A 56,823-nucleotide genomic window follows, 5' to 3' on the forward strand; every position below is an offset into this window, starting at 1 on the left:
ATCTGGGGGCCAGCCGGCCCCACCCCGCGAGTCTCAGGAGTTTTCGTGCTGCGCAGCCACAGTGCCGGTGCCCTTCGGCCCACCGACGCCGGAGCGACCGTCACCCTGGCGGGCTGGGTGGCCCGCCGGCGCGACCACGGCGGCGTCATCTTCATCGACCTGCGCGACGGCACCGGGGTGGCCCAGGTGGTGTTCCGCGACGCCCAGGTCCTGGAGCAGGCGCACCGGCTGCGCGCCGAGTTCTGCATCAGCGTCACCGGCGTGGTGGAGATCCGTCCCGACGGCAACGCCAACCCCGACATCGCCACCGGCGAGATCGAGGTCAACGCCACCGCGCTGACGGTGCTCGGCGAGTGCGCGCCGCTGCCGTTCCAGCTCGACGAGACCGCCGGCGAGGAGGCCCGGCTGCGGCACCGCTACCTGGACCTGCGCCGGGCCGGCCCGGGCAACGCGCTGCGGCTGCGCTCCAAGGTCAACGCCGCCGCCCGCGCGGTGCTCGCCGAGCACGACTTCGTCGAGATCGAGACCCCCACCCTGACCCGGTCCACCCCGGAGGGGGCCCGGGACTTCCTGGTGCCCGCGCGGCTGCAGCCCGGCTCGTTCTACGCGCTGCCGCAGAGCCCGCAGCTGTTCAAGCAGCTGCTGATGGTGGCCGGGATGGAGCGCTACTACCAGATCGCCCGCTGCTATCGCGACGAGGACTTCCGCGCCGACCGCCAGCCGGAGTTCACCCAGCTGGACATGGAGATGAGCTTCGTCGACGCCGACGACGTCATCGCCGTCTCCGAGCGGGTGCTGGCCGCGCTGTGGGCGCTGATCGGGGTGGAACTGGAGCTGCCGCTGCCGCGGATCGGCTACGCCGAGGCGATGCGCCGATTCGGCAGCGACAAGCCGGATCTGCGCTTCGGCGTCGAGCTCGTCGAATGCACCGACTACTTCGCCGACACCCCGTTCCGGGTGTTCCAGGCGCCCTACGTCGGCGCCGTCGTGATGCCGGGCGGGGCCTCGCAGCCGCGGCGCACCCTCGACGGCTGGCAGGAGTTCGCCAAGCAGCGCGGCCACAAGGGCCTGGCCTACGTGCTGATCGGCGAGGACGGCACCCTCGGCGGCCCGGTCGCCAAGAACCTCACCGACGCCGAACGCGACGGCCTGGCCGGCCACGTCGGCGCGGCGCCGGGGGACTGCGTGTTCTTCGCCGCGGGCGCGGCCAAGGGCGCCCGGGCGCTGCTGGGCGCCACCCGCATCGAGATCGCCAAGCGGCTGGATCTGATCGACCCGGACGCCTGGGCGCTGACCTGGGTGGTGGACTGGCCGCTGTTCGAGGCCGCCGACGAGGCGACCTCCTCCGGCGACGTGGCGGTCGGCTCCGGGGCCTGGACCGCGGTGCACCACGCGTTCACCTCGCCCAAGCCGCAGAGCATCGACACCTTCGACACCGATCCCGGTGCGGCGCTGGCCGACGCCTACGACATCGTCTGCAACGGCAACGAGATCGGCGGCGGCTCGATCCGCATCCACCGCGCCGACCTGCAGGAGCGGGTGTTCGCCATGATGGGCATCGAGCAGGCCGAGGCCCGGGACAAGTTCGGATTCCTGTTGGACGCCTTCACCTTCGGCGCGCCGCCGCACGGCGGCATCGCGTTCGGCTGGGACCGGATCACCGCGCTGCTGGCCGGGGAGGACTCCATCCGCGAGGTGATCGCGTTCCCGAAGACCGGCGGCGGGGTGGACCCGCTGACCGACGCGCCGGCCCCGATCACCGCCGCCCAGCGCAAGGAGGCCGGCATCGACGCCAAACCGGAGGCCGCCAAACCGGAGGCCAAGACCGCGCCCTGACCAGCGCCGAAAATCGTTCGTTTGGATGATTTTCCGGCGCCCCGCCGGTGATTGACTGAGGTCAGTCAAATCCTACTGACGGGGGTCATCATGTTCCACATTCATCGGCCGGAGGGGTCGGGCGCCGCCCAGCACCATCGGCATCTGCACATCCCGCATCCGCATCTGCCCGAGAGCGCACCGCATCCGGTGTGCGCGCACCGCGAACCCAGCTACCTGGAATCGTCGCGGATGGCCCGGGAGATGGGGCACCTGTAAGCCGTTCTCGCGCGCGAGGCCGGCCCGGCTGACCGGTGCTGGTCGACGAGCGCCACATCGTGGTCTGCGGGTGCCGGGACTACGCGGACGTGCCCGTCATCGAGGTGTCGGTGGACGTCGCACCGCTGGAGGGTGACTCACTTCAGCACCAATAGTCACATCTGTAACAGGGCCCGACTAGCATGGCCCGGGTGACTGACCGCTACGGCATGGACGTACTGGCCCGAAACCCGCACGCGGGCCGCAAGGTTCGCTCCACTGAGCAACCGGTCGAGATCGGCCTGGTGGTCGAGGACGCCACCAGCGGCTTCGTCGGCGCGGTGGTCCGCATCGAGTACGGCCGAATGGACCTGGAGGACCGCCGCGGCACGGTGCGCGGCTTCCCGGTCGGCCCCGGCTACCTGATCGACGGCAAGCCGGTCATCCTGACCCCGCCGCGCGGCAAGGCCCCGGCCGCGCCGGCCCGCACCAAGTCCGGCTCGGTGGCCGTCGCGGGGGCCCGCGCCCGGGTCGCGCTGCCCAGCCGGATCTACGTCGAGGGCCGCCACGACGCCGAACTCGTCGAGCAGGTCTGGGGTGCGGACCTGCGCATCGAGGGCGTCGTCGTGGAATACCTCGGCGGCATCGACGACCTGCCCGCCATCGTCGCCGAATTCGGCCCCACCCCCAAGCGCCGGCTCGGGGTGCTGGTCGACCACCTGGTGGCCGGATCCAAGGAGTCCCGGATCGCCGCGGCGGTGGCCGCCGGGCCCGGCGGGCCGGACACCCTGGTGGTCGGGCACCCGTTCATCGACATCTGGGCCGCGGTCAAGCCGGCCCGGCTCGGCCTGGAGTCCTGGCCGACGATCCCGCGCGGCACCGACTGGAAAAAGGGCATCTGCGCGGCGCTGGGCTGGCCGCACCGCGACCAGGCCGACACCGCGGCGGCCTGGGCGCGGATCCGCTCGGCGGTCCGGGACTGGAACGACCTGGAGCCCGCGCTGATCGGCCGGGTCGAGGAGCTGATCGACTTCGTCACCGCCACCGGATGACCGGCCCGGCTACGAGCAGATGCTGGGCCGTCCGGCCAGGTAGTTGCACTGCATCGGGAACCGGTTGATCACCGGCGGATCCAGCGGGGCCAGGAACGCCAGGGTGAACGGCGTCTTCTCGATGCTCGCGGGCAGCCCGCACTGCTCGGGGGTGACTCGCCGGTGCGTCCCGGTCAGCCCGTTCTCGGTGAACGAGTAGGTCTCGGTGGTCGGCGCATACCCGCCGCCCGGGCACTCCGCCCCCTCCGGGCTGGTGAAGTTCGCGGTCCACAACCCGCCGGTGAGCTTGAACCGCTGATCGAAACTGACCAGCCGGTTGGCCCGGCCCATCGGCTCGGCCGGCTTGGCGGCCACCAGCAGGTCGCAGCCCATCGACTGGATGTCGATGTCGGTGTAGTCGCTTTGGATCCGGGTCCCGCTGGGCTGGCTGCACAGCGTCTGCATGGTCCAGATGGTTCCCGGTGAACCGGCCATGCTGAACGCATAGGTGCCATCGGCGGGCGGCAGGATGGCCTGGGCGGGGGCGGCGGTGAGGGCCGCGGTGGCGGCCAGCGCCCCGGCAAGCGCGGCGGCGCGGCGACGGGTGTTCATGGCGGGCAGTGTATCGCCGTGGTAAGTCTGAGCGGTGCCGGATTCCCCAGACGATACGGCCGGCCTGTTCGACGTCGAGCCTGCCGCACCGGCCGCCGCCGCAGGCCCGGACCCGGGCGCCCCGCTGGCGGTCCGGATGCGCCCGGCCACCCTCGATGAGGTCCTCGGGCAGGACCACCTGCTGGGGCCCGGCTCGCCGCTGCGCCGCCTGGTCGACGGCTCCGGGGCCGCCTCGGTCATCCTCTACGGTCCGCCCGGCACCGGCAAGACCACGCTGGCCTCGCTGATCTCGCAGGCCACCGGGCGCCGGTTCGAGGCGCTCTCGGCGCTCTCGGCCGGGGTCAAGGAGGTCCGCGCGGTCATCGACGCGGCCCGCCGGGCCGCGGTGCACGGCCAGGCCACCGTGCTGTTCATCGACGAGGTGCACCGGTTCTCCAAGACCCAGCAGGACGCCCTGCTGGCCGCGGTGGAGAACCGGGTGGTGCTGCTGGTCGCCGCGACGACGGAGAACCCGTCGTTCTCGGTGGTCGCCCCGCTGCTGTCGCGGTCGCTGATCCTGGCCCTGCAGCCGCTGGGCGCCGCCGACATCGCCACCGTGCTGCGCCGGGCCGTCGAGGACCCGCGCGGGCTCGGCGGCACCGTCGCCGTCACCGACGACGGGCTGGACCTGCTGGTGCGGCTGGCCGCCGGGGACGCCCGCCGGGCGCTGACCGCGCTGGAGGTCTCCGCGCAGACCGCCGGCGACGGGCCGATCACCGTCGAGGTCGTCGAGCAGTCCCTGGACCGCGCGGCGGTGCGCTACGACCGCGACGGCGACCAGCACTACGACGTGATCAGCGCCTTCATCAAAAGCGTCCGCGGCTCCGACGTCGACGCCGCGCTGCACTACCTGGCCCGGATGCTGGTCGCCGGCGAGGACCCCCGCTTCGTGGCCCGCCGGCTGATGATCCTGGCCAGCGAGGACATCGGGATGGCCGACGCCACCGCGCTGCTGGTCGCCACCGCGGCCGCCCAGACGGTGGCGCTGATCGGGATGCCGGAGGCCCAGCTGACCCTGGCGCACGCCACCACCTACCTGGCCACCGCGCCGAAGTCGAACGCGGTGACCACCGCGCTGAGCGCGGCGATGTCCGACGTGCGGGCCGGCAAGGCCGGGCCGGTCCCGGCCCAGCTGCGCGACGGGCACTACGCCGGGGCCGCCGCGCTCGGGCACGCCCAGGGCTACCGGTACGCCCACGACGCCCCCGAGGGCGTGCTGGCCCAGCAGTACCCGCCCGACGATCTGGTCGGGGTGGACTACTACCGGCCGACCGGTCGGGGCGCCGAGCGCGAGCTGCTCAGCCGGGTGCAGCGGCTGCGCGACATCATCCGCAGGCGATGAACACCCGGCCGGTACCCTGAGACGGTTGATTGCGACGGCAGGAAAGTGACGACGTGCAGACTCACGAGATCCGGAAACGGTTCCTCGACCATTTCGTGACCGCGGGGCACACCGAGGTGCCCAGCGCCTCGGTCATCCTCGACGACCCCAACCTGCTGTTCGTGAACGCCGGCATGGTCCAGTTCGTGCCGTTCTTCCTGGGCCAGCGCACCCCGCCGTACGACACCGCGACCAGCGTGCAGAAGTGCATCCGGACCCCGGACATCGACGAGGTCGGCATCACCACCCGGCACAACACCTTCTTCCAGATGGCCGGCAACTTCTCCTTCGGCGCCTACTTCAAGCGCGGCGCGATCGAGCTGGCCTGGTCGCTGCTGACCAACTCGGTCGACGACGGCGGCTACGGGTTCGACCCGGAGCGGCTGTGGGCCACCGTCTACTACGACGACGACGAGGCCGAGGGGCTGTGGCAGGAGATCGCCGGGCTGCCGCCCGAGCGGATCCAGCGCCGCGGGATGGCCGACAACTACTGGTCGATGGGCATCCCCGGCCCGTGCGGGCCGTGCTCGGAGATCTACTACGACCGCGGGCCGGACTACGGCATCGAGGGCGGCCCGATCGCCAACGAGGACCGCTACATCGAGATCTGGAACCTCGTGTTCATGCAGAACGAGCGCGGCGAGGGCACCAGCAAGGACGACTTCGAGATCCTCGGGCCGCTGCCGCGCAAGAACATCGACACCGGCATGGGCATCGAGCGGATCGCCTGCCTGCTGCAGAACGTCGACAACGTCTACGAGATCGACCTGCTGCGCCCGGTCATCGACATCGTCGCCGCCCGCGCGCCGCGCGGCTACGGCCAGGGCAACCACGCCGACGACGTGCGCTACCGGGTGATCGCCGACCACAGCCGGACCGCCGCGATCATCATCGGCGACGGCGTCACCCCCGGCAACGAGGGCCGCGGCTACGTGCTGCGCCGGCTGCTGCGCCGGATCATCCGGGCGGCCAAGCTGCTCGGTGTCGACGACCCGATCATGGCCGCGCTGATGGCCACCGTGCGCGACGCGATGGGCCCGTCGTACCCGGAGCTGGTCACCGACTTCGACCGGATCAACCGGATCGCGGTGGCCGAGGAGACCGCGTTCAACCGCACCCTGGACGCCGGCTCCAAGCTGTTCACCGACGCCGCCGAGGCCACCCGCGCGGCCGGCAAGTCGGTGCTGACCGGCTCCGACGCGTTCGCCCTGCACGACACCTACGGGTTCCCGATCGACCTGACCCTGGAGATGGCCGCCGAGGCCGGGCTGGCCGTCGACGAACTGGGCTTCCGGGAGCTGATGTCCGAGCAGCGCCGCCGCGCCAAGGCCGACGCCGCCGCCCGCAAGCACGCCCACGCCGACCTGTCGGCCTACCGCGAACTCGTCGACGCCGGACCCACCGAGTTCACCGGCTTCGACGAAATGACCACCCAGGCCCGGATTCTCGGCATCTTCGTGGACGGCAAACGGGTCCCGGTGGTGTCGCACACCGGCCGCCCGGAGCCCGGCGAGGAGTCGGCCAGCCGGGTCGAGATCGTGCTGGACCGCACCCCGCTCTACGCCGAATCCGGCGGCCAGATCGCCGACGTCGGAACGCTGACCGGCACCGGCGCCAGCAGCACCGCGCGCGCCGCGGTCGACGACGTGCAGAAGATCGCCAAGACGCTGTTCGTGCACCGGGTCACCGTGGAGTCCGGCGAGTTCGTCGAGGGCGACGTGATCACCGCCGAGGTCGACCACAACTGGCGGCGCGGCGCCACCCAGGGCCACTCCGGCACCCACATGGTGCACGCCGCGCTGCGTCAGGTGCTCGGCCCCGGCGCGGTGCAGGCCGGCTCGCTGAACCGGCCCGGCTACCTGCGCTTCGACTTCAACTGGCAGGGCGCGCTGACCGAGACCCAGCGCGCCGACATCGAGCAGATCGCCAACGAGGCCGTGCAGGCCGACTTCGAGGTCAACACCTTCCTCACCGAACTGGACCAGGCCAAGGCGATGGGCGCGATGGCGCTGTTCGGCGAGGCCTACCCGGACCGGGTCCGGGTGGTGGAGATCGGCGGCCCGTTCTCGCTGGAACTGTGCGGCGGCACCCACGTGCGCAACTCCGCCCAGATCGGCCCGGTCACCCTGCTCGGCGAATCCTCGGTCGGCTCCGGGGTGCGCCGGGTGGAGGCCTACGTCGGGCTGGAGTCCTTCAAGCATCTGGCCCGCGAACGCGCCCTGATGGCGGGGCTGGCGTCGTCGCTGAAGGTGCCCTCCGAGGAGGTGCCCGGCCGGGTCGCGACCCTGGTCGAGAAGCTCAAGACCGCCGAGAAGGAACTGGACAAGGCCCGGCTGGCCAACGCCCGCGCCGCCGCGGCCAACGCCGCCGCCGGCGCCGAATCGGTCGGCGGGGTGGCGCTGGTGGCCCAGCGGATGGCCGCGGGCATGTCCGCCGCCGACCTGCGCTCGCTGGTCGGCGACATCCGCGGCAAGCTCGGCGACGGTCCCGGGGTGGTCGCCCTGATCGCCGAGGGCGAGGGCGGTTCGGTGCCGTTCGTGGTGGCCGTCAACCAGGCCGCCGCGGCGCGCGGCCTGTCGGCCAACGACCTGGTCCGGGTGCTGGGCGCGGCGGTCGACGGGCGCGGCGGCGGCAAGCCGGACCTGGCCCAGGGCTCCGGGCGCAACGCCGCCGGGATCGACGCCGGGCTGGCCGCGCTGCGCGCCGAGATCGCCCGGGACTGACGACCCGTGCAGGGTGAGCAGCGGCGGCCCGACCGCCCCGGACCCGACGACCCCGGACGCGGTCGTCGGCTCGGCATCGACGTCGGCACCGTCCGCATCGGCGTCGCCGTCTGCGACCCGGACGGGATCCTGGCCACCCCGGTGATGACCGTGCGCCGGGACGGCAAACACCTGGCCCGGCTGGTGAAGCTGGTCGGTCAGCACGACGCCGTCGAGGTGATCGTCGGGCTGCCCCGGACCCTGGCCGACCGGTCCGGCTCCTCGGCCGCCGACGCGACCGACATCGCCGACGCGCTGGCCGCCAAGATCGCCCCGATCCCGGTGCGGATGGCCGACGAGCGGCTGACCACGGTGACCGCGCAGCGCGCGCTGCGCGAGTCCGGGGTGCGGGCCAAAAACCAGCGCGCGGTGGTGGACCAGGCGGCCGCGGTGGCGATCCTGCAGGGCTGGCTGGAGCAGCGGCGCCCCCGGGCGACATCGAGCGGAGCAGATGATGGCTGACGGTTTGAGCCGGCCCCGGGCCATGCCGGAGCAGGTCGGGCCGCCGCGACACCGGATGAGCCGCACCATGCGGGCCCGCGCGGTGCGCAACCGGCGGCGCCGCCGCACCATCGGGCTGCTGACCCTGGCCCTGCTCGGCGCGGTGGTCGTCGCGATCGCGCTGCTCGGCGGCCGGCTGTGGGGTTCGCTGTCCGGTCCGCCGCAGGACTACACCGGCGACGGCGACGCCGACGTGCTGATCGAGGTGCACCAGGGCGACACCACCGAGGTGATCGCCCAGGCGCTGGTGGACCGGGAGGTGATCGCCGGGGTGCCGCCGTTCATGGCCGCCGCCAAGGGCAATGCGGACATCCGGATGATCCAGCCCGGCTTCTACCTGGTCCGCACCAAGATCCCGGCCGAATCGGCGGTGGCCCGGCTGGTCGACCCGGCCAACCGGGTCGGCAAGCTGACCATCTCCGAGGGCCGTCAGCTAGACGACGTGCTCGACCTGCGCAACAACAAGACCACCGAGGGCATCTTCAGCCTGATCGCGCAGGCCAGCTGCTACACCCTCGACGGCGACCAGCGCTGCGTGTCCGCCGAGGACCTGCGTGCGGCGGCCGCCGACGGCACCCCGGCCGAGCTGCGGGTGCCGGACTGGGCGGTCAAACCGGTGACCCAGCTGACCGGTGACCACCGCAGGCTGGAGGGCCTGATCGCGGCCGGCACCTGGCAGTTCGACCCGACCGCCGCGCCCGAGCAGATCCTGGCCTCGCTGCTGGCGACCAGCGCCGCGCACTACGCCGAGTCCGGGCTGGCCGACGCCGCCGCGGCCGTCGAACTGACCCCGTACCAGGTGCTGACGGTCGCCTCGCTGCTGCAGAAGGAGGCCCACCCGGAGGACTTCGCCAAGGTCGCCCGGGTGATCTACAACCGGCTGCAGGTGCCGCAGATGCTGCAGTTCGACTCCACGGTGAACTACCCGCTGGACCGCCAGGAGATCGCCACCACCGACGCCGACCGGGCCAGGGCGACCCGGTGGAACACCTACGCGATGGAGGGCCTGCCGGCCACCCCGATCGGCTCGCCGGGGCTACCCGCGCTGGCCGCCGCCGAGCATCCGGCCGCCGGGGACTGGCTGTACTTCGTCACCGTCGACATGGACGGCACCACGCTGTTCACCCGCGACTACCGCAAGCACCTGGCCAACATCGAGGTGGCCCGGCGCAACGGCGTGCTCGACAGTGTCCGATAGCAGCTCCGGCCCCCGCCGGGCCGCGGTGCTGGGCTCGCCGATCGCGCATTCCCGGTCGCCGCTGCTGCACCTGGCCGGCTACCGGGCGCTCGGGCTGACCGACTGGACCTACGAGCGGATCGACTGCGACGCCGACCGGCTGCCCGGGCTGGTCGGCGGGTTCGGCCCGGAATGGGTCGGGGTCTCGGTGACCATGCCCGGCAAGTTCGCCGCGCTGGCCGTCGCCGACGTCCGCACCGCCCGCGCCGAGCTGCTCGGCTCGGCGAACACCCTGGTCCGTACCGCCGACGGCTGGCTGGCCGACAACACCGACGTGGACGGGGTGGCCGGCGCGCTGCGCGGCCTGGTCGACCCCGGGTCCACCGCGGTGGTGCTGGGCTCCGGCGGCACCGCGCCGGCCGCCGTCGCCGGGCTGGTCGCGCTCGGGGTGTCCGCGGTGACGGTCGCCGCGCGCGACCGGGACCGGGCGGCGCCCGCGCTGGCCGTCGCCGCGGCGTCCGGACTGCGCGCGCTGTGGTGCCCGCTGGACGACGCCGCCACCGCGCCGCTGGCCGACGCGATCGCCGGGGCGGCGGTGCTGGTCTCCACGGTGCCCGCCGACGTCGCCGCCCGGTTCGCCGCGGTCGCCGCGCCGGTGCCGGTGCTGCTCGACGCGATCTACGACCCGTGGCCCACCCCGCTGGCCGCCGCCGTCGGCGCGGCGGGCGGCACCGTGGTCGGCGGCCTGCAGATGCTGCTGAATCAGGCCTTCACCCAGGTGGAACTGTTCACCGGCCGGCCGGCCCCGCGCGCCGCGATGGCCGCCGCGCTGGACTGTGCATAGCCGACTCGGCGGCGGCCCGCCGGCGTCCTATCGTCGGCCATGGATTGGGCGCTCACCGTCGCGGCGGGGACCTGGCTGGCCGCACTGACGGTCTGCGACCTGCGCACCCACCGGCTGCCGAACCTGCTCACCGGGCCCGGTGCGGCGGCGATCCTGGCGGCCGCCGCGCTGGCCGGGGCCGGCGGCGCCGCGGCGCTGGGGGCGGCCGCGCTGGCCGGGGTCTACCTGGGCGCGCACCTGTGCTCGCCGTCCTCACTCGGCGGCGGGGACGTCAAGCTCGCGGTCGGCCTCGGCGCGCTGACCGGCGCGTTCGGCGCCGGGGCGTGGCTGCTCGCGGCGTTCGGCGCGCCGCTGCTGACGCTGATCTGGGCGCTGGCCGCCCGGCGCAGGCTGCTGCCGCACGGGCCGTCGATGTGCCTGGCCAGCGCGCTCGCGGTGCTGCTGGCCGGGGCGGGGCCCGCAGCGATTGGCTCCCGATGATCGGGTCGTGGGACAATTAGATCCGTGTTGCGCTGGACTACTGCCGGGGAATCCCATGGCCGCGCGCTGCTGGCCATGGTTGAGGGCATGGTCGCCGGCGTCGCCGTCACCACCGACGATATTGCCGAACAGCTGCGTCGGCGCCGTTTGGGCTACGGCCGCGGCGCGCGGATGAAGTTCGAGCAGGATCAGGTCACCATGCTGGGCGGGGTCCGGCACGGCCGGACCCTGGGCGGGCCGATCGCCATCGAGATCGGCAACACCGAGTGGCCCAAGTGGGAATCGGTGATGTCGCCGGACCCGGTGTCCGAGGCCGACCTCGGCGTCGCCCGCAACGCGCCGCTGACCCGCCCCCGGCCCGGCCACGCCGACTACGCCGGCATGCTCAAGTACGGCTTCGACGACGCCCGTCCGGTGCTGGAGCGCGCCAGCGCCCGGGAGACCGCCGCCCGGGTCGCCGCCGCGACGGTGGCGCGGCAGTTCCTGCGCCAGGCGCTCGGCGCCGAGGTGGTCTCGCACGTCATCTCGATCGGCGCCTCGGCGCCCTACGCCGGCCCGCCGCCGACCGCCGGCGACCTGACCGCCATCGACGACAGCCCGGTCCGGGCCTTCGGCGCCGACGCCGAGGCGTCGATGATCGCCGAGATCGAGGCCGCCAAGCGCGACGGTGACACCCTCGGCGGGGTGGTCGAGGTGGTGGTGACCGGGCTGCCCGTCGGGCTGGGCTCGTTCATCAGCGGCGACGACCGGCTCGACGCCCGACTGGCCGCCGCGGTGATGGGCATCCAGGCGATCAAGGGCGTGGAGATCGGCGACGGCTTCGAGACCGCGCGCCGCCGCGGCAGCGCCGCGCACGACGAGATCCACCCCGGCCCCGACGGGGTGGCCCGCGCCACCAACCGGGCCGGCGGGCTGGAGGGCGGGATGACCAACGGCCAGCCGCTGCGGGTCCGCGCCGCGATGAAGCCGATCTCCACGGTGCCGCGGGCGCTGGCCACCGTGGACATGGCCACCGGCGCCGAGGCCGTCGCGATCCACCAGCGCTCCGACGTGTGCGCGGTCCCGGCCGCGGCCGTCGTCGTCGAGGCGATGGTCGCCCTGGTGGTGGCCCGCGCGGCGCTGGAGAAGTTCGGCGGCGACTCGCTGGCCGAGACCCGCCGCAACATCGACGGCTACCTGGCCGCGGTCGCCGAGCAGGAGCCCCGGGACGCCCGGGACGCCGGCTAGGCGGCCCGGATGGCGCCAAGGGCGGTGCTGATCGGCCTGCCGGGCTCCGGCAAGTCGACGATCGGGCGGCGGCTGGCCAAGGCGATGAAGCTGGAACTGCTCGACACCGACGCCAAGATCGTCGAGATCGACGGCCGCAGCATCCCGGAGATCTTCGCCGCCGACGGCGAGGCCGGCTTCCGCCGCATCGAGGAGCGGGTGATCCGCGAGGCGCTGCAGGCCCACGACGGCATCCTGTCGCTGGGCGGCGGCGCGATCACCACCCCCGGGGTGCGCGAGGCGCTGGCCGGGCACACCGTGGTCTTCCTGGAGATCAGCGTCGCCGAGGGCATCCGGCGCACCACCGTGAACACCTCCCGCCCGCTGCTGGCCGGCGAGGACGCCGCCGAGAAGTACCGGCGGCTGGCCGCCGAGCGCGGACCGCTGTACCGCAAGGCGGCGACCGTGCGGATCAGCACCAACCGGCGCAACCCCGGCGCGGTGGTGCGCCAGCTGATGTCCCGGCTGGACAATCCCGCCCCGGCGCGTTCCGGCCGGCGCCGCCGCCGCCCGCCGTGGCGGTTCACCCCGCCGAAGGCCGGCGCCGCCGGCGAGAGCACCCCACCGACCCCAGCCACCCCGGCCGCCCTGGCGGCCCGCCGCCGTGAAGAGGCCAAGAAATGACCACCACCGAGCCGATCATCGTCGAGGTCGCCGTCACCCCGCCCTACCCGGTCATCATCGGCACCGGGCTGCTCGGTGAGCTCGGCGAGCAGCTCGCCGGGGTGCGCCGGACCGCGATCGTGCACCAGCCGACGCTGGCCCAGACCGCCGAGGCGGTCCGCGACTACCTGACCGAGCGGGGGATCGAGGCGCACCGGATCGAGATCCCCGACGCCGAGGACGGCAAGGACCTGCCGGTGGTCGGCTACCTCTGGGAGGTGCTCGGCCGGATCGGTCTGGACCGCAAGGACGCCGTGGTCAGCCTGGGCGGCGGCGCGGCCACCGACGTCGCCGGGTTCGCCGCGGCGACCTGGCTGCGCGGCATCGACGTGGTGCACGTGCCTACCACCCTGCTGGGCATGGTCGACGCGGCCGTCGGGGGCAAGACCGGCATCAACACCGACGCCGGGAAGAACCTGGTCGGCGCGTTCCACCAGCCGCGGGCGGTGCTGGTCGACCTGGCCACCCTGGCCACCCTGCCGCGCAACGAGCTGGTCGCCGGGATGGCCGAGATCGTCAAGGCCGGCTTCATCGCCGACCCGGTGATCCTGGACCTGATCGAGGCCGACCCGCAGGCCGCGCTCGATCCGCACGGCGACGTGCTCGCCGAGCTGATCCGGCGCGCGATCGTGGTCAAGGCGCAGGTGGTGGCCGCCGACGAGAAGGAATCCGCGCTGCGGGAGATCCTCAACTACGGGCACACCCTGGCGCACGCCATCGAGCGTCGCGAACGCTACCGCTGGCGGCACGGCGCGGCGGTGTCGGTGGGCCTGGTGTTCGCCGCGGAGCTGGGCCGGATCACCGGGCGCCTCGACGACGCGACCGCCGACCGGCACCGCAGCGTGCTGACCGCGCTGGGCCTGCCGACCGGCTATGACCCGGACGCGCTGACCCAGCTGGTGGAGTACATGGCCGGCGACAAGAAGACCCGCGCCGGGGTGCTGCGCTTTGTGGTGCTCGACGGGCTGGCCAAGCCGGGCCGGCTGGAGGGGCCGGACCCGGCGCTGCTGGCCGGGGCGTACGCCGCGCTGGGCGATTAGCCGGGCTCGGGGCTAACGGTCGTCTGAGCCGTTCGGCTCGACCAACGCGTGCTCGACGGTGGCGTCCTCGGTGGTGGCGTCGTCGACCGAGTCTGCCTCGACCGCGGCGAACACGTCGGTGTCGGCGCGGTCGTCGCCGTCGCCGCCGGCCTCCCGCTCGTGGATGCTGTGGTGGGTGTTGACCGCGGGCCCGCGGCGGTCAACCGCCCAGCGGCCGAGCGCCACCGCGATGATCGCCGGGGTGAAGATCAGCAGCGCGGTGAACGCCGCGAAGGTGGTCAGCTCGTTGATCAGCCCGCTGGAGAACAGCGCCGGGTACACCAGCGACACGCCCCAGGTGACCACGCCGCTGATCCCGCCGGCCACCAGGCCGGCGATCAGCCAGGTCATCGCCAGGTCGGCGCGGTAATCGGCATCCGGGTTGGCGGTGGCGTCAGCGCTGCCGTCCCGCCAGCCCCAGATCGCCGCGGCCGCCATGACCACCGCGAGTGCGAGCAGGCTTATCAGCACCGCGTCGGTCTGCAGGGTATTGACCAGCGTCCCCTGGACGATCCGAACCACGATCATGAGGCCGGCGAACGCCAGCCCCCGTACCAACCACTTGTCCATGGTTACTGAGGGTAGCGAGTACCCTCGGCGGTCGTGACACCTTCCCGGCGACGCGTCATGTTGGCCGAGCTGCTCGCCGACCGTGATCTGGACGCGCTGCTGGTCAGCGACCTGATCAACGTCCGGTACCTGTCCGGGTTCACCGGCTCCAACGCCGCGCTGCTGGTGTACGCCGACGGCAGGCCCGCGGTGCTGGCCACCGACGGCCGGTACCGCACCCAGGCCGCCCGGCAGGCGCCGGAGCTGGAAATCGTCATCGAGCGGGCCTGCGGCCGCGCGCTGGCCGCCCGCGCCGCCGACGCCGGCGCGCACCGACTCGGCTTCGAGTCGCATGTGCTGACCGTCGACGCCCACGACGCGCTGGCCTGCGCGCTGTCGGACACCCCGGCGCTGCTGACCCGGTCGGCCGGGCTCGTCGAGGGGCTGCGCGAGGTCAAGGATGACGGCGAGATCGCCCTGCTGGCCGCCGCCTGCGCGGCCGCCGACGCCGCGCTGACCGCCCTGATCGACGACGGGGCGCTGCGGCCCGGCCGCACCGAACGCCAGGTCCGCAACGACCTGGAGGCGCTGCTGCTCGCGCACGGCGCCGACGGCCCGTCGTTTGAGACCATCGTCGCGGCCGGCGCCAACTCGGCGATCCCGCATCATCGGCCCACCGACGCGGTGCTGGCCGCCGGGGACTTCGTCAAGATCGACTTCGGCGCGGTGGTCGGCGGCTACCACTCGGACATGACCCGCACCCTGGTGCTCGGCCGACCCGCCGACTGGCAGCGCGAGATCTACCACCTGGTCGCCGACGCCCAGCGGGCCGGCCTGCGGGCCCTGGCGGTCGGTGCGGCGCTGGCCGAGGTGGACGCCGCCGCGCGCGGGGTGATCACCGAGGCCGGCTACGGCGAGATGTTCGGGCACGGCCTCGGGCACGGGGTGGGCCTGCAGATCCACGAAGCGCCGGGAATCAACGCCAGCGCCGCCGGTACACTGCTTGCTGGCTCCGCGGTGACCGTGGAGCCCGGTGTCTACCTGCCCGGCCGGGGCGGTGTCCGGATCGAGGACACGCTGGTCGTGGTCGGCGGCCAGCGTGACGCCCCCGAACTACTCACGCGGTTCCCCAAGGAACTGCGGAGTCTTTGATCAAGGAGTTTTCCTGTGGCATCGACTGCCGACTTCAAGAACGGCCTGGTCCTGAAAATCGACGGCCAGCTGTGGCAGATCATCGAGTTTCAGCACGTCAAGCCCGGCAAGGGTCCGGCGTTCGTGCGCACCAAGCTCAAGAACGTGGTGTCCGGCAAGACCGTCGACAAGACCTACAACGCCGGGGTGAAGGTGGAGACCGCCACCGTCGACCGCCGCGACGCCACCTATCTGTACCGCGACGGCGTGGACTTCGTGTTCATGGATTCCGAGGACTACGAGCAGCACATGCTGGGGGAGGCGCTGGTCGGCGACGCGGCGAGCTTCCTGCTGGAGAGCATGCCGGTGCAGATCGCGTTCAACGAGGGCCTGCCGCTGTACCTGGAGCTGCCGGTGTCGGTGGAGCTGGTGGTCACCCACACCGAGCCCGGCCTGCAGGGCGACCGGTCCAGCGCGGGCACCAAGCCCGCCACCATGGAGACCGGCGCCGACATCCAGGTGCCGCTGTTCATCAACACCGGCGACAAGCTGAAGGTCGACACCCGCGACGGAAGTTATCTGGGCCGGGTGAATGGCTGAGAAACGTCCGGTCCGGGGGCGTCACGCCGCCCGGAAACGGGCCGTCGACCTGCTGTTCGAGGCGGAGGCCCGCGGCCTGAGCGCGGCCGAGGTGGCGGCGTCCCGGGCGAAGCTGGCCCGCTCGCAGCCCGACGTCACCCCGCTGGCCGACTACACCGTCGTCGTCGCCGACGGGGTCACCGAGCACGCCGCGCACCTCGACGACCTGATCTCCTCGCATCTGCAGGGCTGGTCGCTGGAGCGGCTGCCCGCGGTGGACCGCGCCATCCTGCGGGTCGCGGTGTGGGAGCTGCTGCACGCCGTCGACGTGCCCGAGCCGGTCGCCGTCGACGAGGCGGTGAAGCTCGCCAAGGAGCTGTCCACCGATGAATCGCCGGCCTTCATCAACGGCGTGCTGGGCCAGGTGATGCTGGTGACGCCGCAGATCCGGGCGGCTTCCGGCGTTGTCCGGGCACCCGCGGGCGAGACCGACTAGGGTTTGGGCAGCAAACACCGACAACGAGGGGCGATCACCATGGCTTTCAATCCCAAGGACGCGATCCAGTCGGCCAAGGACATCGCCACCTACGCCGTCGAGATGTCCGGCGACATCGCCGAAAACGCCGTGGAGATCCTCAAGGGCAACGTCACCGAGGGCGCGTCCAACATCGTGCAGGACTCCCTCGACATCGCCGGGCACTCGGTGCAGAAGGCCGGCGAGATCATCACCGGTCGCCCGGACGACGAGGACGCCGCCGAGTAATTTCGGCGGTCACGCCCGCATCGACGCGACCTCGGATCTCACCCCGCGGCCACCTTGTGGACCGCGCTACTCCACAGGGCGAGGCGGGATGAAGTGTGCGGGGCTGTGGCAGTGGTTAGCGTCGGCGGATGGTGTCGAGCACGCACGAGGCGCTGGTGGAGCTGATCCGTCAGCGGCCGGGGTTTGCGGTGCAATTGCTGACCGAAGTGGCAGGCGTCGCGGTCCCGGAATACTCAAGCGTGGAGCAGGGGTCGCCGGATCTGTCGCAGGCGGTTCCGGCGGAGTATCGCGCCGACGAGGTCATCACCGTGCGCGACGGGGCGAGGGCGGTGTTGGGGGTGATCGCCGAGGTTCAGTTGCATATTGATCTCGATAAACGGTTCAGCTGGCCGGCGTATCTGGTCGCGTTGCGCAACCGTCTGCGGGCTCCGGCGGTGCTGCTGGTCATCGCTACCAGTGAGAAGGTTGCCCGCTGGGCGGCCAAGCCCATCGAGCTGGGTGCCGGTTCGGTGGTCGCGCCAATCGTGATGGGACCGGGTGTGATTCCGGTGATCACCGATCCGGTGGTGGCTCGGGCGGGGCCGGAGTTGGCCATGCTCTCCGCGATGTCACACCCGGAGGACCTTGGAGTTCTCGACGCCTTGTTGGCGACGTTCACCTCCGATATTGAGCACAACACTCTGTACGCTGATCTTGTATGGACTCTGCTGCCCGCAGCAGCCCGGACCTACCTGGAGCACCGCATGGCCACGACGTCCACCTGGCAGTACCAAAGTCCATTCGCCCGCAAGTACTTCGGTGAAGGGAAGGCCGAAGGGAAGGCCGAGGACGTCCTCACTGTCGTTTCGGCTCGCGGTATCGCAGTCCCCGACGACGCCCGTGATCGCATCACCGCCTGCACGGACCCCGAACAGCTCAGCGCCTGGCTGATCAACGCCGTCACCGCCACAGAGATCGACGACGTCTTCCGCTGAGGGCATCAGTGCCGCCGCGCACCCATCGCCGGCGCAGCTGGCGTGTTTTTGGCTCAGGTCGTCCGGGTGCACCTGCGGCCGCTACTTGGCGGGCAGCATGACGACCTCGTAGACCTGTTCGGGCTCAGGTCAGCCGAAGACCTCGGTCGCCGTGGTGGCGGTGGCGGCCTTGACCAGCCAGTCGGCGAGCTGCTCGGTGTCGGTGCAGGACGTGATTCGGGTGCGGATGTCCGCCGGAACGGCGATGCCGCGCGCGGTCAGGACGGCCAGCAGCGCATTGGCCTCGCCCCGTGCCTCGCCCCGTGCGTAGGCGATGTCGGCGAAGTCGGTTTTGTACTGGTGGGCGGCGGTTGTCATGAGGTGCTCCAAATACTCAGACCCCGGGTCAGGCAGGGTGGCCCGTAGTAGATCAATGTAAAGCGCGTGTCCGGATTCGTCGGAGGTGAAGGCGGCGAACACTGCGTCGAGGACAGCGTGCCGGTCGGGGTGGATCAGCGCCGAGAGCACGCAGCTGTGCCAGCGTGCGGGTTTGTCCGGGTCGGGCCGGCGTTGGACTTCGGCGACCAACCCGAGGATGGGAACGCCAGTGCGGGGTTGCGGCGGCCGCTACAGCTCCAGCGCCCGATAGGTCCGCCGGACGAACTTGGGCTGCGCGCTGCGCAGCGAGGCCAGCGAGGTGTTCCCGGCGACCGCGGCCGCCGCGGCGTCCGGGGACAGGTCCGGCGCGTTCTGGATCAGGTAGATCAGGATCAGCTCCGCCGACGGGTCGGCCTGCCACCAGGTGCCGTAGGCGCCCGGCCAGCTGAAGGTGCCCGCCCCGCCCGGCCCGAACAGCGGCGCCGAGCGGGCCGGGTCGGTCACCACCGACAGGTTCAGCCCGAAGCCCCGCCCGATCCAGAACGGCATGCCCAGAAACGGCACCCGCTTCTGCTCGGCGGTCAGCCGGTCGGTGCGCATCGCCGTCACCGACTCCTCGCTCAGCACCCGCACCCCGTCGACGCTGCCGCCGCCGAGCAGCATCCGGGCGAACCGCAGGTAGTCGTCGGCCGTCGACCACAGCCCGGCGCCACCCTGGCAGAACGGCGGCGCCGCGATCGGCGGGGGACCCATCACGTCGTCGCGCAGGGTGTTGTCGGGCCGCAGCGCGTACATGGTGGCGGCCCGCCGGCGCGCGGCCGGGGTCAGGAAGAACCCGGTGTCGGTCATGCCGAGCGGGCCAAGCACCGTCTCGGTGAGCACCTCCGGCAGTGGCCGGCCCAGGATCCGCGACGCCACGATGCCGAGCACGTCGGTGGCGTGACTGTAGGTCAGCTGCTGGCCGGGCTGATGCACCAGCGGCAGCCGGGCCAGTTCGGCCAGCCAGTGGTCGGCGTCCTGGCGCAGCGGCAGCCGGGCGTAGGCGCGGGCCAGCGGGCCGGGCACCGAGAACTGGTAGGCCAGCCCGGAGCGGTGCGTCATCAGATCGTCGACGGTGATCGGCCGCCGGGCCGGCACCGTCTGGTCCAGCGGCCCGGCCGGGTCGGCCAGCACCGTCATGTCGGCGAACTCCGGCAGCCAGCGGGTGATCGGGTCGGTCAGCCGCAGCAGGCCCCGCTCGACCAGCGTCATCACCGCGGCGACCGTCACCGGCTTGGTCATCGACGCAATCCGGAACACCGTGTCGCGGGTCATCGGCAGCCCCGCGCCGACGTCGCGGTGGCCGATCTCGTTGACCTGCAGGACTTCTCCGCGCCGCCACACCAGGGTCACCGCGCCGGACAGCAGCCCGTCGTCGCAGGCCGCCCGGATCGGTGCGGCATTGCCATCGAGGTTCACGGCGCCCACCCTACGGCGCCCACCCGATGGTGCTCACCGTCGCTGCCGGCTGCTAGGCTGACCGGCTGTAAGACATCCTTTAACGATCCGTCCCGAGAGGCGGAGAAGGAGGTCAGATCCCGTCGTGGGCGCCTCGCAACCCGACCGCGAACTGATGTCGCCGGCCGATGTCACCCGGACCATCGCGCGGATCGCGCATCAGATCATCGAAAAGACCGCGCTGGACGCCACCGACGCCGCCCGCGTCGTGCTGCTGGGCATCCCGACCCGCGGCACCGACCTGTCCCGACGGCTGGCCGCCAACATCACCGAGTTCTCCGGGGTGACGGTCGGCTGCGGTTCGCTGGACATCACCCTCTACCGCGACGACCTGAACACCAAGCCGCCGCGGCCGCTGGAGGACACCTCGATTCCCGAGGGCGGCGTCGACGACGCGCTGGTCATCCTGGTCGACGACGTGCTCTACTCCGGTCGCAGCGTGCGCGCCGCGCTGGACGCGCTGCGCGACATCGGCCGGCCCCGGGCGGTGCAGCTGGCGGTGCTGGTCGACCGCGGTCACCGGGAACTGCCGATCCGCGCCGACTACGTCGGCAAGAACGTCCCGACCTCCCGCGCCGAGAACGTCCAGGTGCTGTTCACCGAGCACGACGGCCGCGACGCGGTGCTGATCGCGCCGCAGGGCGGTCCGCAGCGATGAAACACCTGCTCTCCGCCGCGGAACTGTCCCGCGACGACGCCACCGCGATCCTCGATGACGCCGACCGGTTCGGCCAGGCGCTGCTGGGCCGCGAGGTCAAGAAGCTGCCGACGCTGCGCGGACGCACCGTCATCACGATGTTCTACGAGAACTCCACCCGCACCCGGGTGTCCTTCGAGGTGGCCGGCAAGTGGATGAGCGCCGACGTGATCAACGTCAGCGCCTCGGGTTCCTCGGTGGCCAAGGGCGAGTCGCTGCGCGACACCGCGCTGACGCTGCGCGCCGCCGGCGCCGACGCGCTGATCATCCGCCATCCCGCCTCCGGGGCCGCCGCGCAGCTGGCCGCCTGGACCGCCGAACCCGGCGGCGCCGGACCGGCGGTGATCAACGCCGGCGACGGCACCCACGAACACCCGACCCAGGCGCTGCTCGACGCGCTGACCATCCGGCAGCGCCTCGGCGGCATCGAGGGCCGTCGCGTCGTCATCGTCGGCGACGTGCTGCATTCCCGGGTGGCCCGCTCCAATGTGGCGCTGCTTTCCACCCTCGGCGCCGAGGTGGTGCTGGTCGCCCCGCCCACCCTGCTGCCGGTCGGGGTCCGGCAGTGGCCGGTCACGGTGTCCCACGACCTGGACGCCGAGCTGCCGGCCGCCGACGCGGTGATGATGCTGCGGGTGCAGGCCGAGCGGATGAACGGCGGGTTCTTCCCGTCGGCGCGGGAGTACTCGATCGGCTACGGGCTCTCGGCGGACCGCCAGGCGATGCTCGGCGAGGACGCGGTGGTGCTGCACCCCGGCCCGATGCTGCGCGGCATGGAGATCGCCCACTCGGTGGCCGACTCCCCGCGGGCGGCGGTCCTGCAACAGGTGACCAACGGTGTGCACGTGCGGATGGCGGTGCTGTTCCATCTGCTCGTCGGCGCCGATCAGGAGGCAAACATATGAGCCAGCCAGTCAACCCGGTGCTGATCCGCGGGGTCCGGCGCTACGGCGCGGGCGAGCAGGTCGACGTGCTGGTCGACGACGGCCAGATCGCCGCGATCGGTGCCGAGCTGAGCGCGCCGGCCGGCGCCGAGGTGATCGAGGCGGCCGGCCAGGTGCTGCTGCCCGGGTTCGTCGACCTGCACACCCACCTGCGCGAACCGGGCCGCGAGGACACCGAGACCATCGCCACCGGCTCGGCCGCCGCCGCGCTCGGCGGCTACACCGCGGTGTTCGCGATGGCCAACACCGATCCGGTGGCCGACTCCCCGGTGGTCACCGAGCACGTCTGGGCCCGCGGCCAGCAGGTCGGCCTGGTCGACGTGCATCCGGTCGGCGCGGTCACCGTCGGGCTGGCCGGGAAGCAACTCACCGAGATGGGCCTGATGGCCCGCGGTGCCGGGCGGGTCCGGATGTTCTCCGACGACGGCAAGTGCGTGCACGACCCGCTGGTGATGCGCCGGGCGCTGGAGTACGCCACCGGGCTGGGCGTGCTGATCGCCCAGCACGCCGAGGAACCTCGGCTGACCGAAGGCGCCGTCGCGCACGAGGGCCCGACCGCCGCCCGGCTGGGCCTGGCGGGCTGGCCGCGCGCGGCCGAGGAGTCCATCGTGGCCCGCGACGCGCTGCTGGCCCGGGACGCCGGCGCCCGGGTGCACATCTGCCACGCCTCCACCGCCGGGACCGTCGAGATCCTGAAATGGGCCAAGGCGCAAGGAATTTCCATCACCGCCGAGGTGACCCCGCATCACCTGCTGCTCGACGACAGCCGGCTGGAGGGCTACGACGGGGTGAACCGGGTGAACCCGCCGCTGCGGGAGGTCTCCGACACCCTGGCGCTGCGGGCGGCGCTGGCCGACGGGGTGATCGACGCGGTCGCCACCGACCACGCCCCGCACGCCGCCCAGGAGAAGTGCTGCGAGTTCTCCCAGGCCCGCCCCGGCATGCTGGGTCTGCAGACCGCGCTGTCGGTGGTCGCCGAGACGATGGTCGCCCCCGGCCTGCTGGACTGGCGCGGGGTGGCCAAGGTGATGAGCGAGAACCCCGCCGCCATCGCCGGGCTGCCCGATCAGGGCCGCCCGCTGGAGGTCGGGGAGCCGGCCAACCTGACCGTGGTGGACCCCGACGCGCGCTGGACGGTCCGCGGACCGGAGCTGGTCAGCAAGTCCGAGAACACCCCCTACGAGGCGATGACCCTGCCGGCGACGGTCACCGCGACGCTGCTGCGCGGTGTGATCACCGCGCGCGACGGGCGCATCGTCGGCCCCGCGGCGGGCGCCGAGTGAACACCCCAACCCTGATCGGCTCGCTGGTCTTCGCCGCCGTGCTGGCGGTGTTGGTCGCGGTGCTGATCCGGCAGATGGTGCGCGGCTGGCGGCATCGCGCGCAGCGCCAGCTGTCGCTGATCGGCCGGCTGCCGGAGCTGCCCGACACCGTCGGGGCGGCGCTGCTCGGCCCGACCACCGGCATGTACGTGGGCAGCACCCTGGCGCCGAGCTGGCTGGACCGGATCGCCGTCGGCGACCTGGGCTACCGCTCCAAGGCGGTGCTGACCCGCTACCCCGAGGGCATCATGCTGCAGCGCAGCGGTGCCACCCCGATCTGGATTCCCGACGACGCGGTCGTGGCAATCCGAACCGAACGCGGGCACGCCGGCAAGGCCATGCCCGTCGACGGCATTCTCGCGATCCGGTGGCGGCTGCCGTCGGGCACCGAGATCGACAGCGGATTCCGCGGCGATGACCACCGCGTGTACGAAACCTGGACCCGAAAGGAAAACGGATGAGCGGCAACAGGCGCGCCGTGCTGGTGTTGGAGGACGGCCGGACCTTCACCGGATCGGCCTTCGGCGCGGTGGGGCAGACCCTCGGCGAGGTGGTGTTCAGCACCGCCATGTCGGGCTACCAGGAGACCCTGACCGACCCCAGCTACCACCGCCAGATCGTGGTCGCGACGGCCCCGCAGATCGGCAACACCGGCTGGAACGACGAGGACAACGAGAGCCGCGGGGAGCGGATCTGGGTGGCCGGCTACGCGGTGCGCGACCCGTCGCCGCGGGCGTCGAACTGGCGCGCCACCGGCAGCCTGCCGGACCAGCTGGTCAGCCAGGGTGTCGTCGGGATCGCCGAGATCGACACCCGGGCGCTGGTCCGGCACCTGCGCACCCGCGGTTCGATGAAGGCCGGGATCTTCTCCGGCGCCGCCCTGGAGGGCGCCGCCGGCCCGGACGAGCTGCTGGCCCGGGTCCGCGATCAGGACGCCATGCTCGGTGCGAACCTGTCGGCCGAGGTCAGCACCGACGAGCCCTACGTCGTCGAACCCGTCGGGGCGCACCGGTTCACCGTCGCCGCGCTGGACCTGGGCATCAAGGCCAACACCCCGCGGATGCTGGCGATGCGCGGCATCCGCACCCTGGTGCTGCCGTCCTCGGCGGGTTTTGACGCCATCACCGAGCTGGCCCCGGACGGGGTGTTCCTGTCCAACGGGCCCGGCGACCCGGCCACCGCCGACGCCGCGGTGGCGCTGACCGGCGAGGTGATCTCCGCCGGAATCCCGCTGTTCGGCATCTGTTTCGGCAACCAGATCCTGGGTCGGGCGCTGGGCCTGTCGACCTACAAGATGACCTTCGGGCACCGGGGCATCAACATCCCGGTCATCGATCACGCCACCGGCCGGGTCGCGATCACCTCGCAGAACCACGGCTTCGCCCTGGAGGGGGAGGCCGGCCAGGAGTTCGACACCCCGTTCGGCCGCGGCGTGGTCAGCCACACCTGCGCCAACGACGGTGTGGTGGAAGGGGTTCGGCTGCTCGACGGCCGGGCCTACTCGGTGCAGTACCACCCCGAGGCGGCGGCCGGCCCGCACGATGCCGAGAACCTGTTCGATCAATTCGTCGTCCTGATGGAGAACCGCTGATGCCGCGTCGCACCGACCTCAAGCACATCCTGGTGATCGGCTCCGGGCCGATCGTGATCGGGCAAGCCTGCGAATTCGACTATTCCGGCACCCAGGCCTGCCGGGTGCTGCGCGCCGAGGGCATGCAGGTCACCCTGGTGAACTCCAATCCGGCGACCATCATGACCGACCCGGAGTACGCCGACCACACCTACGTCGAGCCGATCACCCCGGACTTCGTCGAGCGGGTGATCGCCCAGCAGGCCGAGCGCGGCAACAAGATTGACGCGCTGCTGGCCACCCTGGGCGGGCAGACCGCGCTGAACACCGCCGTCGCCCTGCACGACAACGGGGTGCTGGAGCGCTACGACATCGAGCTGATCGGCGCGGACTTCGAGGCCATTCAGCGCGGCGAGGATCGGCAGAAGTTCAAGGACATCGTCGCGAAGGTGGGCGGCGAATCCGCCCGCTCGCGGGTCTGTTTCACCATGGCTGAGGTGCGCGAGACGGTCGCCGAACTCGGCCTGCCGGTGGTGGTGCGGCCGTCGTTCACCATGGGCGGGCTGGGCTCGGGCATGGCGACCAGCGTGGCCGACGTCGAGCGGATGGCGGGGGAGGGGCTGGCCGCCTCACCGAGCGCCAACGTGCTGATCGAGGAATCGATCTACGGCTGGAAGGAATTCGAGCTCGAGCTGATGCGCGACGGCAACGACAACGTCGTGGTGGTCTGCTCGATCGAGAACTTCGACCCGATGGGCGTGCACACCGGCGACTCGGTGACCGTCGCGCCGGCAATGACCCTGACCGACCGCGAGTTCCAGGAGATGCGCAGCCTGGGCATCGCGATCCTGCGCGAGGTCGGCGTGGACACCGGCGGCTGCAACATCCAGTTCGCCGTCGACCCGCGCGACGGCCGGCTGATCGTCATCGAGATGAACCCGCGGGTGTCGCGGTCCTCGGCGCTGGCGTCCAAGGCCACCGGGTTCCCGATCGCCAAGATCGCCGCCCGGCTGGCGATCGGCTACACCCTCGACGAGATCGTCAACGACATCACCAAGAAGACCCCGGCCTGCTTCGAGCCGACGCTGGACTACGTCGTCGTCAAGGCGCCGCGGTTCGCGTTCGAGAAGTTCCCCGGCGCCGACGGCACGCTGACCACCACGATGAAGTCGGTCGGCGAGGCGATGTCGTTGGGCCGCAACTTCATCGAGGCGCTCGGCAAGGTGATGCGGTCGCTGGAGACCAAGCGCGCCGGGTTCTGGACCGGGCCGGACCCGGACGGCCCGGATGCCGCGCTGGAGGCCACCCTGACCCGGCTGCAGACGCCGACCGACGGCCGGCTCTACGACATCGAGTACGCGCTGCGGATCGGCGGCACCGTCGAGCAGGTCGCCACCGCCTCCGGGGTGGACCCGTGGTTCGTCGAGCAGATCGCCACCCTGGTGACGCTGCGCGCCGAACTGCTCGGGGCGCCGGTGCTTTCCGAGGAGTTGCTGCGCCGCGCCAAGCACAGCGGGCTGTCCGACGAGCAGATCGCGGTGCTGCGCCCGGAACTGGCCGGCGAGGCCGGGGTGCGCACGCTGCGCCGGCGGCTCGGGGTGCGCCCGGTGTACAAGACGGTGGACACCTGCGCCGCGGAGTTCGAGGCCACCACGCCGTACCACTACAGCAGCTACGAGCTGGACCCGGCGGCCGAGACCGAGGTGGCCCCGCAGGACCAGCGTCCCAAGGTGCTGATCCTGGGCTCGGGCCCGAACCGGATCGGCCAGGGCATCGAGTTCGACTACAGCTGCGTGCACGCCGCCACCACGCTCAGTGCGGCCGGGTTCGAGACCATCATGGTCAACTGCAACCCGGAGACCGTCTCGACCGACTACGACACCGCCGACCGGCTGTACTTCGAGCCGCTCACCTTCGAGGACGTGCTGGAGGTGTACCAGGCCGAATCCGATTCCGGCGCAGGCGGTCCCGGCGTGGTCGGGGTCATCGTGCAGCTGGGCGGGCAGACCCCGCTGGGGCTGGCGCACCGGCTGGAGGCCGCCGGGGTGCCGATCGTCGGCACCAGTCCGGCGGCGATCGACCTGGCCGAGGACCGCGGCGCGTTCGGCGAGGTGCTCACCACCGCTGGGCTGCCCGCGCCGCAGTTCGGCACCGCCACCACCTTCGATCAGGCCCGCCGGATCGCCGCCGACATCGGCTACCCGGTGCTGGTCCGGCCGTCCTACGTGCTGGGCGGGCGCGGCATGGAGATCGTCTACGACGAGGAAACCCTGGCCGGCTACATCACCCGGGCCACCGAGCTGTCCCCGGAGCATCCGGTGCTGGTCGACCGGTTCCTGGAGGACGCCATCGAGATCGACGTCGACGCGCTGTGCGACGGCACCGAGGTGTACATCGGCGGCGTGATGGAGCACATCGAGGAGGCCGGCATCCACTCCGGCGATTCGGCGTGCGCGTTGCCGCCGGTCACCCTGGGCCGCACCGACATTGCCGCGGTGCGCCGGGCCACCGAGGCGATCGCGGCGGGCATCGGGGTGGTCGGGCTGCTCAATGTGCAGTACGCGCTCAAGGACGACGTGCTCTACGTGCTGGAGGCCAACCCGCGGGCCAGCCGCACCGTGCCGTTCGTGTCCAAGGCCACCGCCGTGCCGCTGGCCAAGGCCTGCGCCCGGGTGATGCTGGGTGCCAGCATCGCCGAGCTGCGCGCCGAGGGGCTGCTGGCCGCCACCGGTGACGGGGCGAGCCCGTCGCCGCGGGTGCCGATCGCGGTCAAGGAGGCGGTGCTGCCGTTCCACCGGTTCCGCCGCGCCGACGGCTCGGGGGTCGACTCACTGCTGGGCCCGGAGATGAAGTCCACCGGCGAGGTGATGGGCATCGACGCCGACTTCGGCAGCGCGTTCGCCAAGAGCCAGACCGCGGCCTACGGTTCGCTGCCGGCCGACGGCACGGTGTTCGTGTCGGTCGCCAACCGGGACAAGCGTTCGCTGGTCTTCCCGGTGAAGCGGCTGGCCGACCTGGGCTTCCGGATCCTGGCAACCGAGGGCACCGCGGAAATGCTGCGCCGCAACGGGATTCCCTGCGACGAGGTGCGCAAGCACTTCCAGGAGGCCACCCCGGACCGGCCGGCGCGCTCGGCGGTGGAGATCATCCGGGCCGGCGATGTCGACATGGTGATCAACACCCCGTACGGCAACTCCGGCCCGCGCATCGACGGCTACGAGATCCGCTCGGCGGCCGTCCAGATGAACATTCCGTGCATCACCACCGTGCAGGGCGCCTCGGCGGCGGTGCAGGGCATCGAGGCCGGCATCCGCGGCGACATCGGGGTCCGCTCGCTGCAGGACCTGCACAGCGCGCTGGAGGGCTGAGGTGGGCGGCGCCGGGATGGCACCGTTCGGGTCGCGGCTGGCGGCGGCGATGGCCGCGCGCGGGCCGCTGTGCCTGGGCATCGACCCGCACCCGGAGCTGCTGGCGGCCTGGGGGCTGAGTGCCGACGCCGATGGGCTGGCGCGGTTCGCCGACGCCTGCGTGCGGGCGTTCGCCGGGTTCGCGGTGGTCAAGCCGCAGGTGGCGTTCTTCGAGGCCTACGGCGCGGCCGGGTTCGCGGTGCTGGAGCGGGTTGTCGCCGAGCTGCGGGAGGCCGGGGTGCTGGTGCTGGCCGACGCCAAGCGCGGGGACATCGGGTCGACGATGGCGGCGTATGCGGCCGCCTGGGCCGGGTCCTCGCCGCTGGCCGGCGATGCGGTGACGGCGTCGCCGTACCTGGGCTTCGGGTCGCTGCGCCCGCTGTTGGACACCGCCGCGGCCAACGGGCGCGGGGTGTTCGTGCTGGCCGCCACGTCCAACCCGGAGGGCGCCTCGGTGCAGCAGTGCCGGGGGCCGGACGGGCGGTCGGTGGCCCAGGCGATGGTCGACGCCGCCGCGGCGGAGAACCGCGGGGCGGCCGTGCTGGGCTCGGTGGGCGTGGTGGTCGGCGCGACGCTGTCGGTGCTGCCGGATGTGTCGCAGTTGCACGGTCCGGTGCTGGTGCCCGGCGTGGGGGCCCAGGGCGGCCGCCCGCAGGACCTGGCGGGCCTGGGTGGTGCGCTACCCGGGCAGCTGCTGCCCGCGGTGTCGCGGGAGGTGCTGCGGGCCGGGCCCGACGCCGAGGCGCTGCGGGCCGCCGCGGAACGGATGCGCGACGCGGTCGCCCACCTGGGCTGAGGTGCGCGCGGGCGGTGCGCCTGGTGCGGTGTGGCGGGTCCGGGGCGCCTTGATCACGTGCTCGCCAAGGGACACGTACTCACCACGGATGCCGTCTGAACCGGTGGCGCCGGATATCGAAGTGATGTTTTCAGTGCCCGCCTTCCAGCGACGGATTCTCGGCCCCAGCGACTCCGTGCCACGTGAGCGACAAGCTTCGGGACCGATCTGGTCGCCCGTGGCGGGCGGGTGCTGGGGGCCGGTGCGGATCCATCCGGCTGTCGCGGCGCGGACGTCGATCCGACCGGGAAGCCTCGGCTGTTTGCGGGTCCCGATGCGCCGAGATTCGGCAATCTCGCGACGAATGACCGGTGTCGGCGCAACCGGCCGCGGCAGCAACGCCGGTCGCAGTGGGAGCAGCAGCGCATGGGGAGCACGGCCGCCGCCGCACGGCTGCCGCCGCCGCACGGCTGCCGCCCCAACATGGCTGCCGCCGCAGCACGGCTGCCGGACGCGGTTCGAGGGGCGCGGCCCCGCGCTGTCGCTCTGGGTGAGACGGAGTCGCTGGGGCCGAGAACCCGTCGCTGGAAGGCGGGCACTCGCGGGATGCGTTCTGAACCGTGACTGTCGTGGCTGATATGACCGCCGTGACAGGTGTGGTGGTCGTGACCGTGGTGACCGTCGTGACCCCCGGGAAACTCGGAATGCTTGGGATTTCTGGGATGCCGGGACGCCGGGACGCCGGGACGCCGGGACGCCGGGACGCCGCGACGCCGGGACGCCGCGACGCCGGGACGCCCGGATGCCGGGGTGCCGAGGCGCCGGGGAAACCGGGATACCGGGGACCCGCGGGGCGCTCGGGCATTCCAGTCCGCCGCCCGCACGTCGCGCCGGTGCTGGCCCAGCCCGCCGGTATCGGCAGCCGCGACACGCGCGACACGCCGCAACGCGTTGCGCCACGAGCCGCCCGCGCATCGGAATTCGCGGAATTTTCACGCGCGCCGACGATCGACGCGGGGCGGATGTCCCCGCGGGCCGCTTCCGGGCCCACGAATCCGCTCCTGACCTGCAGATTCGTCGAACGCGTCGAGGCTGGAAGGCCCCGGATCGGGCCGGGCCTGCGACCGCGTCGCTCGGCGCGGGTCGGCGCCGCGCATCGCTCCTGCACACGGGTCCTCGACAAGCTGAAGTGGGGGTGGGGTTAGATTTCGTCGGAGTGCCTCGGTACGGTCGTCGTCGCTGGCTGAACTACCTGGCCGAGGCATCAAGGAATATGGCCAAGAATGGCTGAGAGACGGAGGAACCGTGGCCCTTCCCCAGTTGACTGACGAACAGCGAGCCGCTGCGTTGGAGAAGGCTGCTGCCGCACGTCGTGCGCGTGCGGAGCTCAAGGAGCGGCTGAAGCGCGGCGGCACCAACCTGACCCAGGTGCTCAAGGACGCGGAGACCGACGAGGTCCTGGGCAAGATGAAGGTTTCGGCCCTGCTGGAGGCCCTGCCCAAGGTGGGCAAGGTCAAGGCCCAGGAGATCATGACCGAGCTGGAGATCGCCCCCACCCGCCGCCTGCGTGGCCTGGGTGACCGGCAGCGCAAGGCTCTGCTGGAGAAGTTCGATCCTTCCTGATCGAGCGATGACTGCCGGGGAGGGACCGGACAGCGGGCGTCAAGCCCACGGCCGCGTGGTCGTGCTGTCCGGTCCCTCTGCCGTCGGTAAATCATCGGTGGTCCGCCGGCTGCGCGAGCTGCTCCCGGAGCTGTACTTCAGCGTCTCGGTGACCACCCGCGCCCCGCGGCCCGGCGAGGTCGACGGCGTCGACTACCACTTCATCGGCACCGACGACTTTCAGCGGCTGATTGACGAGGGTGCGCTGCTGGAGTGGGCCGACATCCACGGCGGGCTGCAGCGCTCCGGCACCCCGGCCGCCCCGGTCTACGCGGCCGCCGAAGCCGGGCGGCCGGTGCTCATCGAGGTGGATCTGGCCGGCGCCCGCTCGGTCAAGGCGATCCTGCCCGAGGCGCGGACCGTCTTCCTGGCGCCGCCGAGCTTCGAGGTGCTGCGCGAGCGACTGACCGGCCGCGGCACCGAACCCGAGGACGTGCAGCAGCGCCGGCTGCAGACCGCCCGCGACGAACTGGACGCCCAGGGCGACTTCGACACCGTCGTCGTCAACAGGCGATTGGAGTCCGCCTGCGCAGAATTGGTATCCTTGCTGGTGGTCCCCGCTTCGGGCATCGCCCCGACCGACATTCACCAGCCGTAGGAGATTCTTCACGTGAGCACCCCGAACGACACCCTGTCCGATCAGGCCGAGGGCAACGCGGGCTACATCGGCTCCTACGACACCCCGCTGGGCATCACCAACCCGCCCATCGACGAGCTGCTGGACCGCGCGTCGAGCAAGTACGCGCTGGTCATCTACGCCGCCAAGCGGGCCCGTCAGATCAACGACTACTACAACCAGCTCGGCGACGGCATCCTGGAGTACGTCGGCCCGCTGGTCGAGCCCGGCCTGCAGGAGAAGCCGCTGTCGATCGCGATGCGCGAGATCCACGGCGACCTGCTCGAGCACACCGAAGGCGAGTAACGGGCGCACCGCATGGGCAAGCGGATCGTTGTTGGGGTGGCCGGAGGGATCGCCGCCTACAAGGCCTGCTCCCTGATCCGGCTGTTCACCGAGGCCGGCCATCAGGTCCGGGTCATCCCCACCGAATCGGCGCTGAACTTCGTCGGCGCCGCCACCTTTGAGGCACTCTCCGGCCAGCCGGTGCAAACCGGGGTGTTCGCCGACGTCCCCGAGGTCGCGCACGTGCGGCTCGGCCAGCAGGCCGATCTGGTCGTGGTCGCCCCGGCCACCGCCGATCTGCTGGCCCGCGCCGCGGCAGGCCGCGCCGACGACCTGCTCACCGCGACGCTGCTGACCGCGCACGCCCCGGTGCTGTTCGCCCCCGCCATGCACACCGAGATGTGGCTGCACCCGGCCACCGTCGAGAACGTCGCGACGCTGCGCCGCCGCGGCGCCGTCGTGCTCGACCCGGCCGCCGGCCGGCTGACCGGCACCGACAGCGGGCCCGGACGGCTGCCCGAACCCGAGGAGATCGCCGCGCTGGCCGGGCTGCTGCTCGACCGCGCCGACGCGCTGCCCCGCGACCTGACCGGGCGCAAGATCCTCATCACCGCCGGCGGCACCCGCGAACCGCTGGACCCGGTGCGGTTCATCGGCAACCGCAGCTCCGGCAAGCAGGGCTACGCGGTGGCCCGGGTGGCCGCCCAGCGCGGCGCCGAGGTCACCCTGATCGGCGCCAACACCCGGGCACTGGCCGACCCGGCCGGGGTGGAGATGGTGCGCGTCGGCTCCGCCGCGGAGCTGGCCGAGACGGTCGCCAAGCGCACTCCCGAGGCCGACGCACTGGTGATGGCCGCCGCCGTCGCCGACTTCCGGCCCACCCGGGTCGCCGGCGCCAAGATGAAGAAGGGCGCGGACTCCGAGCCCAGCGCCATCGAACTCGTCCGCAACGACGACGTGCTGGCCACCGCGGTGGCCGACCGCGCCGACGGCCGGCTGCCGCGGCTCTCGGCGATCGTCGGGTTCGCCGCGGAGACCGGCGACGCCGCCGGCGATGTGCTGTTCCACGGCCGGGCGAAGCTGCGGCGTAAGGGCTGCGACCTGCTCGTCGTCAACGCGGTGGGGGACGGCAAGGCATTCGAGGTGGACCACAACGCCGGCTGGCTGTTGGCCGCCGACGGCAGCGAGTCGGTGCTGGAGCAGGGTTCCAAGACCCTGATGGCCAGCCGAATCGTCGACGCGATGGTGGGACTGCTGCGCGCCTAAGCCTGAACGATAGGCTTTGAACAACTAACTAATCGATAGACGGATGTGTGGGAGGCCTCAACGTGGGCGATAGTGGTCGGCTGTTCACCAGCGAGTCGGTGACCGAGGGACACCCGGACAAGATCTGCGACGCGATCAGCGACTCGATCCTCGACTCGCTGCTGGCCGACGATCCCAAGTCCCGGGTGGCCGTCGAGACCGCGGTGACCACCGGCCAGGTGCACGTCATCGGCGAGGTCACCACCGCCGCCCGCGAGGCATTCGCCGACATCAACAAGACCGTCCGGGAGCGCATCCGGGAGATCGGCTACGACTCCTCGGACAAGGGCTTCGACTACCAGACCTGCGGGGTGAACATCGGCATCGGCGCCCAGTCGCCGGACATCGCCCAGGGCGTGGACACCGCCTATGAGACCCGGGTCGAGGGCGAGCAGGATCCGCTGGACCTGCAGGGCGCCGGCGACCAGGGCCTGATGTTCGGCTACGCCAACACCGACACCCCCGAGTACATGCCGCTGCCGATCGCGCTGGCGCACCGGCTGTCGCGCCGGCTGACCAAGGTCCGCAAGGACGGCGTGCTGGACTACCTGCGCCCGGACGGCAAGACCCAGGTCACCATCCAGTACGACGGCCACACCGCGCTGCGGCTGGACACCGTGGTGCTGTCCACCCAGCACGCCGAGGGCGTCGACCTGGACGGCGGCGCCCTGACGTCGGACATCCGCAAGCACGTCGTCGAGGCGGTACTGGCCGAGCTGGGCCACCAGACGCTGGACACCTCCGACTTCCGGCTGCTGGTCAACCCGACCGGCAAGTTCGTCATCGGCGGCCCGATGGGCGACGCCGGGCTGACCGGCCGCAAGATCATCGTCGACACCTACGGCGGCTTCGCCCGGCACGGTGGCGGCGCGTTCTCCGGCAAGGACCCGTCCAAGGTGGACCGCTCGGCGGCCTACGCCATGCGCTGGGTCGCCAAGAACGTGGTCGCGGCCGGGCTGGCCGAGCGGGTCGAGGTGCAGGTCGCCTACGCGATCGGCAAGGCCGAGCCGGTCGGGCTGTTCGTCGAGACCTTCGGCACCGAGAACTTCGACCCGGCCCGCATCGAGAAGGCCATCAGCGGGGTGTTCGACCTGCGGCCCGGGGCCATCGTGCGCGACCTGGACCTGCTGCGCCCGATCTACGCCGAGACCGCCGCCTACGGCCACTTCGGCCGCGACGACCTGGACCTGCCCTGGGAGCAGCTGAACAAGGTCGAGGACCTCAAGGCGTCGGTGTAACCCGGTTCTGCCGCGTGGGGCCGGCCGCGCTCATCGAGTGAGAACCCTGGGACGGTAGTGAGAACTTTTGCCGGGGCCCGAAATCGAGTGGGAACTCAGGGACGTTGGTGAGACGTTTTGGCGGGGCCCGAAATCGAGTGAGAACTCTGGGAGCTTGGTGAGAACTCAGGGACGTTGGTGAGACGTCAGGGCGGGGGTTTTCATCGAGTGAGACATTCTGGCGGGGTCTACTCGAACAACGCATCCCAGGTTTCTCTTTCGATGACGAGCGCCGTCCTGGGTTCTCTCTAACGTCCCTGATGTCTCACTAAGCTCCCTGGTTTCTCACTCGATGACGGCGGTCGCGAGAAGGTCTCACCAAGCTCCCTGGTTTCTCACTCGATGACGGCGGCCGGCAAAAGTTCTCACCAGCGTCCCTGAGTTCTCCCTCGATGCGAGCCCGCCGCCCGGCCCCGCCGCCCCCAGCCTGCCGCCCGGCCCCGCCGCCCCCAGCCTGCCGCTCGGTCAGCCAGCGGCCCGCAGCAGCCCGGCAATCCGGTCCCGCACATCCAGGCCCGCGAGGTCGATGCCGAACCCCTCGCGCAGCACCGCGAGCACCGCGACGGCGTCGTCGAGACGTTCGCGGTGGCTGGGCGCCCCGGGCCGGTGCACCACCAGGTCGGCGCCGCTGAGGTTCCACCGCGCGCCGTCGACGATCCGGGCGGCGATCAGCTGGTTGACCATCACCGAGCCGGGGTAGGTGGACGCGTACCAGCTGCCGACCTGCAGGTCGATCGGCGGCCGCGGCTCGTCGGCGAAGGTGTACAGCGGCCGCCAGGTGTCCGCGATCAGCGTCGCCAGGTGGTAGCCGCCGCCGTGCCGGCCGATCCGGTACCGGCCGTGCGGGGTGTGCTGCACGACGTCGGCGACGAACCCCAGCGGCGCGGTCGGCGTCGGTCCGCCGAACCCGACGTCGACGAAGTACCGACCAGGCCGGCCGGGTGCGCCCAGACCACCCGGCCGGTCAATGCCCGCACCTGAAAGCCGGCGGCGCGCAGCACCAGGGCCAGCAGCCCGTTCTGCTCGAAGCAGAAACCCCCGCGGCGGCGGTGCACCAGCTTGGCGAACAGCGCATCGGCGCCGAGGTCGGCGACCGGGACGCCGCGCACCGGGTCGAGGTTCTCAAACGGGATCGCACTCAGCTGCGCGGTGACCAGCGCGCCCAGCAGCGCCACCGACGGCTCGCGGGGCCCGGCGTAACCGACCCGCCGGAAATAGCCGTCGAGGTCGACGTCGCGCGTCGAGGAACTCATCGGTCCATGCTCGCACTCAGGGCCCGGCCGGGCGGCCCGCCTCGACCCAGGCGCTGCCCTGTTCGCGGTCGAGTTCGGTCAGCGTCCGGTTCTTAAGCCAGCAGATGTACACCAGCAGGCTGACCGCGATCACCGCCGTGACGTAGCCGATGAACCAGCCCGGGTGCCCGCCGGACTTGGCGGCCTGGAACAGCATCGGCGCGGTGCCGCCGAACACCGAATTGGCCAGCGCGTAGCCCAAGCCCACCCCGAGCGCGCGGACCTCGGCGGGGAACAGCTCGGCCTTCACGATGGCGTTGACCGAGGTGTACCCGGTGAGGATGACATAGCCGATCGCGGTCAGGGTGAACGCCAGCACCGGCGAGGTGGTCTGCGGCAGGTAGGTCAGCAGCACGGAGGTGTAGACGACGCCGCCGGCGCCGAAGAACACCAGCAGCGGCTTGCGGCCGATCCGGTCGCTGAGCAGGCCGCCGAGCGGCTGCAGCGCCAGCAGGAAGAGCAGGCCGACCAGGTTGACCCAGGTCGCCGTCATCGCGCCGTCGGCCCCGAAGCTGGACTTGACGATCGCCGGCGCGTTGACGCTGTAGGTGTAGAACGCCACGGTGCCGCCCGCGGTGATCAGGAACACCAGCAGCAGCGGCCGCCAGTGCGTGCCGAGCAGCGCCCGCAGCGAGCCGGCCCGGCGATCCCGCCCGGCGTCAACCTCACGCAGGTGCGACTCGCTGAGCGTCTCGTCCATGCTGCGGCGGATCCACAGCACCACCAGCGCGGAGACCCCGCCGAGGAAGAAGCCGATCCGCCAGCCCCAGTCCCGCATCGCCTCGCCGTCGAGCACGTGCAGTGCGATCAGCAGGGTGAGCTGGGCCAGCACGTGGCCGCCGATCAGGGTGACGTACTGGAACGACGACAGGAAGCCGCGCCGATTCGGCGTCGCCACCTCCGACATGTAGGTCGCCGAGGTGCCGTACTCACCGCCGGTGGCGAACCCCTGCACCAGCCGGGCCGCGATCAGCAGGATCGCCGCCCAGTACCCGATGGAGTCCCGGGTCGGCATGATCGCCACCAGGAACGAACACCCGGACATGATGGTGATGCTGAGCACCAGCGCGGTGCGGCGGCCGCGGCGGTCGGCGAACCGGCCGAAGAACCAGGAGCCCACCGGCCGCATCAGGAACGTCACCGCGAAGATGGCGTAGATGTACACCGTGGAGTTCTTGTCGGTGGCGTCGAAGAACTTCGCCTCGAAGTACGGCGCGAACACCGTGTAGATGTAGACGTCGTACCACTCGACCAGGTTGCCCGCCGAGCCCTTCACGGTGTTGAGCACCGCCCGGGCCGTGCTGGTCGGCAGCCGGGTCGGGCTGGGCGCGGTGCGGAGCGGTTCGCTCATTCCGCAGCGGCGGCCGGGTGCAGCGCCGCCCGCAGCGCGGCCAGCCCGCGGTCGGTCGCGGCCGTGGCCGCGGGCACCACCCCGGCGTAGGCGACGTAGCCGTGCATCAGGTTCGCGGCGACGTCGAGGGTCACCGCAACCCCGGCGGCGCGCAGCAATTCGGCGTAGCGGGCGCCGTCGTCGCGCAGCGGGTCGTGACCGGCCACCGCGACGTGGGCCGGCGCCAGGCCGGCCAGCTGGGCCGCGCGGCCCGGTGCCAGCGCGGCCGGCGGATCGGTGAGGTCGAGGTGCCCGGCGTAGACCAGCGACAGCGCGGCGACGTCGGCGGTGCTCAGGATCGGCGCGTCCGCATTCTCGGTGAACGACGGCAGGCTCGGATCCCACATCACCGTCGGGTACCACAGCAGCTGGAACGCCAGCGCCAGCCCGGCGTCGCGGGCCCGCTGCGCCACCCCGGCGGCCAGGTTGCCGCCGGCCGAATCCCCGGCCACCGCAAGCCGATTCGGGTCGACGCCGAGCTCATCGGCGTGCTCGGCCAGCCATTCGGTGGCCGCAAAGGCGTCCTCGGCGGCGGCCGGGAACGGGTGCTCGGGGGCCAGCCGGTAGTCCACCGACACCACCACCGCGTCGGCGCCGGCGGCGTGCCTGCGGGCCATCCCGTCGTAGCTGTCCAGATCGCCCACCACGAACCCGCCGCCGTGCAGGAACAGCACCGCCGGCGCGGCCGGCCCGGCGGTCGGCGGGGTGTAGACCCGCACCGCCAGCGGGCCGGCCGGGCCGTCGATCCGGCGGTCGGCGGCGGCCACCTCCGGATGCGCCGGCGGGCGCGGCAGGTCGCGGAAACCGGCCCGGGCGGCCTCGATGCCGTCGTCCAGGGTCAGCCGGTACGGCAGCGCCTCGAGTACCTTCTGCATGATGTCGTCGATGCCAGCCATGGGATCAACCTACGCAACCCGGTTGCGCGCCTACTGGACCGCGGCCGCGGTGGCCGGCGCCGGTTACGGGGTGTTCCTGATCGTCGCCGCCGCCCGGCTGCCCGCGGGCACCGACCTGACCGGGCAGTTCCCCGGCCAGCCGGTGGTCAAGGCGACGATGGCGCTGCTGCTGGTCGCCGCCGCGGCCCAGCACCGGATCCGCCGCGAGCGGGCCTGGCTGATCGCCGCGCTGCTCTGCGCGGCGGCCGGGGACTTCCTGCTGGCGATGCCGTGGTGGGCGCCGTCCTTCGTCGGCGGCCTGGGCGCCTTCCTGCTGGCGCACGCCTGCTACCTGGCGGTGCTGGTGCCGCTGGTCGAGCGCCGCGGCGGGCTCCGGCTGGCCGGCGCGGCGGCGGTGTTGGTGGCCTGCGCGGGCCTGCTGACCTGGTTCTGGCCGCAGCTGGGCGAGCTGAAGCTGCCGGTCACCGTCTACATGCTGGTGATCGCCGCGATGGTGGGCGCCGCGCTGCTGGCCCGGCTGCCGACGGCCTGGACCGCGATCGGCGCGGTGTGCTTCGCGGCCTCCGACGCGATGATCGGCATCTCGGAGTTCATCCGCGCCGACCAGCTGCTGGCGGTGCCGATCTGGTGGGCCTACGCGGTGGCGCAGCTGCTGATCACCGCCGGTTTCTTCGTCGGCCGCCGGCCGGCGGAATTGTCGGGGTCGGCTGCTACAACTGGCCCATGACCGGCATCCGGCAGGCCGCGCCGCACGAGCCGATCGCGCGGGTGCTGCCGATGCTGACGGTGCCGCACCTGGACCGCGACTTCGACTACCTGGTGTCGGCCGAGCAGTCCGACGACGCCCAGCCCGGCACCCGGGTGCGGGTCCGGTTCAACGGCCGGCTGGTCGACGCGTTCGTGCTGGAACGGCGCTCGGACACCGACCACGACGGCCGGCTGGGCTGGCTGGACCGGGTCATCTCGGCGGAGCCGGTGCTGACCGCCGAGGTGCGCCGGCTGACCGAGGCGGTCGCCGCCCGCTACGCCGGGACCCGCGCCGACGTGCTGCGGCTGGCCATCCCGCCGCGGCACGCCGCGACCGAGAAGAAGCCCAGCGCCGCCCCGGCCGAACTGTTCACCCCGGCACCGGATCCGGCGGGCTGGGCGGCCTACTCCGGCGGCGGACGGTTTCTCGGTGCGCTCGGCGAGGGCCGGGCGGTGCGCGCGGTGTGGCAGGCGCTGCCGGGGGAGGACTGGGCCGCGCGGTTCGCCGAGGCCGCCGCCGCGGCGCTGGCCGGCGGGCGCTCGGTGCTGGCCGTGGTCCCCGACCAGCGGGACGTCGACGCGCTGGCCGCCGCCGCGGCGCGCAGCTGCGACGCGGACAACGTGGTCGCGCTGTCGGCGGGGCTGGGCCCGGCGCAGCGCTACAAGCGCTGGCTGTCGGTGCTGCGCGGCTGCTCGCGGGTGGTGATCGGCACTCGCAGCGCGGTGTTCGCGCCGGTCGGCGAGCTGGGCCTGGTGCTGGTCTGGGACGACGGCGACGACACCCTGGCCGAGCCGCGGGCGCCCTACCCGCACGCCCGCGAGGTCGCCATGCTGCGCGCCCACCAGCTGCGCTGCGCCGCGGTGATCGGCGGCTACGCCCGCACCGCGGAGGCGCAGGCGCTGATCGACAGCGGCTGGGCGCACGACCTGGTCGCGCCGCGGGCCACGGTGCGGGCCCGGGCGCCGCGGGTCGTCGCGCTCGACGACGACGGTCACGCCCAGGAACGCGACCCGGCCGCCCGCACCGCCCGGCTGCCGTCGATCGCGCTGCGGGCGGCCCGCACCGCGCTGGCCGCCGAACGGCCGGTGCTGGTGCAGGTGCCCCGCCGCGGCTACGTGCCGTCGCTGGCCTGCGCCCGCTGCCGCACGGTGGCGCGCTGCCGGGGCTGCACCGGCCCGCTGGCCCTGATCGGCGGTCACGACGGCGCGCAGTGCCGCTGGTGCGGGCGGGCCGACCCGACGCTGCGCTGCGCCAAGTGCGGCTCCACCGAGGTCCGCGCGGTCGTGGTGGGGGCGCGGCGCACCGCCGAGGAACTCGGCCGGGCGTTCCCGGGCACCGCCGTCATCACCTCCTCGGCCGAGACCGGGCTGGCCACCGTCGGCGCCGGACCCGCGCTGGTCATCGCCACCCCGGGCGCCGAACCGCCCGCCCCCGACGGGTACGGCGCCGCGCTGCTGCTGGACAGCTGGGCGCTGCTGGGCCGGGCCGACCTGCGCGCCGCCGAGGACACCCTGCGGCGCTGGCTGGCCGCCGCCGCGCTGGTCCGGCCGGCCGGCGACGGCGGCGTGGTCACCGTCGTCGCCGAGGCGTCCATCCCCACCGTGCAGTCGCTGATCCGCTGGGATCCGGCCGGGCACGCCCGCGCCGAGCTGGCGGCCCGCGCCGAGGTCGGGCTGCCGCCCGCGGTGCACATGGCCGCCCTGGACGGCTCCGGGGCCGCCGTCGCCGCGCTGCTGGCCGAATCCGGGCTGCCCGCACCGGATTCCGGCGCCGAGGTGTTCGGCCCGGTGGAGCTGCCGGCCGGGGCGCGCCGGCCGGCCGGCCTGGACGCCGACGTCGAGGTGATCCGGATGCTGGTGCGGGTGCCGCGCGGCGGTGGGCTGGCGCTGGCCGGGGCGCTGCGCCGGGCCACCGCGGTGACCTCGGCGCGTCGCGAGCACCCGCCGGTTCGGGTACAGATCGACCCGCTGCGCATAGGCTGACGCGGTGAGTTGGCTGAGTCGACTGGTCGTCGGGCTGATCCTCGGGTGCACGATCGCCAGCGGGGTGCTCTGGCCGTTGGCGCTGGCGCTGGACTCCAAGACCTCCGAGTCGGCTGCCGAGGATCCCGTCGTGCTGACCGACTACCGCGGCGACTTCCGGGTCGAGGGCGACGGCACCCTGCTGGCTACCGAGACGATCACCGCGCAGTTCCCGGCCTTCCCGGCGCGCCACGGACTGTTCCGGTACTGGGACATCGGCAACCCCAACGACACCCGGCTGCGCCACGAGCCGCGGATCGAGTCGATCACCGTCGACGGCGCGCCCGCGCAGCACGAAGACTTCTACGAGAAGGGCCGGCGGTTTCTGGTCGCCAAGATCGGCGACCCGCACTCGACGATGACGCCCGGCCCGCACGTCTACCAGCTGCGCTACCGGATCGAGGGGGTGCTGACCCCCGCCGGGCTCGGCGCGGGCCGCGATTTCGCCGGCAGCACCGGTGACCCCGCCGCGGGCCAGAGCTCGTTCTACTGGAACGTGGTGGCGCCGGCCTGGAACAACCGCATCGAGCACGCCCGGGTGTCGGTCACCGTCCCCGGTCCGGTGCTCGGCGCGCAGTGCTCGATCGGCACCGGCGTCGGCCGGGCCTGCACCGACCTGAGCATCGACGGCCAGACCGTGACGCTGCAGGCCGATGAGCTGGCCGCGCACACCCCGGTCACCGTCCGGCTGGGTGTCGAGGCCCCGGCGCCGCCGCAGGTGCGGGTGCCCTGGTCGGTGATGTGGGACCCGATTCTGGGCCGTTCACCGGTGCTGCTGGTGGTGGTGCTGGGGGTGACCGCGCTGGGCGCGCTGGCCGGCTGGGCCGCGGTCCGGCTGACCGTCGAACCGCCGCCGGGCTTCCCGCTGCAGTACGCGCCGCCGGCCGGGCTGGGGCCGGTGCAGTGCGAGATCATCCGCACCGAGGCGGTGCCGCCGACGGCGCTGACCGGTGCGCTGTTCTGGCTCGCCGAGCGGGGCCTGGTCCGGCTGGAACGGCTCAACGACGACGACTGGCGGGTGACCGGCACCCCGGGGCCCGACGGCTGGGGGGTGACCACCCCGATCGGGCAGGCGGTGATCAGCGCCCTCGAGCTGGACCGGGCGCCCGGCCGGTTCACCGCCGACGGGTCGGTCCGCGCCGGTGCCAAGCTCACCGAGGCCCGCACCGCGGCCGACAAGGCCGCCCGGGAATGGGCGTTCAACTCCGGGCTGATGGTGCGCCGGCGCGGCGAATGGTGGGTCCGGGCCAGCAACGTGCTGGCACTGGTCATCGGGATCCTCGCGGCGACCCGGCTGTTCCTGCCCGCCACCATCTGGGTGCTGCCGTTCGCCGCGTACTTCCTGTTCTCCGCGCCGGGCTGGCGGCCCGGCGTCGGGTCCCGGCGCACCGCGGAGGGCCGCCGGCTGTGGTCGATGACCGAGGGCTTCCACCGGGTGCTGGCCACCGACTCGGCCGAATCGCGCTTCGACTTCGCCGCCCGCCGCGACCTCTACGCCAGCTACCTGCCGTACGCGGTGGCCGGCGGCGTCGCGGCGGCCTGGGCGGCCAAGTACCGCCAGTTCACCGGGCAGCTGCCGCCGGACCCGCCCTGGGTGCACTCCGCGGGCCACCGGCACTCGAACTTCGCCGCGGGCAGCTTCCAGGACAGCTTCGATTCGGCACTGTCGTCCTCGATCAGCGCCTACAGCGCCACGCAGTCCTCGTCGTCGTCCTCGAGCGGTGGCGGTGGCGGTGGTGGCGGTGGCGGGGGCGGCGGCGGGGGCGGCGGCTCCTGGTAGCCCGGCCCCCTAAGCTGTCCGGGTGCGTCTCGTCTTCGCCGGTACCCCCGCGCCCGCCCTGCCCGCGCTGCGCCGGCTGATCGACTCCGACCGGCACCAGGTGGTGGCGGTGCTGACCCGCCCGGACGCCGCCGCCGGTCGCCGCGGCAGGCTCGCCCCGTCGCCGGTGGCCGAACTGGCCGCCGAACACGGCATCCCGGTGCTCAAGCCCGCCAAGCCCAACACCGCGGAGTTCGCCGCCGAACTGGCCGCGCTGCGGCCGGACTGCTGCCCGGTGGTGGCCTACGGGGCGCTGCTCGGCGAGCAGTTGCTGGCCCTGCCCCGGTTCGGCTGGGTCAACCTGCACTTTTCGCTGCTGCCGGCCTGGCGCGGCGCGGCCCCGGTGCAGGCCGCGATCGCCGCCGGCGACGCCGTCACCGGCGCCACCACCTTCGCCATCGAACCGGCGCTGGACTCCGGGCCGGTCTACGGCGTGGTCACCGAGACCATTCGGGACACCGACACCGCGGGCGACCTGCTGGACCGGCTGGCCGAGTCCGGGGCCGGGCTGCTGGAGGCCACCATCGACGGGATCGCCGACGGCGCCCTGACGGCGGTGCCGCAGCCCGCCGACGGGATCAGCTACGCCCCGAAGATCACCGTGGCGTCCGCCCGGGTGCGCTGGAGTGAGCCCGCCCAGGCGGTGCACCGGCGGATCCGCGCGGTCACCCCGAATCCGGGCGCCTGGACCATGATCGGCGAGCTGCGGGTCAAGGTCGGCCCGGTCACCGTCGCCGACGCCGACCCGCAGCCCCCCGGCCGGATTGTGGTCGAACGCAACCGGGTGCTGGTCGGAACCGGCTCGGCGCCGGTGCAATTGGGCACCGTGCAGCCGCCGGGCAAGAAACCGATGAACGCCGCCGACTGGGCGCGGGGCGCACGACTGGAAGATGCGGTGGCGCAGTGAACAACAACACCAACAGGCGCGACAACCGGCCCCGCCGGCCGCGCACCGACCGGCCACGCACCGAGCGGCCGCGGGTGCCGCTGGATCCGGCCCGGCAGGCCGCCTTCGAGACGCTGCGGGCGGTCTCCGAACGCGACGCCTACGCCAACCTGGCGCTGCCCGCGCTGCTGCGGGACCGCGGCATCACCGGCCGCGACGCCGCCTTCGCGACCGAGCTGACCTACGGCAGCTGCCGCACCACCGGCCAGCTCGACGCGATCATCGCCGCCGCGGCCAACCGGCCGGTCGCCGACATCGATCCGGTGCTGTTGGACCTGCTGCGCCTCGGCGCCTACCAGCTGCTGCGCACCCGGGTCGAGGACCACGCCGCCGTCGCCACCACCGTCGGCGCCGCCAAGTACGAATTCGATTCGGTGCGAGGCGGATTCGTCAACGCGGTGCTGCGCAAGATCGCCGGGCGCAGCCTCGACGAGTGGCTCGCCGAGGTGGCCCCCGACCCGGCCAAGGACCCGATCGGCAACCTCGCGCTGCGCCACGCGCACCCGCGCTGGATCGCCCAGGCGTTCGCCGACGCGCTCGGTGCCGACGCCGCCGAACTGCCCGAGGTGCTCGCCGCCGACGACGCCCGCCCGCAGGTGCACCTGGCCGCCCGGCCCGGCGCGCTGGCGGCCGAGGAACTGGCCGCCGCGACCGGCGGCACCGTCGGCCGGTACTCGCCGTACGCGGTCTACCTGCCCGGCGGGGACCCGGGCCGGATCGACGCGGTCCGCGACGATCTGGCCCTGGTGCAGGACGAGGGCAGCCAGCTGATCGCGATTGCGCTGACCCGCGCCCCGCTGAGCGGCCCCGACGGTGGTCGCTGGCTGGACCTGTGCGCCGGGCCCGGCGGCAAGACCGCGCTGCTGGCCGCGCTGGCGCGCGGCGCCGCCGCGACGGTCACCGCCGTCGAGCCGGCCGCCCGGCGCGCCGAACTCGTCGAGCAGAACACCCGCGGCCTGGACGTGCCGGTGCTGCGCCTCGACGGCCGCGACGGCGAGGCCATCGCGGCGGCGGTCGGCGGGGTCGGCGAGGGATTCGACCGGGTGCTTGTCGATGCCCCGTGCACCGGGCTCGGCGCGCTGCGCCGGCGCCCGGAGGCGCGCTGGCGCCGCCGGCCGGCCGACCTGCCGGAGCTGACCAAGCTGCAGCGCGAGCTGCTGGCCGCCGCCATCGGGCTGGTCCGGCCCGGCGGGGTGGTGCTGTATTCCACCTGTTCACCGCACCTGAGCGAGACCGTCGGGGTGGTCGCCGACGCCGCCCGCCGGCATCCGGTGCAGGTGCTCGACGCCCGGGAACTGTTCACCCCGGTCGAGGGGTTGGGCGCCGGACCGTACGTGCAGCTGTGGCCGCACCGGCACGGGACCGACGCGATGTTCGCCGCGGTGCTGCGCAAACTGCCGTCCTGACCGCTCACTGCTGGAAGCGGTACCCCATCCCGGCCTCGGTCCGCAGATGCTTGGGGTTGGCCGGGTCGACCTCGAGTTTGCGCCGCAGCTGCGCCAAATACACCCGCAGGTAGTGGGTTTCCTTTGCATAGGCCGGACCCCACACCTCGCGCAGCAGCTCCTCGCGTCCGACGAGTTTGCCGCGGTTGCGCACCAGCATCTCCAACATGCCCCACTCGGTGGGGGTCAGGTGCACGTCGTGGCCGTCGCGGGTCACCTTCTTGGCCATCAGATCCACCGTGAAGGACGCGGTTTCGACGACCGGTTCGTCGGCGTCGGAGGCGGCCGCGGCGCGCACCTTGTCGGAGGAGTCGGTGCGCGCCGAGAGCACGATGATGCGCACCGACAGCCAGCCGCGCAGCCCGGTGATCACCTCGATGCCGGACATGTCGGGCCGGCCCAGGTCCAGGATCACCACGTCCGGTTTGGCGTCGGCGGCGGCGTGCAGCGCCTGCGTGCCGGTGGCCGCCGTGCACACCTCGTAGCCGGGCACCGACAGGTTGATCCGCAGCGTCCGCGGCAGCTGCGGCTGCCGAGCAGCTTGATCGCTTCCTGGCTGGCCACCGGACCGCCGGGGATCAGCTGCGTGCCACCGGCCACCGTGTCGATCACCCGGTCGTGCGTGGCGAAGTTCTGGATGGCGCCGCCCGCGACGAAAATGACGGCGCCGAGCAGCGCGAGGGGCAGCAGGATGCGCACGGTGCCGCGGACCAGGTCGACCCAGAAGTTGCCGAGTTCACCGGTCCTGGTGCGGGCGAAGCCGCGGATCAGGGCGATGGCCACCGACATCCCGACGGCCGCCGAGGCGAAGTTCTGCACGCTCAGGCCCGCCATCTGCACCAGCTGGCCCTGGGTCGATTCACCGGAATAGGCCTGCCAGTTGGTGTTGGTGACGAAGCTGACGGCGGTGTTCCAGGCCAGCGCCGGGGTCATCGGGGTGCCCGGGTCGTTCAGGTGCAGCGGCAGCCGGCCCTGCACCAGCTGGAGCAGGAACAGCGCCAGCAGCGAGACCGCGGAGAACGCCAGCACGCTGCGCGCGTAGGACGCCCAGGTCTGCTCGGCCCGCGGATCGGCGCCGATCAGCCGGTAGATGATGCGCTCCCCGCGGGTGTCTCGCGTCGCGGTGTAGATCCGGTACATGTAGTCGCCGAGCGGCACGTGGACCACGGCCAGCGCGACGATCAGAACCAGCGGGAACAGGATGCCCGCGGCGATGCCCGACATCAGAACCGCTCCGGGAACAGCAGGCTGGCGATCAGGAACAGCGCGAGCGCGACGGCCAGGACCAGGCCGACGCCGTTGGCCGGGCTCATCGCTCGAGCACCTGCACCACCGCGCCGAACGCCGCGAAGATCGCGATGGTCAGCGCGAGGTAGCTGACTGCAGACATGGCGGCACTCCGTTTCGTGGCCGACACATTCGGTGGCCGGAGAGGAGTCAACAACCGGCCGGCCGGTCCAGCGCGCCCGTTTACGGTTTCCTGACGGCGGTGCGGCGTTCCTTTACGGGGTCCTGACGCTGGACGGCCCGGCGCGCGAATCAGAGGGTCACGGTGCCGTCGTCGTTGATGGTCCAGGCCGGGTTCACCGCGACCTCCCAGACGTGCCCGTCGGGGTCGGCGAAGTAGCCCGAGTAGCCACCCCAGTCGGTGTGCGCGGCGGCCCGCAGCAGGGTGCCGCCCGCGGCCGCGGCGCGCGCCAGCACCGCGTCGACCTCGGCGGTGCTGCGCTGGTTGGCGGCGATGGTGATCCCGGAGAACCGCCCGTCGATGGGCTGCGGAACCTCGGCGGCCAGCTCGGCGCGGTTCCACAGCGCGAAGGCGATCCCGGGCAGCTGGTAGAAGGCAACGCCGTCGCCGGTGGCGGCGGGCGCCCAGCCCAGACCGGCCTCGTAGAACCGCCGGGCGCGGGCCAGGTCGGTGACCGCCAGGGTGATCAGGCTGATGCGTTGATCCATGCCTGCCAGGCTAGGACCGCCGGAAAATTGCCGGTACTTTTCTCTGGTCAAGCCACCAAAAAGGCGATAGACTCGAACGTATGTTCGAGTATCTGAAGGTGCTGGCGCAGACCCCGGAATCCACCGCGGCGCTGGCCCGGATCGGCGCGCTGACCGGGGCGGAGTCCCGGGCCGCCGCGGCGCGCCTGGTCGCCGTCGCCGACCTGTTCGCGGCCCGCCTGATCGACGCCGGGGAGCGCGCCGAGTTGGCCATCGACACCGAGTCGGCGGTGGCCGCCGAGGTCGCCGCGGCCATGTCGATCAGCATCCGGGCCGGGGAATCGCTGCTGTGCTACGCCCGCGCGATGCGTGAGCGGCTGCCCCGGTGCGGGGCCCGGTTCTCCGCGGGGGAGATGACCTACGCGGCGTTCCGGGTGATCGTCGACCGCACCGTCTTGATCACCGACGCGCAGGTGCTGGCCGCCGTCGACGCCCGGGTGGCCGCGGCGGTCGGCCGGTGGGCCAGTGGGCCAGTGTCACCACCTACCGGCTGCGCAACTACGTCGACACCTGCATCGCGGCGTGGGACCGCGAGGCCGTGCGGCGATCCCGGGAACGCCACCTGGACCGCTACGTCAAGGTCGGCTCGGCCGAGGACGGGCTGGCCTACCTCGACGCCCAGGTCTCGGCCGTGGCATCCCAGGCGGTGGACCGGCGGCTGAACCAGCTGGCCGACACGGTGTGCGCGGCGGACCCGCGGACCCGGGACCAGCGCCGCGCGGACGCGATGATGGCGATGGCCGCCGGTGCCGAGCGGTTGTACTGCAGCTGCGGCCGCCCCGACTGCCCGGCCCTGCGAGCCGCCGCGGCGGCCACCCCGGTGGTCATTCACGTGGTTGCCGACCGGTCCGCCGTCACCGGCACCGGGACGACGCCCGGCGTGCTGGCCGGCGCCGACGCGCTGATCCCGGCCGCGCTGGTGGCCGCGCTGGCCGGCCAGGCCCGGCAGGCACCGGTGCTGATCCCGACCGGCGGCCCGGAGCCGCACTACGTGCCGTCCCAGGCGCTGGCCGACTTCGTCCGGTCCCGGGACCTGACCTGCCGGGCGCCCGGCTGCGATCGGCCCGCGGAGTTCTGCGACATCGACCACACCATCCCGTACGGCAAAAACGGTCCCACCCACGCCGGGAACCTGAAATGCCTGTGCCGAAAACATCACCTGCTCAAAACCTTCGGCGGCTGGCTCGACGAGCAGCTGGCCGACGGCACGGTGATCTGGACGCTGCCCGGCGGGCGGCGGTTCGTCACGCTGCCGGGCAGCGCCCTGTTGTTTCCACAGCTGTGCGTGCCGACCCCGGCGCCCGCCCCGGCGTCGGGATCGGGCCCCGGCTGGCGCAATCGGGACATTGCCCGACGGCGGATGCCCGGCACCCGGGCTGCCCCGGCCCGGGGCGACCGGTGCGCCGCGATGCCGCGCCGCAAACGAACCCGCGCCGAGAACCGCACCGCCGCGGTGCTGGCCGAACGCCGCGCCAACCGCCGCGAGCTGCACCGGGAGCGGCAACGATTCCTGGCCAGTCACCCCGAAACCGCGCCGCCGTTCTGAGTAACCTGGTGGGCGTGTCCGTTACCCCCGCGCATCCCATGATCGCCCCGTCGATCCTCACCGCCGACTTCGCCCGGCTGGCCGACGAGGTCGCCGCCGTCGACAACGCCGACTGGCTGCACGTCGACGTCATGGACAACCACTTCGTGCCCAACCTCACCCTCGGCCCGGTGGTGGTGGACAGCCTGCTGCAGGTGGCCAACATCCCGATGGACTGCCACCTGATGATCACCGACCCCGGCAGGTGGGCACCGGGCTACGCCGAGGCCGGCGCGCACAACGTCACCTTCCACGTCGAGGCCGCCGACGATCCGTCCGCGGTGGCCCGCGACATCCGCGCCGCCGGCGGCAAGGCCGGCCTGGCGATCAAGCCCGGCACCTCGCTGGACCCGTACCTGGCGCTGCTGCCGGACTTCGACACCCTGCTGATCATGTCGGTGGAGCCCGGATTCGGCGGCCAGAAGTTCATCCCCGAGGTGCTGTCCAAGGTCCGCGCCGTGCGCAAGCTCGTCGACGCCGGCGAGCTGAACATCCTGGTGGAGATCGACGGCGGCATCAACGCCGACACCATCGAGGCCGCCGCCGAGGCCGGGGTGGACTGTTTCGTGGCAGGCTCGGCGGTCTACAGCGCCGCCGACCCGGCCGACGCGGTGGTCAAGCTGCGCGCCCAGGCCGCCACCGCGTCGGCGCACCTGACGCTGTGACCGATTCGCTGGCGCTCGAGGCGGCGATGCGGGCGGCGATCGCCCAGGCCGAGAAGGTCAAGGGCAACACCTACCCGAACCCGCCGGTCGGCGCGGTCATCCTGGACGCCGACGGCCGGATCGCCGGGGTCGGCTCGACCCAGCCGGTCGGCGGCGCGCACGCCGAGATCGTCGCGCTGCGCCGCGCCGCCGGCCTGGCCGCCGGCGGCACCGCCGTGGTCACCCTGGAACCGTGCAACCATCACGGCCGCACCCCGCCGTGCGTGGACGCGCTGCTGGCGGCCGGGGTCAGCGCGGTGGTCTACGCCGTCGCCGACCCCAACCCGGAGGCCGCCGGAGGTGCGGCGTCGCTGCTCGAGGCCGGTCTGGAGGTCACCGGCGGGGTGCTGGCCGACGAGGTGGCCGGCGGCCCGCTGCGGGAATGGCTGCACCGGCTGCGCACCGGGCGCCCGCACGTCACCTGGAAGTTCGGCGCCAGCATCGACGGCCGCAGCGCCGCGGCCGACGGCAGCTCGAAATGGATCACCAGCCCGACCGCCCGCGCCGACGTGCATCGCCGCCGGGCCGCCGCCGAGGCGATCATCGTCGGCACCGGCACCGTCTTCGCCGACGATCCGACCCTGACCGCGCGCCCCACCGACGGCACCGAGGTGGGCCGGCAGCCGCTGCGGGTGGTGGTCGGACAGCGTGACATCGCCGCGGATTCCCGGGTGCTCAACGACGACGCACCGACCATGATGATCCGCACCCACGACCCCGCCGAGGTGCTGCGGGCGCTCGGCGACCGCACCGACATCATCCTGGAGGGCGGCCCGACGCTGGCCGGGGCGTTCCTGCGGGCCGGGCTGGTGGACCGGATCCTCGGCTACATCGCCCCGATGCTGCTGGGCGGGCCGATCACCGTGCTGGACTCGGTCGGGGTGCGCGGCATCGGTGACGCGCTGCGCTGGCGGTTCGACCAGGTCGACCGGATCGGCCCGGATCTGCTGGTCAGCCTGGTACCAGAATGACCGCGGACTTGTCGTCGTCGTCCACCGCGACGTCGCGGCGGGCGATGAACAGCCCGATCGCCGCGCCGGCCAGGCAGATCAGCGCGGTGACGAAGAACATCTCGCCGTACTGCATGGAGAACGCCAGCTGGTAGCGGTGCCCCTCGGCGGCCAGCTTGGCAGCCAGGGTGTCGCCGGTGGCCTTGGGCAGCTCGGCCAGGATCTGGTTGAACCGGTACAGCCCCCACGCGGTCAGCGCGGCCACCCCGACCAGCATGCCGATCATCCGGGCGACCACCACCAGCGACGACGCGATGCCATGCTCGGTGGCGGGCACCACCCGCAGCGCCGCCGAGGTCAGCGGGGCGATCACCAGGCCAAGCCCCAGGCCGGTGATGGCCAGATCGGTGCCGAACGCGGGCAGCGCCAGCACACCCAGATCGTGCTGCGCGGACAGCACGTCGAGGTTCCAGTGCGAGATCAGCCAGTAGCCGAACGCCGCGATCAGCATGCCGGGCACCACGATCACCCGGTCACCGAAGCGGGCGGCGGCGAACCCGCCGATGACCGCGCCGACCGGCAGCGCCGCCAGGAACCACAGCAGGTGCAGGGCGGCCTCGAGCTGGCTCGACCCGAGCACCCCGCGGCCGAACAGTTCGACGTTGACCAGGGTGACCATCAGCGCCGCGCCGGTGCAGGCCGATGCCGCCAGCGCCGCCAGGAACGGGATGACCCGCATCCCGGACGGGTCGATCAGCCGGGTTTTGGCCTTCGACTCCCACAGCAGGAACGCCAGCCCGAACACCGCCGCGCCGATGACCGTCGGGATGCCCCAGTCGGGCAGGATCTGCTTGCCGTCGGGCGCCGGGTTGTACAGCCCGACGACGGCCAGCCCGAGCGCGATGGCCAGCAGCACGCCGCCGACCACGTCGACCTTCTGGTTGGCGGTGCTGGACCGGTCGTGTGCGGGCAGGCTGAAGTGGATCATGATCATCGCCAGCGCGGTCAGCGGCAGGTTGATCCAGAACACGTCGCGCCAGGTGTTGAACATCATCACCACCGCGATGCCCCACAGCGGGCCCAGCACGCTGCCCAGCTCCTGGGCGGCCCCGACACCGCCGAGCACCTTAGCCCGGTCCCGGGCCGACCACAGGTCGGCGGCCAGCGCCAGGGTCACCGGCAGCAGCGCCCCGGCGGCCGTGCCGAGCACCACCCGGCCGATCACCAGGGTGGTCAGGTCCCCGGCCAGCGCGGTGATGGTGGACCCGATGGCGAACACCGCCAGGCCCAGCTGCAGCACCAGCTTGCGGCCGAACCGGTCGGAGGTCCGGCCCAGCAGCGGCATCGAGGCGACATAAGCCAGCAGGTAGCCGGTGATGATCGGGGTGACCTGCTGGATCTTGTTCACCGGGATGCCGACATCGCCCATGATGTCTTCCATGATCGTGACCACGACGTAGGTGTCGACGGCCCCGAGCAGGACGGCCAGACCGCCCGCGCTGATCGCGATCGAGCGGCTGGTACCCGAGCGCATCAGAGCGCGGGCTTGGTGACGGTGACCGGCTCGTTCCACGCCGACAGCGTCATGTCCAGGTGGGTCTTGTCATCGGGGGAGATGCGCGCCTGCACCAGGTTGTGGTCGCCGTCCTTGGCGATCCAGGCGGTGCCGTCGACCGGGCCGGTCGCCGCCATGTCGGGCAGCAGCTTGTTGACGGCGTCGCTGCTGACCTTGCCGGTGATCCGGACGGTCTCGACGCCGCCAATGGTCTCGGCGGCCTCGGACTTGGCGTCGGTGAAGCTCGACAGCATGTTGGCCAGGCCGAGGTCGGGGTTCAGGATCGTCGACGGGTCGTAGATGTCGGCGGCCGGGCCGTAGTCGGAGAAGCTCTGGCCGTTGTCGATGCTGCCGTAGAGCACCGCGTCGAGCACCACGAACTGCACGTCGACGGTCTGCCCGCCGAGGTAGATGGCGGCGTTGCCCTTGGCGGCGGTGGCCGGGATGTTGGTCAGGTCGCCGGTCAGCGTCTTGACCGGCAGGCCCTTGACCTCGCCGTCGGCATTGACCTCCAGGTGCGCGCTGGTCACCTTCGCGGTGCTGGCCGCCGAGGTGGACAGCAGCTCCGCGGCGTCCGGCAGCGCTTCGCTCGACTTGTCCGAGGAACAGCCGGTCAACAGGGCGGCGGCGGTGACGGTGGCGGCCAGGGCGGACATCAGGGCGGTCTTGCGGCGGCGCATCAGCATGGCGGCCATGTTAGTGGGTCAAAGCACCGGCGCGGCGGTGCCGACTAGCCTGTGGGCGTGTTCACCGGAATTGTCGAAGAACTCGGCGAGGTAGTTGGCAAGGAGGACCTGGCCGACGCGGCCCGGTTCGTGATCCGCGGACCGGTCGTCACCGCCGACGCCGGGCACGGCGATTCGATCGCGGTCAACGGGGTCTGCCTGACCGTCGTCGAGGTGCTGCCCGGCGGCAGGTTCAGCGCCGACGTGATGGCCGAAACCCTGGACCGGTCCAGCCTCGGTGGCCTGCGGGTCGGTGCCGCGGTGAACCTGGAACGCGCCGCCGCGGTCAACAGCCGGCTCGGCGGCCACATCGTGCAGGGCCACGTCGACGGCACCGGCACCGTGCTGACGCGCACCCCGTCCCAGCACTGGGAGGTCGTCCGGTTCTCGCTGCCGGCCGCGCTGGCCCGCTACCTGGTCGAGAAGGGCTCCATCACCGTCGACGGCACCTCGCTGACGGTGTCCGGGCTGGGCCGCGACGACGACGGCGACTGGTTCGAGGTATCCCTGATCCCCACCACCCTGGCCGCCACCACGCTGGGCCGCGCCGGGGTGGGCGGCACCGTCAACCTGGAGGTCGATGTGCTGGCCAAGTACGTGGAGCGGCTGCTGGCCGCACGTGCGGGCGAATAGCGCCCGCGGGTTGGTTCATACTGGTGGCAGCAATGATGTCGATGGTTCCGCGGTGAACCGGCAAGGTGGCAGAGCATGACGAGGCTGGACACCGTCGAACAGGCGGTTGCCGACATCGCCGCGGGCAAGGCCGTCGTCGTCATCGACGACGAGGACCGGGAGAACGAGGGCGACCTGATCTTCGCGGCCGAGAAGGCCACCCCGGAACTGGTGGCCTTCATGGTCCGCTACACCTCCGGCTACCTGTGCGTGCCGCTGTCCGGTGAGGTCTGCGACCGGCTAGGCCTGCTGCCGATGTACGCGGTCAACCAGGACAAGCACGGCACCGCCTACACCGTCACCGTCGACGCCCGGGAGGGCGTCGGGACCGGCATCTCCGCCGCCGACCGGGCAACCACCATGCGGCTGCTGGCCGACCCGGACTCGGTCGCCGAGGACTTCAGCAAGCCCGGGCACGTGGTGCCGCTGCGGGCCAAGGACGGCGGGGTGCTGCGCCGGCCCGGCCACACCGAGGCCGCCGTCGACCTGGCCCGGATGGCCGGCCTGCAGCCGGCCGGCGCGATCTGCGAGATCGTCAGCCAGAAGGACGAGGGCCACATGGCCCGCACCGAGGAACTGCGGGTCTTCGCCGACGAGCACAATCTCGCGCTGATCTCCATCGCCGACCTGATCGAATGGCGGCGCAAGCACGAACGCCACATCGAGCGGATCGCCGAGGCCCGGATCCCCACCCGGCACGGTGAGTTCCGCGCCGTCGGCTACTCCAGCATGTACGAGGACGTCGAGCACGTCGCCCTGGTCCGCGGCGACGTCTCCGCCGACGGCGGTGCCGACGTGCTGGTCCGGGTGCACTCGGAGTGCCTGACCGGCGACGTGTTCGGCTCCCGGCGCTGCGACTGCGGCCCGCAGCTGGACGCCGCCATGGCGATGGTGGCCCAGGAGGGCCGCGGCGTGGTGCTCTACATGCGTGGGCACGAGGGCCGCGGCATCGGCCTGATGCACAAGCTGCAGGCCTATCAGCTCCAAGACGCCGGTGCCGACACCGTCGATGCGAACCTGGAGCTCGGCCTGCCCGCCGACGCCCGCGACTACGGCATCGGCGCGCAGATCCTCGTCGACCTGGGCGTCAAGTCGATGCGGCTGCTGACCAACAACCCGGCCAAGCGGGTCGGTCTGGACGGCTACGGGCTGCAGATCACCGAGCGGGTGCCGCTGCCGGTGCGGGCCAACGCCGAAAACATCCGCTACCTGATGACCAAGCGGGACCGGATGGGCCACGACCTGACCGGCCTCGACGACTTCCACGAGTCCACCACCATGGACGGCTACGACGAGGCGGTCTACCTGCTGGGCGAGCGGCACACCCCGCAGCCCGGGGGCCCGAGCGCATGAGCGGCGACGGCATTCCGCAGCTGCCCGCGGGCCTGGACGCCTCCGCGGTGCGGCTGGCGATCGTCGCGAGCACCTGGCACGACACCATCTGCACGGCGCTGCTGGGCGGCGCCCGGCGCACCGCCGCCGCCGCCGGGGTCACCGATCCGACGGTGGTGCGGGTGATGGGGGCCATCGAACTGCCGGTGGTGGTCCAGGAATTGGCCCGCAGTCACGACGCGGTCGTCGCGCTCGGCGTGGTGATCCGCGGCGGCACCCCGCATTTCGACTACGTCTGCGATGCGGTGACCGCCGGGCTGACCCGGATCGCGCTGGACGAGGCGACCCCGGTCGCCAACGGTGTGCTGACCTGCGACACCGAGCAGCAGGCGCTCGACCGTGCCGGGCTGCCCGATTCGGCCGAGGACAAGGGCGGCCAGGCCGCCGCGGCCGCGCTGACCACCGCGCTGACGCTGCGCGAATTGCGGGTGGGCCGGTAGATGGCGAGCGCAACGCAGCGGGCCGCGGACTGGGACGCCGAATTCCGGCCCCGCAAAACGATGTACCTCGCGGCCGCGGCCGCGGTGCTGATCGTCGCCATCCACATCGGCGTCGCGCTGGTGCTGAAGATCCGCAACACCGGGGTCAACTTCCGCACCTCCGACCAGTGGTCGTTCGTGGCGCTCGGGCTGGTGTTCGCCGGCCTGGCGCTGCTGTTCACCCGGCCCCGGCTGCGCATCGGGGCGCCCGGGGTGGCGGTGCGAAACCTGCTGGGGGAGAAGCTGATCCCCTGGTCGCAGGTCCGCGGCCTGCGCTTCCCGGCGGGCAAGCGGTTCGCCCGGCTGGAGTTGCCCGCCGACGAATACCTGCCGGTGCTGGCGATTCAGTCCTTCGACACCGACCGCGCCGTCGAGGCGATGGACACCGCCCGGGACCTGGTGGCCAAGTACCAGGACTGAGCCGGCCCGGTAGCCGAACGTACCGTTCGGTGCCAAAGTGGTGGATGGGGCCGATGTGGTGTCAGAAACCCGGTCGGGCGGAGATTGGTACGTCCGGTTACGGTCATCTGCCGACGCCTGCGCTCCGCGCTGCGCTCCGCGCTGCGCTCGGCAGCGCGATCAGTAGGGTGAAACCGTGCCCGATCCCGCCAGCTATCGTCCGCCGCCGGGCACCATCCCCACCGGGCCCGGGGTCTACCGGTTCTCCGACTCCCACGGCCGGGTCATCTACGTCGGCAAGGCGAAAAACCTCCGCAGCCGGCTGACCTCGTACTTCGCCGACCTGTCCGGGCTGCACCCGCGCACCCGGCAGATGGTGACCACCGCAGCCAAGGTGGAGTGGACCGTGGTGGGCACCGAGGTCGAGGCGCTGCAGCTGGAATACAACTGGATCAAGGAGTTCGACCCGCGGTTCAACGTCCGCTACCGCGACGACAAGTCCTACCCGGTGCTGGCCGTCACCGTCGGCGAGGAGTACCCCCGGCTGTTCGTCTACCGCGGCCCGCGCAAGAAGGGCGTGCGGTACTTCGGGCCGTACTCGCACGCCTGGGCGATCCGGGAGACCGTCGACCTGCTCACCCGGGTGTTCCCGGCCCGCACCTGCTCGAACGGGGTGTTCAAGCGGCACCGCGCGATCGACCGGCCGTGCCTGCTGGGCTACATCGACAAGTGCGCCGCGCCGTGCGTCGGCCGGGTTACCGCCGAGGAGCACCGGGCCATCGTCGAGGACTTCTGCGACTTCCTGTCCGGGCGCACCGACCGGTTCGCCCGGGACCTCGAGCGCGCGATGACCGAGGCCGCCGAGCAGCTGGACTTCGAACGCGCGGCCCGGCTGCGCGACGACCTGTCTGCGGTGCGCCGGGCGATGGAGAAGCAGGCGGTCGTGCTCGGCGACGGCACCGACGCCGATGTGGTGGCCTTTGCCGCCGACGACCTGGAGGCCGCGGTGCAGGTGTTCCACGTCCGGGGCGGGCGGGTCCGCGGCCAGCGCGGCTGGGTGGTCGAGACCGAGGGCGGGGTGGACCTGGTCGGGCAGTTCCTCACCCAGTTCTACGGCGATCAGGCCGAGCTGGGCGGCGCCGCCGACGCCGGCGGCGCGGATTCGGCCAACCCGGTGCCGCGGGAGGTGCTGGTGCCGCAGCTGCCGCCGGACGCCGGCCAGCTCGCCGACTGGCTGTCCGGGCTGCGCGGCTCCCGGGTCAGCCTGCGGGTCGCCCAGCGCGGGGACAAGAAGGCACTCGCCGAGACCGTCGCCCGCAACGCCGCGGAGGCGCTGGCCCAGCACAAGCTGCGCCGCGCCGGCGACTTCACCGCCAGATCCGCCGCGCTGCAGAGCATTCAGGAGGCACTCGAGCTGGAGGACGCGCCGCTGCGGATCGAATGCGTGGACATCAGCCACGTCCAGGGCACCGACGTGGTCGCCTCGCTGGTGGTCTTCGAGGACGGCCTGCCGCGCAAGTCCGACTACCGGCACTACGCGATCCGGGAGGCCGCCGGCGACGGCCGCTCCGACGACGTCGCCTCCATCGCCGAGGTGACCCGGCGGCGCTTCGCCCGGCACGTCGCAGACGTGGCAGGCGGGGCCGACGGGGCAGCCGGGGCCGATTACGCCGCGGAGGGCCGCAGCAGAAAATTCGCCTACCCGCCGAACCTGTTCGTCGTCGACGGCGGCGCCCCCCAGGTCAACGCCGCCGCCGCGGTGCTGGCCGAACTCGGGGTCACCGACGTGGCGGTGATCGGCCTGGCCAAGCGGCTGGAGGAGGTGTGGGTGCCCAACCTGGACGGCTCGGCACCGGACCCCTACATCCTGCCGCGCAACAGCGAGGGCCTGTACCTGCTGCAGCGGATCCGCGACGAGGCGCACCGGTTCGCGATCACCTTCCACCGCAGCAAACGGTCCAAGCGGATGACGGCCTCGGTGCTCGACGGCGTCCCCGGCCTGGGCGAGCGCCGGCGGTCGGCACTGGTCACCCACTTCGGCTCGGTGGCCAAGCTCAAACAGGCTACGGTCGAGGAGATCACCGCGGTGCCGGGAATCGGGACGGCGACGGCCCGGGCGGTGCTGACCGCGCTCGGGGTGCCGGACAACGGCGGGACGGATGAAGGATGACGGAGCGGATGGCCGACACCGG

The 56,823-nt window shown here is 72.5% G+C and carries 54 protein-coding genes and 3 pseudogenes (1 of these 57 only partly in view); 44 read left to right on the forward strand and 13 right to left on the reverse strand.

What is annotated here, in order from left to right; all coding sequences use genetic code 11:
- Window positions 1-45 precede the first annotated feature (45 nt).
- From aspS to G6N10_RS02765, 3 genes are all read left to right on the forward strand, one after another.
- Window positions 46-1,836 (forward strand): aspartate--tRNA ligase, encoded by a 1,791-nt coding sequence (aspS, locus tag G6N10_RS02755; RefSeq protein ID WP_085094054.1) that lies wholly within the window; start codon window positions 46-48, stop codon window positions 1,834-1,836.
- Between the two features lie 90 nt (window positions 1,837-1,926).
- Entirely contained in the window at window positions 1,927-2,094 is a 168-nt protein-coding gene (locus G6N10_RS02760; protein WP_163742173.1) for a hypothetical protein, read from the forward strand.
- 191 nt (window positions 2,095-2,285) lie between these two features.
- Window positions 2,286-3,125, forward strand: coding sequence for a DUF3097 domain-containing protein (locus G6N10_RS02765; protein ID WP_085094116.1), 840 nt, complete (start codon window positions 2,286-2,288; stop codon window positions 3,123-3,125).
- A gap of 9 nt (window positions 3,126-3,134) precedes the next feature.
- On the opposite strand, the gene G6N10_RS02770 is transcribed toward G6N10_RS02765, so the two are convergent.
- The gene (locus G6N10_RS02770; RefSeq protein WP_085094056.1) at window positions 3,135-3,716 is read right to left on the reverse strand and encodes a hypothetical protein; all 582 of its coding nucleotides are present in this window, start codon (window positions 3,714-3,716) and stop codon (window positions 3,135-3,137) included.
- A gap of 34 nt (window positions 3,717-3,750) precedes the next feature.
- Here G6N10_RS02770 and G6N10_RS02775 point away from each other — a divergent pair, with 34 nt between their 5' ends.
- Genes G6N10_RS02775 through aroB form a run of 9 tightly spaced genes read left to right on the forward strand, consistent with a single transcriptional unit; the run spans window position 3,751 to window position 13,869 of the window.
- Complete coding sequence (locus G6N10_RS02775) at window positions 3,751-5,097, forward strand: replication-associated recombination protein A (protein ID WP_085094059.1); 1,347 nt, start codon at window positions 3,751-3,753, stop codon at window positions 5,095-5,097.
- Window positions 5,098-5,150: 53 nt separating this feature from the next.
- On the forward strand, window positions 5,151-7,859 hold the full coding sequence (alaS, locus tag G6N10_RS02780; protein WP_085094061.1) for an alanine--tRNA ligase: 2,709 nt from the start codon (window positions 5,151-5,153) through the stop codon (window positions 7,857-7,859).
- A gap of 6 nt (window positions 7,860-7,865) precedes the next feature.
- Window positions 7,866-8,360 carry a Holliday junction resolvase RuvX gene (gene ruvX, locus G6N10_RS02785; protein WP_085094063.1) on the forward strand — a complete coding sequence of 165 codons (495 nt, stop codon included), beginning with the start codon at window positions 7,866-7,868 and terminating at the stop codon, window positions 8,358-8,360.
- Complete coding sequence (locus G6N10_RS02790) at window positions 8,353-9,597, forward strand: endolytic transglycosylase MltG (RefSeq protein WP_085094065.1); 1,245 nt, start codon at window positions 8,353-8,355, stop codon at window positions 9,595-9,597. Before ruvX ends, G6N10_RS02790 begins: the two co-directional genes overlap by 8 nt.
- Window positions 9,587-10,420, forward strand: a complete 834-nt coding sequence (locus tag G6N10_RS02795; protein ID WP_085094067.1) for a shikimate dehydrogenase — start codon at window positions 9,587-9,589, stop codon at window positions 10,418-10,420. The genes G6N10_RS02790 and G6N10_RS02795 overlap by 11 nt, the downstream gene beginning before the upstream one ends.
- A 39-nt stretch (window positions 10,421-10,459) precedes the next feature.
- Window positions 10,460-10,900: a prepilin peptidase gene (locus G6N10_RS02800; protein WP_085094069.1), complete on the forward strand. Its 441-nt coding sequence runs from the start codon at window positions 10,460-10,462 to the stop codon at window positions 10,898-10,900.
- A gap of 24 nt (window positions 10,901-10,924) precedes the next feature.
- Window positions 10,925-12,127, forward strand: coding sequence for a chorismate synthase (aroC, locus tag G6N10_RS02805; RefSeq protein WP_085094071.1), 1,203 nt, complete (start codon window positions 10,925-10,927; stop codon window positions 12,125-12,127).
- Window positions 12,128-12,136: 9 nt separating this feature from the next.
- Window positions 12,137-12,790, forward strand: coding sequence for a shikimate kinase (locus tag G6N10_RS02810; protein WP_085094073.1), 654 nt, complete (start codon window positions 12,137-12,139; stop codon window positions 12,788-12,790).
- A complete protein-coding gene (gene aroB, locus G6N10_RS02815) occupies window positions 12,787-13,869 on the forward strand; it encodes a 3-dehydroquinate synthase (protein ID WP_085094075.1) in 1,083 nt (360 codons plus the stop codon). Before G6N10_RS02810 ends, aroB begins: the two co-directional genes overlap by 4 nt.
- A 12-nt stretch (window positions 13,870-13,881) precedes the next feature.
- Here aroB and G6N10_RS02820 read toward each other — a convergent pair whose 3' ends face one another.
- On the reverse strand, window positions 13,882-14,478 hold the full coding sequence (locus G6N10_RS02820; RefSeq protein WP_085094077.1) for a B-4DMT family transporter: 597 nt from the start codon (window positions 14,476-14,478) through the stop codon (window positions 13,882-13,884).
- Between the two features lie 33 nt (window positions 14,479-14,511).
- On the opposite strand from G6N10_RS02820, the gene G6N10_RS02825 reads away from it, so the two are divergent.
- From G6N10_RS02825 to G6N10_RS02845, 5 genes are all read left to right on the forward strand, one after another.
- Window positions 14,512-15,609: an aminopeptidase P family protein gene (locus G6N10_RS02825; RefSeq protein ID WP_085094079.1), complete on the forward strand. Its 1,098-nt coding sequence runs from the start codon at window positions 14,512-14,514 to the stop codon at window positions 15,607-15,609.
- Window positions 15,610-15,624: 15 nt separating this feature from the next.
- Entirely contained in the window at window positions 15,625-16,188 is a 564-nt protein-coding gene (efp, locus tag G6N10_RS02830; RefSeq protein WP_085094081.1) for an elongation factor P, read from the forward strand.
- Window positions 16,181-16,663 (forward strand): transcription antitermination factor NusB, encoded by a 483-nt coding sequence (gene nusB / locus G6N10_RS02835; RefSeq protein WP_085094083.1) that lies wholly within the window; start codon window positions 16,181-16,183, stop codon window positions 16,661-16,663. Before efp ends, nusB begins: the two co-directional genes overlap by 8 nt.
- A 39-nt stretch (window positions 16,664-16,702) precedes the next feature.
- A complete protein-coding gene (locus tag G6N10_RS02840; RefSeq protein ID WP_085094085.1) occupies window positions 16,703-16,930 on the forward strand; it encodes an Rv1893 family protein in 228 nt (75 codons plus the stop codon).
- A gap of 128 nt (window positions 16,931-17,058) precedes the next feature.
- The gene (locus tag G6N10_RS02845) at window positions 17,059-17,904 is read left to right on the forward strand and encodes a hypothetical protein (RefSeq protein WP_085094087.1); all 846 of its coding nucleotides are present in this window, start codon (window positions 17,059-17,061) and stop codon (window positions 17,902-17,904) included.
- A gap of 129 nt (window positions 17,905-18,033) precedes the next feature.
- Here the strand turns inward: G6N10_RS02845 and G6N10_RS02850 are convergent, their stop codons facing one another.
- A complete protein-coding gene (locus G6N10_RS02850; RefSeq protein ID WP_163742176.1) occupies window positions 18,034-18,471 on the reverse strand; it encodes a hypothetical protein in 438 nt (145 codons plus the stop codon).
- Window positions 18,472-18,510: 39 nt separating this feature from the next.
- Window positions 18,511-19,719, reverse strand: a complete 1,209-nt coding sequence (locus tag G6N10_RS02855) for a serine hydrolase domain-containing protein (RefSeq protein WP_085094118.1) — start codon at window positions 19,717-19,719, stop codon at window positions 18,511-18,513.
- Between the two features lie 124 nt (window positions 19,720-19,843).
- Here G6N10_RS02855 and pyrR point away from each other — a divergent pair, with 124 nt between their 5' ends.
- From pyrR to metK, 12 genes are all read left to right on the forward strand, one after another.
- The gene (pyrR, locus tag G6N10_RS02860) at window positions 19,844-20,416 is read left to right on the forward strand and encodes a bifunctional pyr operon transcriptional regulator/uracil phosphoribosyltransferase PyrR (protein ID WP_085094091.1); all 573 of its coding nucleotides are present in this window, start codon (window positions 19,844-19,846) and stop codon (window positions 20,414-20,416) included.
- The gene (locus tag G6N10_RS02865) at window positions 20,413-21,360 is read left to right on the forward strand and encodes an aspartate carbamoyltransferase catalytic subunit (RefSeq protein WP_085094093.1); all 948 of its coding nucleotides are present in this window, start codon (window positions 20,413-20,415) and stop codon (window positions 21,358-21,360) included. Before pyrR ends, G6N10_RS02865 begins: the two co-directional genes overlap by 4 nt.
- Window positions 21,357-22,682 (forward strand): dihydroorotase, encoded by a 1,326-nt coding sequence (locus G6N10_RS02870; protein ID WP_085094095.1) that lies wholly within the window; start codon window positions 21,357-21,359, stop codon window positions 22,680-22,682. Before G6N10_RS02865 ends, G6N10_RS02870 begins: the two co-directional genes overlap by 4 nt.
- Window positions 22,679-23,182 carry a PH-like domain-containing protein gene (locus G6N10_RS02875; RefSeq protein WP_085094097.1) on the forward strand — a complete coding sequence of 168 codons (504 nt, stop codon included), beginning with the start codon at window positions 22,679-22,681 and terminating at the stop codon, window positions 23,180-23,182. The genes G6N10_RS02870 and G6N10_RS02875 overlap by 4 nt, the downstream gene beginning before the upstream one ends.
- Window positions 23,179-24,312: a glutamine-hydrolyzing carbamoyl-phosphate synthase small subunit gene (carA, locus tag G6N10_RS02880; protein WP_085094099.1), complete on the forward strand. Its 1,134-nt coding sequence runs from the start codon at window positions 23,179-23,181 to the stop codon at window positions 24,310-24,312. The genes G6N10_RS02875 and carA overlap by 4 nt, the downstream gene beginning before the upstream one ends.
- Complete coding sequence (gene carB / locus G6N10_RS02885; RefSeq protein ID WP_085094101.1) at window positions 24,312-27,659, forward strand: carbamoyl-phosphate synthase large subunit; 3,348 nt, start codon at window positions 24,312-24,314, stop codon at window positions 27,657-27,659. Before carA ends, carB begins: the two co-directional genes overlap by 1 nt.
- Before the next feature lie 16 nt (window positions 27,660-27,675).
- The gene (pyrF, locus tag G6N10_RS02890; RefSeq protein WP_085094120.1) at window positions 27,676-28,494 is read left to right on the forward strand and encodes an orotidine-5'-phosphate decarboxylase; all 819 of its coding nucleotides are present in this window, start codon (window positions 27,676-27,678) and stop codon (window positions 28,492-28,494) included.
- Between the two features lie 1,284 nt (window positions 28,495-29,778).
- Window positions 29,779-30,096, forward strand: a complete 318-nt coding sequence (mihF, locus tag G6N10_RS02895) for an integration host factor, actinobacterial type (protein ID WP_085094103.1) — start codon at window positions 29,779-29,781, stop codon at window positions 30,094-30,096.
- A gap of 7 nt (window positions 30,097-30,103) precedes the next feature.
- Window positions 30,104-30,733 (forward strand): guanylate kinase, encoded by a 630-nt coding sequence (gene gmk, locus G6N10_RS02900; protein ID WP_085094105.1) that lies wholly within the window; start codon window positions 30,104-30,106, stop codon window positions 30,731-30,733.
- 12 nt (window positions 30,734-30,745) lie between these two features.
- The gene (gene rpoZ / locus G6N10_RS02905) at window positions 30,746-31,057 is read left to right on the forward strand and encodes a DNA-directed RNA polymerase subunit omega (RefSeq protein WP_085094108.1); all 312 of its coding nucleotides are present in this window, start codon (window positions 30,746-30,748) and stop codon (window positions 31,055-31,057) included.
- Window positions 31,058-31,069: 12 nt separating this feature from the next.
- On the forward strand, window positions 31,070-32,302 hold the full coding sequence (gene coaBC / locus G6N10_RS02910) for a bifunctional phosphopantothenoylcysteine decarboxylase/phosphopantothenate--cysteine ligase CoaBC (protein WP_085094110.1): 1,233 nt from the start codon (window positions 31,070-31,072) through the stop codon (window positions 32,300-32,302).
- Window positions 32,303-32,364: 62 nt separating this feature from the next.
- Complete coding sequence (metK, locus tag G6N10_RS02915) at window positions 32,365-33,579, forward strand: methionine adenosyltransferase (protein ID WP_085094112.1); 1,215 nt, start codon at window positions 32,365-32,367, stop codon at window positions 33,577-33,579.
- A gap of 504 nt (window positions 33,580-34,083) precedes the next feature.
- On the opposite strand, the pseudogene G6N10_RS02920 reads toward metK, so the two are convergent.
- The 3 genes and pseudogenes from G6N10_RS02920 to G6N10_RS02930 form a co-directional block, all read right to left on the reverse strand.
- Window positions 34,084-34,871, reverse strand: a pseudogene (locus G6N10_RS02920) (arylamine N-acetyltransferase family protein).
- Window positions 34,872-34,887: 16 nt separating this feature from the next.
- Window positions 34,888-36,261, reverse strand: coding sequence for an MFS transporter (locus tag G6N10_RS02925; RefSeq protein WP_085100070.1), 1,374 nt, complete (start codon window positions 36,259-36,261; stop codon window positions 34,888-34,890).
- Complete coding sequence (locus G6N10_RS02930; protein WP_085100067.1) at window positions 36,258-37,196, reverse strand: alpha/beta hydrolase; 939 nt, start codon at window positions 37,194-37,196, stop codon at window positions 36,258-36,260. Before G6N10_RS02930 ends, G6N10_RS02925 begins: the two co-directional genes overlap by 4 nt.
- On the opposite strand from G6N10_RS02930, the gene G6N10_RS02935 reads away from it, so the two are divergent.
- The 5 genes from G6N10_RS02935 to G6N10_RS02955 are packed head-to-tail and all read left to right on the forward strand — an operon-like array spanning window position 37,195 to window position 44,136.
- Window positions 37,195-37,923 (forward strand): lysoplasmalogenase, encoded by a 729-nt coding sequence (locus G6N10_RS02935; RefSeq protein ID WP_085100064.1) that lies wholly within the window; start codon window positions 37,195-37,197, stop codon window positions 37,921-37,923. The two genes, G6N10_RS02930 and G6N10_RS02935, sit on opposite strands and share 2 nt — an antisense overlap.
- The gene (locus G6N10_RS02940; RefSeq protein WP_085100061.1) at window positions 37,920-39,926 is read left to right on the forward strand and encodes a primosomal protein N'; all 2,007 of its coding nucleotides are present in this window, start codon (window positions 37,920-37,922) and stop codon (window positions 39,924-39,926) included. The genes G6N10_RS02935 and G6N10_RS02940 overlap by 4 nt, the downstream gene beginning before the upstream one ends.
- A 4-nt stretch (window positions 39,927-39,930) precedes the next feature.
- Window positions 39,931-41,745, forward strand: coding sequence for a DUF2207 domain-containing protein (locus tag G6N10_RS02945; protein WP_244960445.1), 1,815 nt, complete (start codon window positions 39,931-39,933; stop codon window positions 41,743-41,745).
- A 22-nt stretch (window positions 41,746-41,767) separates the two neighbouring features.
- Complete coding sequence (fmt, locus tag G6N10_RS02950) at window positions 41,768-42,691, forward strand: methionyl-tRNA formyltransferase (protein WP_085095490.1); 924 nt, start codon at window positions 41,768-41,770, stop codon at window positions 42,689-42,691.
- Window positions 42,688-44,136, forward strand: a complete 1,449-nt coding sequence (locus tag G6N10_RS02955) for an RsmB/NOP family class I SAM-dependent RNA methyltransferase (RefSeq protein ID WP_109750483.1) — start codon at window positions 42,688-42,690, stop codon at window positions 44,134-44,136. The genes fmt and G6N10_RS02955 overlap by 4 nt, the downstream gene beginning before the upstream one ends.
- Before the next feature lie 4 nt (window positions 44,137-44,140).
- Here G6N10_RS02955 and G6N10_RS02960 read toward each other — a convergent pair whose 3' ends face one another.
- The 4 genes and pseudogenes from G6N10_RS02960 to G6N10_RS02975 all read right to left on the reverse strand — a co-directional run bounded on the left by G6N10_RS02960 (window position 44,141) and on the right by G6N10_RS02975 (window position 46,131).
- Window positions 44,141-44,674: a winged helix-turn-helix domain-containing protein gene (locus tag G6N10_RS02960; protein ID WP_272937769.1), complete on the reverse strand. Its 534-nt coding sequence runs from the start codon at window positions 44,672-44,674 to the stop codon at window positions 44,141-44,143.
- A gap of 29 nt (window positions 44,675-44,703) precedes the next feature.
- Window positions 44,704-45,399, reverse strand: a pseudogene (locus tag G6N10_RS02965) (potassium-transporting ATPase subunit KdpA); the annotation flags it as partial.
- On the reverse strand, window positions 45,399-45,488 hold the full coding sequence (kdpF, locus tag G6N10_RS20245) for a K(+)-transporting ATPase subunit F (RefSeq protein WP_085095496.1): 90 nt from the start codon (window positions 45,486-45,488) through the stop codon (window positions 45,399-45,401). The pseudogene G6N10_RS02965 and the gene kdpF, both read right to left, overlap by 1 nt.
- Before the next feature lie 226 nt (window positions 45,489-45,714).
- On the reverse strand, window positions 45,715-46,131 hold the full coding sequence (locus G6N10_RS02975) for a VOC family protein (protein WP_085095498.1): 417 nt from the start codon (window positions 46,129-46,131) through the stop codon (window positions 45,715-45,717).
- A gap of 80 nt (window positions 46,132-46,211) precedes the next feature.
- Between G6N10_RS02975 and G6N10_RS20550 the strand changes: the two are divergent.
- The 4 genes and pseudogenes from G6N10_RS20550 to ribD all read left to right on the forward strand — a co-directional run.
- A pseudogene (locus tag G6N10_RS20550) lies at window positions 46,212-46,559 on the forward strand (DUF222 domain-containing protein); the annotation flags it as partial.
- A 68-nt stretch (window positions 46,560-46,627) separates the two neighbouring features.
- Entirely contained in the window at window positions 46,628-47,716 is a 1,089-nt protein-coding gene (locus G6N10_RS20250) for an HNH endonuclease signature motif containing protein (protein ID WP_263993891.1), read from the forward strand.
- Between the two features lie 38 nt (window positions 47,717-47,754).
- On the forward strand, window positions 47,755-48,420 hold the full coding sequence (gene rpe, locus G6N10_RS02985) for a ribulose-phosphate 3-epimerase (RefSeq protein WP_085095500.1): 666 nt from the start codon (window positions 47,755-47,757) through the stop codon (window positions 48,418-48,420).
- Window positions 48,417-49,430, forward strand: coding sequence for a bifunctional diaminohydroxyphosphoribosylaminopyrimidine deaminase/5-amino-6-(5-phosphoribosylamino)uracil reductase RibD (ribD, locus tag G6N10_RS02990; RefSeq protein ID WP_179962808.1), 1,014 nt, complete (start codon window positions 48,417-48,419; stop codon window positions 49,428-49,430). The genes rpe and ribD overlap by 4 nt, the downstream gene beginning before the upstream one ends.
- On the opposite strand, the gene G6N10_RS02995 is transcribed toward ribD, so the two are convergent.
- The gene (locus tag G6N10_RS02995) at window positions 49,411-50,943 is read right to left on the reverse strand and encodes an MFS transporter (RefSeq protein ID WP_085095502.1); all 1,533 of its coding nucleotides are present in this window, start codon (window positions 50,941-50,943) and stop codon (window positions 49,411-49,413) included. The genes ribD and G6N10_RS02995 overlap by 20 nt on opposite strands.
- Window positions 50,943-51,650, reverse strand: coding sequence for an LppX_LprAFG lipoprotein (locus G6N10_RS03000; protein ID WP_308206151.1), 708 nt, complete (start codon window positions 51,648-51,650; stop codon window positions 50,943-50,945). Before G6N10_RS03000 ends, G6N10_RS02995 begins: the two co-directional genes overlap by 1 nt.
- A 57-nt stretch (window positions 51,651-51,707) precedes the next feature.
- Here G6N10_RS03000 and G6N10_RS03005 point away from each other — a divergent pair, with 57 nt between their 5' ends.
- The 6 genes from G6N10_RS03005 to rapZ all read left to right on the forward strand — a co-directional run.
- Entirely contained in the window at window positions 51,708-52,322 is a 615-nt protein-coding gene (locus G6N10_RS03005; RefSeq protein ID WP_085095523.1) for a riboflavin synthase, read from the forward strand.
- Between the two features lie 75 nt (window positions 52,323-52,397).
- Complete coding sequence (locus G6N10_RS03010; protein ID WP_085095504.1) at window positions 52,398-53,714, forward strand: bifunctional 3,4-dihydroxy-2-butanone-4-phosphate synthase/GTP cyclohydrolase II; 1,317 nt, start codon at window positions 52,398-52,400, stop codon at window positions 53,712-53,714.
- A complete protein-coding gene (ribH, locus tag G6N10_RS03015) occupies window positions 53,711-54,193 on the forward strand; it encodes a 6,7-dimethyl-8-ribityllumazine synthase (protein WP_085095506.1) in 483 nt (160 codons plus the stop codon). The genes G6N10_RS03010 and ribH overlap by 4 nt, the downstream gene beginning before the upstream one ends.
- Window positions 54,194-54,652 (forward strand): PH domain-containing protein, encoded by a 459-nt coding sequence (locus G6N10_RS03020; protein ID WP_085095508.1) that lies wholly within the window; start codon window positions 54,194-54,196, stop codon window positions 54,650-54,652.
- Window positions 54,653-54,827: 175 nt separating this feature from the next.
- Entirely contained in the window at window positions 54,828-56,801 is a 1,974-nt protein-coding gene (uvrC, locus tag G6N10_RS03025) for an excinuclease ABC subunit UvrC (RefSeq protein WP_085095510.1), read from the forward strand.
- On the forward strand, window positions 56,798-56,823 hold the 5' portion of the coding sequence (gene rapZ / locus G6N10_RS03030) for an RNase adapter RapZ (protein ID WP_085095512.1). 871 nt of this gene lie beyond the right edge of the window; the window shows 26 of its 897 coding nt (coding positions 1-26); the start codon lies at window positions 56,798-56,800; the stop codon falls past the right edge of the window. The genes uvrC and rapZ overlap by 4 nt, the downstream gene beginning before the upstream one ends.

Source organism: Mycolicibacterium fallax, assembly GCF_010726955.1.
Taxonomy (GTDB): Bacteria; Actinomycetota; Actinomycetes; order Mycobacteriales; family Mycobacteriaceae; genus Mycobacterium; species Mycobacterium fallax.

Excerpts from the sequence above, each read along its gene's own strand:
- G6N10_RS02760 (WP_163742173.1), top strand. The coding sequence starts at position 1,927 with ATGTTCCACATTCATCGGCCGGAGGGGTCGGGCGCCGCCCAGCACCAT.
- G6N10_RS02770 (WP_085094056.1), bottom strand. The coding sequence starts at position 3,716 with ATGAACACCCGTCGCCGCGCCGCCGCGCTTGCCGGGGCGCTGGCCGCC.
- G6N10_RS02790 (WP_085094065.1), top strand. The coding sequence starts at position 8,353 with ATGGCTGACGGTTTGAGCCGGCCCCGGGCCATGCCGGAGCAGGTCGGG.
- G6N10_RS02800 (WP_085094069.1), top strand. The coding sequence starts at position 10,460 with ATGGATTGGGCGCTCACCGTCGCGGCGGGGACCTGGCTGGCCGCACTG.
- G6N10_RS02810 (WP_085094073.1), top strand. The coding sequence starts at position 12,137 with ATGGCGCCAAGGGCGGTGCTGATCGGCCTGCCGGGCTCCGGCAAGTCG.
- aroB (WP_085094075.1), top strand. The coding sequence starts at position 12,787 with ATGACCACCACCGAGCCGATCATCGTCGAGGTCGCCGTCACCCCGCCC.
- G6N10_RS02820 (WP_085094077.1), bottom strand. The coding sequence starts at position 14,478 with ATGGACAAGTGGTTGGTACGGGGGCTGGCGTTCGCCGGCCTCATGATC.
- nusB (WP_085094083.1), top strand. The coding sequence starts at position 16,181 with ATGGCTGAGAAACGTCCGGTCCGGGGGCGTCACGCCGCCCGGAAACGG.
- G6N10_RS02840 (WP_085094085.1), top strand. The coding sequence starts at position 16,703 with ATGGCTTTCAATCCCAAGGACGCGATCCAGTCGGCCAAGGACATCGCC.
- G6N10_RS02845 (WP_085094087.1), top strand. The coding sequence starts at position 17,059 with ATGGTGTCGAGCACGCACGAGGCGCTGGTGGAGCTGATCCGTCAGCGG.
- G6N10_RS02865 (WP_085094093.1), top strand. The coding sequence starts at position 20,413 with ATGAAACACCTGCTCTCCGCCGCGGAACTGTCCCGCGACGACGCCACC.
- G6N10_RS02870 (WP_085094095.1), top strand. The coding sequence starts at position 21,357 with ATGAGCCAGCCAGTCAACCCGGTGCTGATCCGCGGGGTCCGGCGCTAC.
- carA (WP_085094099.1), top strand. The coding sequence starts at position 23,179 with ATGAGCGGCAACAGGCGCGCCGTGCTGGTGTTGGAGGACGGCCGGACC.
- carB (WP_085094101.1), top strand. The coding sequence starts at position 24,312 with ATGCCGCGTCGCACCGACCTCAAGCACATCCTGGTGATCGGCTCCGGG.
- pyrF (WP_085094120.1), top strand. The coding sequence starts at position 27,676 with ATGGCACCGTTCGGGTCGCGGCTGGCGGCGGCGATGGCCGCGCGCGGG.
- gmk (WP_085094105.1), top strand. The coding sequence starts at position 30,104 with ATGACTGCCGGGGAGGGACCGGACAGCGGGCGTCAAGCCCACGGCCGC.
- coaBC (WP_085094110.1), top strand. The coding sequence starts at position 31,070 with ATGGGCAAGCGGATCGTTGTTGGGGTGGCCGGAGGGATCGCCGCCTAC.
- G6N10_RS02925 (WP_085100070.1), bottom strand. The coding sequence starts at position 36,261 with ATGAGCGAACCGCTCCGCACCGCGCCCAGCCCGACCCGGCTGCCGACC.
- G6N10_RS02935 (WP_085100064.1), top strand. The coding sequence starts at position 37,195 with ATGGGATCAACCTACGCAACCCGGTTGCGCGCCTACTGGACCGCGGCC.
- G6N10_RS02930 (WP_085100067.1), bottom strand. The coding sequence starts at position 37,196 with ATGGCTGGCATCGACGACATCATGCAGAAGGTACTCGAGGCGCTGCCG.
- G6N10_RS02940 (WP_085100061.1), top strand. The coding sequence starts at position 37,920 with ATGACCGGCATCCGGCAGGCCGCGCCGCACGAGCCGATCGCGCGGGTG.
- kdpF (WP_085095496.1), bottom strand. The coding sequence starts at position 45,488 with ATGAGCCCGGCCAACGGCGTCGGCCTGGTCCTGGCCGTCGCGCTCGCG.
- G6N10_RS02975 (WP_085095498.1), bottom strand. The coding sequence starts at position 46,131 with ATGGATCAACGCATCAGCCTGATCACCCTGGCGGTCACCGACCTGGCC.
- rpe (WP_085095500.1), top strand. The coding sequence starts at position 47,755 with ATGATCGCCCCGTCGATCCTCACCGCCGACTTCGCCCGGCTGGCCGAC.
- G6N10_RS02995 (WP_085095502.1), bottom strand. The coding sequence starts at position 50,943 with ATGCGCTCGGGTACCAGCCGCTCGATCGCGATCAGCGCGGGCGGTCTG.
- G6N10_RS03000 (WP_308206151.1), bottom strand. The coding sequence starts at position 51,650 with ATGCTGATGCGCCGCCGCAAGACCGCCCTGATGTCCGCCCTGGCCGCC.
- G6N10_RS03010 (WP_085095504.1), top strand. The coding sequence starts at position 52,398 with ATGACGAGGCTGGACACCGTCGAACAGGCGGTTGCCGACATCGCCGCG.
- ribH (WP_085095506.1), top strand. The coding sequence starts at position 53,711 with ATGAGCGGCGACGGCATTCCGCAGCTGCCCGCGGGCCTGGACGCCTCC.
- G6N10_RS03020 (WP_085095508.1), top strand. The coding sequence starts at position 54,194 with ATGGCGAGCGCAACGCAGCGGGCCGCGGACTGGGACGCCGAATTCCGG.